Here is a 53637-nt window from a genome sequence, read left to right as displayed (position 1 = left end):
GCACCTCCTCGCGCGGCGCGTCCAGCTGCCAGGCGAAGCTGTCCACGAAGGCGGCGCTCTTCATGTGGCCGCAGAACAGGCCGAGGAGGTGGGTGATCCGCTCCGCCAGCACCGGGTCCTCGGCGCGTTGCAGCGCCACCGCCTTCATGAAGCAGGGAACGCCGACGATCGCGTAGCGGCCGGGCGTCGAGCGGATTGCCGCCAGCACCTCGGCGAGATCGACCGGATAGTAGCGCGAGCGCGCGCCCTCCGCGATCGCGGCCGCGTCGCGGGAGATGCGATAGCGGAACAGGCGGTCGTCCGTCGACGGGACGACGTGCGCAACGCCGTCCACCGCGCCGGTGCGCAGCAGCTCCGCCGCGACCCAGCTGACCATCCCGCCCGAGCTGCCGATCGCGCGGAACTCGCCCTCGGCGACATGGCCGACGTAATTGGCCTCGTACCGGCCGAGCCGCGCGTCGACGTGCGGCGCAGCGGGAAAGCGCGCCGCCGCGATGGCGTCCTCGTCACCCGCCGCGGGCGAGAAGGGGCAGGTGCGCGCGAACGCGGCATCGGCGAGGGTCAGGTCGGCGCCGGTCGGCTTGCGCTGGCCGTAGCGGTCCCATGCCATGCGCCGCGTCGGCCCCGTCGCGCAGCCGCCGCAGCCGATGCACAGGCCGGACGCGACGATGTCCGCGGGCGCCGGCGCGTCAGCCAAGCGCGGCGTCCAGGTAGCGGGTGGAGGCGGCGCGCAGCACGACCAGCCGTTCCGCCACGCCCTCCGGCGCGGCGGACAGGCGCGCCGAGACGGTGGCTTCGTCCGCCTCCTCACCGACGAGGCAGTGCTCGACGGCCAGCTTGCGCGTGAGGTCGCGCAGCTTGTTGCGACGGTAGGGCATGGCGGCGGCGACGAGCGGCTTGCCGAAGCGCAGCGCGAAGACGCAACCGTGGAAGAAATTGGTCGCCACCGCGTGCGCCCCGGCGAACAGCGCCGCGAACTCAGCGGGGTCGGCGTCGATCCGCTGCCGGTCGGCGATGGAATTGCCGTAGCCGACGCTGACGATCGGCAGCCCGGCCTTGTCGGCGTATCGGCGCACCGCAGCGGCGAAACCGGTGGGAAAGCTGTGACCGTAGAGCAGCAGGTAGCGGCCCGGCGCGGTATCCGTGGGGATCACATCGGCGAATTGCAGGCACGGATCGAGCACCAGCGGCGGCACCTCGCCCAGCGCCTCCGACAGCAGGTCACGCGCATTGTCGTCGCGCACCGACAGCGCGGCGAACCGCCGCAGCCGCGCGACGGAGACCTGGTCCAGCCCATCCGCGGCATCGTGATTGCCGAAGCTGGCGGCGTAGGAGACGAGCCGGTCGGCGCGCAACCCCTCGCCGAAGAACAGCGGCTGGCCACCGTACCAGGGATGGCGGAAGTTCCACACCTCGTCGCTGCCGACGACGACGGTGTCGTAGCGCGGCATCACGGCGGGATCGTCGAGCGGGAAGGGGGCGGACAGCGGCAGCGCATCGACCGCCGCCTCCAGCGCGCGCGCCTTGCGGCCGAGCGCGGGATGCTGGTCGCGCGGCGTGCGGATCGGCAGCGCGGGCTGGAACGCGCAGCGCAGCTCGCGCCGCTCCACGGCGACGGAGCGGTGGTCGACCAGTTCCGCATCGCAGCCACGCGCGCGCAGCCCCTCCACCAGGCAGCGCGCCTGCCAGTAGGAGCCGTAGTTGATCGAGCGGTGGAAGGTCAGCACGCCGACCCGGGGATGGGACGCCATCGCGTCAGCGGCCGTAGATCAGGTCGAGCACCTGCGCCGAGCGGACATAATCGTCCGCCGCGGCATCGTAGCGCGGATCGGCGGCAAGGCTCGTCGCCCACTCGGCGGCGGCGCGCGCACCCCATTCGTCGGGACCGTCCGCCAGCACGGTCGTGCCGGTACCGTCGAAGCGGTGCGCGGTGAAATCGTAGAAGCTGCCGCCGACGTTGCGTAGCGCGGCGCCGCCGTTGGTGCCGTAGAACGCCGCCTCGATCACCGCTTCCTGCCCGGCGTGGAGCCGCCACGAACAGGCGAGCCGCACGTCGACGTCGCCCGCGCGGAAGGCGGCGGTGGCGTAATCCTCCACCTGGCCCGGTGCGAGCGGCGCGCCGCCTGCACGCAGCGCGGCGTGCGCCCCGTCCGCCGGCGGGAAGCCGAGCGTCCACAGCGCGAGGTCGACGAGGTGGACGCCCAGGTCGATCACGCACCCGCCACCCGACTGCGCCGCGTCGTAAAACCACGGCTTGTCTGGGCCGTAGGCGTTGTGGAAAGTGAGATCGACCGCGAACACCCGCCCCAGCGCGCCGCCCTGCACCAGCGGCGCGATGGCCGCCATGCCGGCGGTGTGGCGGTAGGACAGGTCGACGCCGAGCCGCCGGTCGCTGCGCCGCGCCGCCGCGATCACCGCCGCCACTTCCGCCGCGGTGCGCCCCACCGGCTTCTGACAGAACACGGCTGCGCCCGCGTCGAGCGCGCGGATCGCCTGTTCGGCGTGGAGCGCGCTGGGCGTCGCGATGACGACACCGTCCAGTTCCAGCGCGAGCATCTCGTCCAGCGAGGAGACGACCGCGGCGTCGGGTGCGAGCGCGCGCGCCTCGGCAATGCCGTCGGGCGAGGGATCGCACACCGCCGCCGCCTCGATCGCACCGGTCGCCAGCATCCCCGCCATGCGGTGCCGCCCGATCCAGCCGGTGCCGAGGAATCCCACACGCGGCTTGGCGGATGCGGGCTTCACGACAGCATCACCAGGGCCTTGACGAAGCCCTGCGGCTTGTCGCGCGTGGCGTTCAGCGCCTCGCCGAGGCGTTCCAGCGGATAAAGGTGCGAGTAGAGCGGCGTGGGGTCGAGCCGCCCGTCGGCGACCCACTCGATCGCCTCGCGCAGGCCGCGCATCTGCACCGCGGGATCGCGCTCGTGCGCGTTGGCGACGTCGATCCCCTTCCAGTTCCACATCTGCATCGACACCTGACGCGGCCCGTCCTGATGGTAGCCGGCGATGACGAGCCGGCCGCCGAACGCCACCAGCTCGCCGGCGAGGTCGAGCGGCCATTGCTTGCCCACCGCCTCGATCACGCGCTCGCACATCGCCTCGCCGGTCAGCGCCTTCACGCGATCGATGATCTCGTAATGATCGTGCATCGCGATCGTCTCCGCCGCGCCGTAGTGGCGCGCGAGGTCGAGCGATTCCCGCCGGCGCGAGATGGCGATCACCCGCGCCCCCGCGGCGGTGCACAGCCGCGTGAGGACCGCACCCAGGAAGCCGATGCCGACGATCGCCACGGTCTGCCCTGGCTGCACGTCGCTGCGGCGGAAGATGTTGAAGGCGCAGCCGAGCGGCTCGCCCGGGAAGGGGTGCCCGTCGAGCGCGGCGGGCAGCTTCGCCACCATGTCGGCGGCGGCCACGTCGTAATCGGCGAGGCTGCGGGTGGACAGCGCCGCCACGCGGTCGCCGGGGGCCAGCCCCTCCACGCCGTCGCCGAGCGCGTCGACCACGCCCCAGCCCTCGTGCCCCAGCCCGCCGGCTTCGCCGGGGTAGGTCATCCATTCCAGTCCCTGCCACGGTTCCAGGTTGGAGGCGCACACGCCGCAGCCCTCCAGCCGCAGCCGCACCTCGCCCGCGGCGGGCTCGGGTAGCGGCGCATCGGCGAGATCGATCTGCCCGGGGGCGGAAAGAATGGCGGCGCGCATCACGGATGCTGCAACTTCGGCGCGCGCCAGCGATTGGCGACGGCATGACGGATCATCAGGCAAGTCCTTCGATCGAAACGGGAATGCAGGAAACCCTGCGGGGCAATATCGAGTCGCTGACGCGGCGCCGGCGCAACGAGGCGGCGCGCGCGCCCTGGTCGCAGCGGATCGCGGACGCCATCACCGGCTTCACCGGATCGATGACCTTCGTCGCGATTCACCTGTCGCTCTACGGCTTGTGGATCCTCGTCAACCTCGGCTGGCTGCCGCTGCTGCCACGCTTCGATCCGACGTTCGTCGTGCTGGCGATGGTGGCGTCGGTGGAGGCGATCTTCCTCTCCACCTTTGTCCTCATCAGTCAGAACCGCGAGTCCGCCGAGGCGCGGCGCCGCGCGGAGCTGGACCTCCACATCAACCTGCTGGCCGAGCACGAGCTGACCAAGGTCGCCGACATGGTGGCGCGGATCGCGCGCCGGCTGGAGATCGACGCCGATGCGCCCGACTATCGCGAGGTCACGCGCGACGTGCAGCCGACGCAGGTGATGGATGCGCTGGACGCGCGCCGCAAGGAATGAGGCGGGCATCACGCGGTGGCGACGAGGGGAAGCGCGGGCGCCGGCGCGTAGCGGTCGATCATCTCAGCACAGAAGTCGGCGAACAGCTGCGGCTCGCGCGCCGGACTGGTGTGGTGCGGCTGGACGCCGAGATGCTCGGGCGTGAAGCAGAAGGTGACGGTGACGTCGAACTCCTCCAGCGCGCCCATCATCCGGTCGAACCAGTCGAGCGCGCCCGGCCGGAGGCGGTCCGCCCAACTGAGGCCCGTGCGCAGCTTGCGCACCCCGAGCCGCCGCATCCACGCGACGGCGTCGTCCAGCCGCGGATCCTCGAAATGGAACCACTGCATCAGCCCCATGTCCGCGGCGTGGCGGGCGTACGCTTCAAGCGACGGCTTGGGCGTGCCGTCGGCGCGGATCAGCCCCATGTAGAAGTGGCGATAGTAGCTCGATCCTTCCGCCTCGCGGTGCCGCGTCGTCGCACCCCATTCGTGCGGCAGGTCGAAGAGGGAATACCAGTAGATGTTGGGTACGCGGCCGACGAGCAGCTCGGCGGTCTTCTCCACGCCGAATACCTGCACCTCCTCCGCACCGAAGCTGCCGACGCCGACCTCGGTCACCCACACCGGCTTGTCGGGAACCACCGCCTCGATCTCCGCGATCTTCGCCGGCCAGTCGTGGATCGACCACAGGTTCCAGTCCAGCGGGAAGCCGTGGACGGCGACCACGTCCACCGCGTTCAGCGCGCCGTGCCCGCGCATCCGGTTCACCCATTGCGGGTCGATCGGCGACATGCCGCCGAGCACGCGGGTGACCGCGGGGTTCATCGCGCGAATGGCGGCGCCGGCGCGGATGACGGTGTCGGCGTAGATCGACCAGTCGGGATCGAGTTCGGGGTCCCAGTGCGACTTGTTGTTCGGCTCGTTCCAGATCATCGCCGCTTCGATCACGCAAGATTCCCTTTCGCAGGATACACCGCGGCCGGCCCGAATTTCGCGAACGGAACCGGCGCGGTGCGGCACAGGTAGACGTCGGCTTCCGCCGTGGGCTCCACGGCGAACCCGGCCGCGCGCAGCATCGCCTGGGTGCAGGCGGCATTGGGCGCCCACCAATTGGTCCAGTCGCCGGCGAAGCGCCGCTCGATGAAGTGCATCTTCGGATAGCCGGGAGCGTCGAAATAGGCCGGGGGCACGAAGGTGCCGGGCGCGTAGAAGGGATGATCCTCCGGCACCGCCTCCACCTCGGTCGATCCCTGCTGCATCGTCTGGAAGAGCATCAGGTCGCCCGCGACGTGCTCGCGGATCAGATCCATCGCCAGCAGCGGGTGGCGCAGGTGATAGAGCACGCCCATGAAGATCACGAGGTCGAACCGCTCGCCCAGCGCGCCCACGTCGTAGACGGAGAGGTTGCGGAACTCGACGCCGTCGAAGCCGAGCGTGTCGATCGCCAGCCGCGCCTGCGCGAGGTAGCGGTCGTCGCTGTCGATGCCGACCACCCGCGCGGCGCCGCGGCGCTTCATCTCCACCGAGTAGAAGCCGGCGTTGCAGCCGATGTCGAGCACGCTCTTGCCCGTCAGGTCGCGCGGGACCGCATCGGCGAAGCGCGCATACTTCTCCGCGGGATAATCGCCCAGAAAATGGTCGGGCGCAGTCTTCACCCCGCCGAGATCGATGTTGTGGAACCACGGGCCGAGTGCGCCCACGCGCTGGCGCAGCGCATGGACCATCGCGTCGTCGTGCGGCGTGGGTTCGGCGGTCACACTCATGTCCCCCGGGTTTCGCCCGATCGGCGATCGTTGGCAATTAATACAGGTCAATCCAAGCTTTATTGAAGCTGGATCATCGTTTCGCGAACGTTCGGATCCGGGCTACGTTCCTTGACCGGGCGACGGAACCGCCACTGCCCTCGCGGCTTTGGCGCCATCATGGCGGCGGGTGTGGACGACTGGACGGCGGCGATGCGCAGCGGCGCGTACGAGCGCGCGTGGGACATGGCACTGGCCAGCCTCGTCGCCCGCGATCCGGCGACGCGCGACGATCCGGCCCTTCCCTATCACCTGCGCTGGGTGTGGAGCGGCGAGCCGGTGGACGGGCGCGACGTGCTGGTGCGCTGCTACCACGGGCTGGGCGACACGTTGCAGTTCGCGCGCTTCCTGCCGCTGCTCGCCGCCCGCGCCGCGAGCGTGGCGGTGGAGGTGCAGGAGAGCTTGCTGCCGCTGGTGTCGCGCGCCTTTCCGTCGATCGCCTTCCACCCCTTCGATCCGGCGCATCCGCTGCCGCCGCGCGGCTGCGACGTGGAGATCGGCGACCTGCCGCTCGTCCTGCGCGCGCGGCCGCAGGATGCACCGGCGGCGTATCTGTCGGTCCCCCCCGTGCCGCTGCCGTCGGGCGCGATCGGCCTGTGCCATGCTGCTGGAGGATGGGATCCGTCACGGTCGCTGTCGCCCGCCCTGCTGGGACCGGTCGCGCGCGCGTATCCGTGCGTCACGCTGGTCGCGGCGGCGAGCGCGCTTCCGGTGCTGAACCCGGGCGGCTGCCCCTTCGACATGGAGCAGACCGCGGCGCTGGTCGCCGGGTGCGCGCTGGTCGTCACGGTGGACACGATGATCGCGCATCTCGCCGGCGCGTTGGGCCGGCCGACCTGGCTGCTGCTGAAGGCCGAACCCGACTGGCGCTGGGATCCGGCCGCGCGCGACACGCCCTGGTACCCGCATGCCCGCCTCTACGCGCAGCCGCGCCCCGGCGACTGGGCGGGCGCCGTCTCCCGTCTTCGGCGCGACCTGCCGGGGCACGCTTCTTCTCCTTGCGTCAAAAGGGCAAACCATGGCCAGCATCGCGACTCCCTCGGTCCCCGTCTCCTGGGGTGAATTGCTCGACAAGATCACGATCCTCGAGATCAAGCGCGACCGGATTGCGAAGGCGGAGGCTCGCGCGAACGTGCTGCGCGAGTACGGGCTGCTCCGCCGCATCGGTGCCGAGGTGATGCGTCAGGATGCGGTGGCCACGCTGGTCGTCGCGCTGAAGCAGGTGAACGAGCGGTTGTGGGATATCGAGGACGCCATCCGCGAGCGCGAGGCGGCGACCGACTTCGGCACCGACTTCGTCGCGCTGGCGCGCGCCGTCTACCAACAGAACGACCGGCGCGCCGCGATCAAGCGTGCGATCAACGAGGAGCTGGAATCGGACCTTGTCGAGGAGAAGAGCTACGCGGACACGGCGCCCGCGATCAGCCTGGCCGCCGGTTGAGCGCCACGACGCACAGGCGCTCGCCGGTCACCACCACTTCGGTCAGCGAGCCGGGATCGCAGGGTAGCGCGTACAGGCGGTCCAGCCCGTCGCCGCGCGCGTCCGCCACCAGCCCGCGGATCACGTCGCAGTGCGTCACGCACAGGATCGGCGCCTCCGAAACGGGCAACGCGCGCAGGTAGGCGCCCGCGCGCGCGATCACCTCCGCCATCGTCTCGCCTCCCGGGCAGCGCGCGGTGCCCCGGTGCTCGTTCCACGCGCGCCAGTCGGCGTCGCTCTCCAGCGCGTCGAAGGCAAGGCCGGTGAAGCGGCCGAAATCGATTTCGTCCAGGGCCGCGGCCCGAACCACCGAAAGTCCGTGTTCGTGCGCCACCGGCAGTGCGGTCTCCATCGTGCGGCGGCGGGGGCTGGCGTGGATCGAGCCGAGCGGCACGTCGCGCAGTGTGCGCGCCATCGCCTCCGCCTCTTCGCGGCCGGCGACGTTCAGCGCGATCTCTGACCGGCCGCTCAATACCCGTCCGACTTCATCGTGCGTGCCGTGCCGCGCCAGCAGGATCGTGTTCGTCATTTCGTCCGATCCGGCCGGAAAGTTCAACGGGAACAAAGATGAAGAAGAAGCATTGGCAATCGAGTTGTGAACGAAACGATCGATGAAGATCAAGGTATAAAGCTGCAGCTGATCCAAGTCAGAAATTGATATTGATCCTCATCAATTCTTGATGCGGATCAACTCGCAAGGTGGGGAAGGGGAGACGTGGCCGAACATATTCTCGTGACCGGCGGGGCCGGCTTCATCGGTCGTTCCGTATGCCAGGAACTGCTGCGCCGCGGCCATCGCGTGCGCGCGCTCGATGCGCTGATCGAACAGGTGCATGGCCACGTGGACGGATCGGCGATGCTGAACGACGAGGTCGAGCTGATCCGCGGCGACGTGCGCGACGGCGACGCCGTGGCGCGCGCGCTCGAAGGTGTCGATGCGGTCGTCCACCTCGCCGCGGAAGTGGGCGTCGGCCAATCGATGTACGAGGTGGAGCGCTACACCTCGACCAACGATGTCGGCACCGCCGTGCTCTTCGAACGCCTGATCGACCGCCCGGTGCGCCGCGTCGTCACCGCGTCTTCGATGAGCATCTACGGTGAGGGGTTGTACCGGGACGCCGACGGCAATCTGGTAGAGGATGCCGAGCGCGGCACGGTGCGCGACGGGCAGGCGGTGTGGGATCCGGTCGATACGGCGGGCCGACCGCTGGTGCCGGTGCCGACCCCCGAGACGAAGCGGCCGACGCTCGCCTCGATCTACGCGCTCAACAAATACGTGCAGGAGCGCACCACGCACATCATGGGCGCGCCCTACGGCATCGAGACGACGTGCCTGCGCCTCTTCAACGTCTACGGGCCGGGGCAGGCGCTCTCCAATCCCTATACCGGCGTCCTCGCGATCTTCGCCTCGCGGCTGCTCAACGGTCAGCGGCCGATGGTGTTCGAGGACGGGCAGCAGCGTCGCGACTTCGTCCACGTGTCCGACGTGGCGCGCGCCTTCTGCGACGCGCTGGTCGATCCGCGTGCGGTGGGCGAGACGCTGAACATCGGGTCCGGCCGCGATCGTTCCGTGACCGAGGTGGCGGAGGCGCTGGCGCGCGCGATGGGGCGCAACGACGCCGCGCCCGAGGTGGTCGGCAAGGCGCGGATCGGCGACATCCGCCACTGCTTCGGCGACATCGCCCGCGCGGGCGCGACGATCGACTTCGCGCCGCGGCAGGATTTCGAGGAGGGGCTCGCCGTCCTCGCCGACTGGGTGGGCCAGCAGACCGCGGTGGATCGCGTCGGCGAGGCGCGGGCCGAGCTGGAACGCCGGGGCCTGGTCGCGTGAGCACGGTCCTCGTCACCGGCGGGGCCGGCTTCATCGGGTCGAACATCGCCGACCGGCTGGCGGGGGAGGGGCACGACGTCATCGTCTACGACGCGCTGTCCCGCGCCGGCGTGGAGCGGAACCTCGCGTGGCTGAAGGACCGGCACGGCGCGCGCATCGTCGACGTCGTCGCCGACATCCGCGACGAGGACGCGCTGCGGCGCGCGGTGGCGGATACCGACGCGGTGTTCCACATGGCGGCGCAGGTGGCGGTGACGACCAGCCTGGCCGATCCGCGCGACGATCTGACGATCAACATCCTCGGCACGTTCAACCTGCTGGAGGCGATCCGCGCGAAGGGCGCGACCACGCCCGTCGTCTTCGCCTCGACCAACAAGGTCTACGGCGACCTCGCCGATGTCGCCTTCGTCGCGACCGACGCGGGCTATCTGCCCGCCGACCCGGGCCTGCGCGCGCATGGCATCGGCGAGGACCGGCCGCTCGACTTCCACACGCCCTACGGCTGCTCCAAGGGGGCGGCGGACCAGTATGTGCTCGATTACGCGCGCAGCTACGGCGTGCCCGCGGCGGTGCTGCGGATGAGCTGCATCTACGGCCAGCGGCAGATGGGGACCGAGGACCAGGGGTGGGTCGCGCACTTCCTGATCCGCGCGCTGACGGGCGAGCGCATCACGCTGTACGGCGACGGGCATCAGGTGCGCGACATCCTCGACGTCTCCGATGCGGTCGACGCGTATCTCGCGGCGTGGCGGCGGATCGATCGGGTGGCGGGGCGCGCGCTGAACCTGGGCGGCGGGGCGGGCAATGCCGTCAGCCTGCGCACGCTGCTGGCGTATATCGGCGAGCTGACGGGCGGGGCGCCCGACATCGCGTTCGAGGATTGGCGGGCGGGCGACCAGCGCTACTTCGTCGCGGACACGCGCGCCGTGCGCGGCGCGCTCGGCCTTGGTACCGCGGTGGACTGGCGCGACGGCGTGGCCGCGCTGGCGCAGTGGCTGGCGGCGGAGCGCGGCCTGTCGTTGCCCGGCGCGACGGCGGTGCGGGCCGCGGCGCGATGAGGAAGCGCCGCGTCCTGATGACGGCGGATTCGGTCGGCGGGGTGTGGCAATATGCCACCGACCTCGCCGTTGCGCTGTCGGGCGACCACGACGTCACGATCGCGCACATGGGGCCGGGATCGGTCGACGAGGTGGCGGGCGTGCGCGTGATCGCCACCGGGCTGCCGCTCGACTGGCTGGCGGAGGACGCCGCGGCGGTCCGCGCCGCGGCCGCGGCGATCGTTGACCTGGCGCGATCCGGGCGTGCCGAGGTCGTGCAGCTGAACTCGCCCGCGCTGGCCGCCGCGGCCACATTCGACGTGCCGGTGGTGGCGGTGGATCACGGCGCGATCGCGACCTGGTGGGAGGCGACGCGCCCGGGCGAGCCGCTGCCCGCGCGATACGCCTGGCACGCCGCCCTGGCGGCCGACGGCCTGCGCCGCGCCGACGCGGTGGTGGTGCCGAGCGCCGCCTACGGCGCGGCGGTGCGGCGGCGCTACGGTCTGCCGGTCGATCCCGTCGCCGTGCACAACGGCCGCGCGGTGCCGCCGAAATCTGGCGCGACGCCCGCGCGCCGCGCCTTCACCGCGGGACGGCTGTGGGATGCCGCAAAGGCGACGCCGCTGCTCGATGCGGTGGCGGCACGGCTGCCCTTCGCCTTCGAGGCGGCCGGACCGCTGATCGCGCCCCACGGCGAGACGGTGGCGCCCGCGCATCTGGCGCACCTCGGTACGCTCGGCGCCGCGGCGCTGGCCGAGCGGTTGTCCGCACGGCCGATGTTCGTGTCCGCGGCGCGGTTCGAGCCGTTCGGCCTCGCCGTGCTCGAGGCCGCGGGGGCGGGATGCCCGCTGGTGCTCGCCGACATGCCGGTGTTCCGCGAGCTGTGGCAGGATGCGGCGCTGTTCGTCGCCGGCGAGGATCCGGCGCACTGGGCCGATGCGATCGCGCGGCTGGCGGACGATCCCGCCGAGGCGTGCCGGCTCGGCGACGCCGCCGCCGCACGGGCGGCGCGCTACACGCCCACCGCCACCGCGCGCGCGATGGCGCGTCTGTACGCGCGCGTCGCGGCGCCGGCGATGCGCGAGGTGGCGGCATGAGGATCGCCTATTTCACGCACAGTCTCGCGTCCTGCTGGAACCACGGCAACGCCCACTTCCTGCGCGGGGTGATGCGCGAACTGCAGCGGCGCGGCCACGACGTGCGCGTCTACGAGCCGGAAGGCGCCTGGAGCCTCCAGAACCTGCTGACCGACCACGGCGAGGCAGGGCTGGAGGCGTGGCGCGGGGCCTATCCGGACCTGTCGTCCACCACCTTCGCCGCGGACGCGGACGTGGCCGCGCTGATCGGCGACGCCGAGCTGGTCATCGTGCACGAGTGGAACGACCACGATCTGGTCGCGCGCATCGGCCGCCTGCGCGCCGGCGGCGGGCGCTTCCGCCTGCTGTTCCACGACACGCACCACCGCGCCGTCAGCGCACCGGAGGAGATGCGCGCCTACGACCTGTCCGCCTACGACGGCGTGCTGGCGTTCGGCGAGACGCTGTCGGAGGTGTACCGCGGCTGGGGCTGGGGCGACCGCGTGTGGACCTGGCACGAGGCCGCGGACCTCACCCGCTTCCACCCGCCGGAGCGCGAGGGTCCGCGCGAGGGGATCGTGTGGATCGGCAATTGGGGCGACGGCGAACGGACCGAGGAGATCGAGCGCTTCCTGCTCGCCCCCGCGCGTGACGCCGCGCTGCCGCTCGACATCTACGGCGTGCGCTACCCGGACGAGGCGAAGGCCATGCTGGCGCGGTACGGTGCGCGCTATCACGGCTGGGCGCCCAACGCCGGTGCGCCGGACATCTTCGCGCGCCACCTCGCCACCGTCCACGTGCCGCGGCGCTATTACTCGACGATCCTCCCCGGTATCCCAACGATCCGCGTCTTCGAGGCGCTGGCCTGCGGGATCCCGCTGGTCTCCGCGCCGTGGGACGATGCCGAGGGGCTGTTCCGCCCCGGCACCGACTATCTCGTCGCGCGCGACGGCGCGGAGATGGCCCGCCACCTCGCCGCGCTGCGCGACGATGCGGCCCTTCGTGCCGCGCTGGTCGCCAGCGGCCTCGAAACCGTTCGCGCGCGGCATAGCTGCGCCCACCGCGTCGACGAGCTGGAAGCGATCGCGCGCCAGCTCGACCTCCCCCTTGCGACCAAGGATGCCGCATGAAGATCGCCTTCTACGGATCGAGCCTCCTCTCCTCCTACTGGAACGGCGCCGCGACCTATTACCGCGGCATCCTGAAGGCGCTGGCGGCGCACGGGCATCAGATCACCTTTTACGAACCCGACGCCTTCGACAGACAGCAGCATCGCGACATTGACCCGCCGGAATGGGCGAAGGTCGTCGTCTATCCCGCCACTGTTGAGGCGATGCGCGGCGTGCTGGCGGAGGCACGCGCGGCGGACGTGGTCGTCAAGGCGAACGGCGTGGGCGTGTTCGATGCCGAGCTGCTGGACGGCGTGATCGCGCAGGCGCGGCCGGGGGCGCTGAAGCTGTTCTGGGATGTCGACGCCGCCGCCACGCTGGACGAGATGCGGGGGGACGCGGACCATCCGGTACGCCGCGCGTTGCCCGATCTCGACATGGTGCTCACCTACGGCGGCGGGCCGCCCGTCGTGAACGCCTACGAAGGGTTCGGCGCGCGCGAGTGCGTGCCGGTCTACAACGCGCTCGATCCGGAGACTCACCATCCGGTCGCGCCCGACCCGCGCTTCGCCTGCGACCTCGCTTTCCTCGGCAACCGCCTGCCGGACCGCGAGGCGCGGGTGGAGGAGTTCTTCCTGCGCGCCGCCGCCGACGCGCCCGACGCCGCGTTCCTGATCGGCGGCAACGGCTGGCACGACAAGGCGATGCCCGCGAACGTGCGCGACATCGGCCATGTCGGCACGCGCGAGCACAACGCCTTCAACTGCACGCCGCGCGCCGTGCTCAACGTGGCGCGCGACAGCATGGCGAATGTCGGCTTCTCCCCCGCGACCCGCGTGTTCGAGGCGGCAGGCGCGGCGGCGTGCCTCATCACCGACGCGTGGGAGGGGATCGAGCAGTTCCTCGTTCCCGACGAGGAGGTGCTGGTCGCGCGCGACGGGCAGGACGTGGCGGACCACCTCGCGGCGCTGACGGGCGAGCGGGCACAGGCGATCGGCGAGGCGGCGCTGCGGCGCGTGCTGGCCGAGCACACCTATGAACTGCGCGGGGTGCAGGTGGACGCGATCCTTCGCGATCGGGCGGCGCAGGGGAGGGAAGCGGCATGAAGATCGTCGTCCTCGGCCTCAGCCTCGGGTCCTCATGGGGGAACGGGCACGCCACCACGTTCCGCGCACTGCTGTCGGCCTTCGCCGCGCGCGGGCACGACATCCTGTTCCTCGAGCGCGAGGTGCCCTGGTACGCGGGCGCGCACCGCGACCTCTCCGACCCGGCCTATTGCCGGCTCGCCTATTACCGCACGCTCGCCGCGCTGGACGACTGGCGCGGCGAGATCGCGGCGGCGGACGCGGTGATCGTCGGTTCCTACGTGCCCGACGGCGTCGAAGTGGCGCGCTACGTCCAGGCGCACGCGCGCGGGGCGACCGCCTTCTACGATATCGACACTCCCGTCACGCTCGCACGGCTGGAGCGCGGCGATACCAGATATGTGTCGGCGGAGGTGATCCCCGGCTTCGACGTCTATCTCTCCTTCACCGGCGGGCCGACGCTGGAGCGGATCGAGCGGCAGTTCGGCGCGCCGCGCGCGCGGGCGCTCTACTGCTCCGTCGATGCCGAGGCGTATCGCCCGCTGCCGGTCGGGAAGAAGTGGGATCTCACCTACCTCGGCACCTACAGCGACGATCGCCAGCCGACGCTGGAACGGTTGCTGATCGAGCCGGCACGCCGCGCGCCGGAAAAGCGCTTCGCCGTGGCGGGGCCGCAATATCCCGACACGATCGACTGGCCGGCCAACGTCGAGCGGATCGAGCATCTGCCGCCCGCCGAACACGCCGCCTTCTATTCCGCCTCGCGCTGGACGCTGAACGTCACGCGGGCGGACATGATCGCGGCGGGCTGGTCGCCGTCGGTCCGCCTGTTCGAGGCGGCGGCGTGCGGGACGCCGATCCTGTCCGACCGTTGGGACGGGATCGAGACGCTGCTGACGCCGGAGAGCGAGATCGTGCTGGCGGATACGAGCGAGGACACGCTCGCCGCGCTGTCACGCGACGCTGCCGCGGTGGGCGAGGCGGCGCGCGCGCGCGTGCTGGCCGCGCACACCGCGCACCACCGCGCGGCGGAGCTGGAGGCGCACCTCGCCGAGGCGATGCAGAACGAGAGAACGGAGGGGAAGCGCATGAAGAACCAGAATGCACCGCTCACCCTGGTCGCGGGGGGAGCCGGGTTCATCGGCTCGCACCTGTGCGCGGCGCTCCTGGCGCGGGGCGACCATGTGGTGTGCCTCGACAATCTGCAGACCGCGCGCGCGTCGAACCTGAAGCTGCTGGAAGGCCACCCGCGCTTCGAGTTCGTGAAGGCCGACGTGGTCGATCCGCTGCCCGCGTCGATCACCTCGCGCGCCGGCCGGTTCACGCGCGTCTACAATCTCGCCTGCGCCGCGTCGCCGCCGCAATATCAGGAGGATCCGGAGCATACGATGCTGACCTGCGTCGTCGGCACCGACCATCTGCTGCGCCTGGCCGAGCAGGCGGGCGCGCGCTTCCTGCTGACGTCGACCAGCGAGGTCTATGGCGATCCGGAGATCCACCCACAGCGCGAGGATTACCGCGGCTTCGTGAACTGCACCGGCCCGCGTGCCTGCTACGACGAGGGCAAGCGCGCGGCGGAGGCGATGACGTTCGACTTCGCGCGCACCGGCCGGGCCGACGTGCGCGTGGCGCGCATCTTCAACACCTACGGGCCGCAGATGCATCCCGACGACGGGCGCGTCGTCTCCAACCTGATCTGCCAGGCGCTGTCGGGCCGGCCGATCACCATCTACGGCGACGGCACGCAGACGCGCAGCTTCTGCTACGTCTCCGACCTGGTCGACGGCCTGATGCGGTTGATGGAGAGCGACATCGACGGGATGGAGCCGATCAACCTCGGCAATCCCAACGAGATGACGGTCAACGAGCTGCTGGGCCACATCGTCGAGCTGACCGGCAGCGGCGCCGGGGTGGAATATCGTCCGCTGCCCGTCGACGATCCGCGCCGCCGCCGTCCCGACATCAGCCGCGCGGCGGCGCTGCTCGGCTGGGAACCGCGCGTCGACCTGCGCGAGGGGCTGGAGCGGACCTGCGCATGGTTCGCCGGGGAACTGGCGGCGCCGCGCGTCGCCGCCGCGGCGTAGCGGTTCAGCCCACCATGCGCGCCACATAGGCCGCATGGTCGGGCATCGCCGCCGCGGCCCCGGCATAGTCCGCGCGCCAGCGCCGCAGCGCCGCGGCCACCGCGGCGTCGTCCAGCGCGTCCACCATCGGGTCGTACCCCTTGGGCAGCACGCCCTGGCCGACCAGCACCGCCACCCAGCTGGCGATCGAGAACAGGTCGTCGTCGTAGCGTAGCACGCGTCCCTTCTCGCGGAACAGCGCCAGGCGGGTGGCGAGCGTGTCGGGCAGCGCCATGTCGCGCAGCGCATCCCAAAACGGCTCGCCCACCCGCCCGTTGGCGTGATAGTGCAGGATAACGAAGTCGCGCACCGCGTCGTATTGCGCGGCCATCAGCCGGTTGTACTCGTCGCGCAGCACCGGCGCGAAGCCGGTGTCGGGGAAAAGCGCCAGCAGCTTCGAGATGCCCGACTGGATCAGGTGGATGCTGGTCGATTCCAACGGCTCCAGGAACCCGCCGGCAAGGCCCAGCGCCACCACATTCCCCTCCCACGCGCGTTCGTGCCGGCCGGTGGCGAAGCGGATGACGCGCGGATCGTCCGTCGCGGGGGCGTCCAGCCCGGCGAGCAGGCGCGCGGCGGCCGCGTCGTCGGAGAGGTGCGCGCTGGCATAGACCAGCCCGTTGCCGGTGCGGTGCTGCAGCGGGATGCGCCAGCGCCAGCCCGCGTCATGCGCCGTGGCGCGCGTCAGCGGCATCAGCGGGTCGCGCCGCTCCGACGCCACGGCCACCGCGCGGTCGCACGGCAGCCAGTGGCTCCAGTCGACGAAGGGCACGCCCATCTCCGCACCCAGCAGCAGGCTGCGGAAGCCCGAACAGTCGACGAACAGGTCGCCGGCGACGCGGCGTCCGTCCTCCAGCAGCAGCGCCGCGACATGGCCGCGCGCGTCGCGCTCGACGCCGGCAACCTTGCCCTCGACGCGCACCACGCCACCCGCCTCGGCACGCGCCCGCAGGAAGGCGGCGTAGCGGCCCGCGTCGAAGTGGAAGGCGTAGGCGAGCTGCCCCTGCGGCGTGCGCGGATCGGCAGCGGGATGCGCGAAGCGGGCGTCGCGAGCGGCCACCGCCGCCATCCAATAGTCGCCGAGCGGGCCCACGCCCGTCGCCGCGCGATGCTTCAGCCACGCCATGTGGAAGTCCACGCCGTTCAGGTCGTGCCCGGCGCGGCCGAACGGGTGGACATACGTCTCGCCCGCCGCGCCCCAGCCGTCGAAGGCGATGCCGAGCTTGTACGTGCCGCCGGTCGCACGCAGGAACTCGCGCTCGTCGATGCCCAGCATCGCGTTGAAGTCCCGGATCGGCGGGATCGTCGCCTCGCCGACGCCCACGGTGCCGATCGTCTCGCTCTCGACCAGCGTGATGCGGCGCGTGCCGTCGGAGAGGTACAAAGCGGCGGCGGCGGCCATCATCCAGCCGGCGGTGCCGCCGCCGACGATCACCAGCTCGCGGACCGGCGGCGCGGTCATCGCGGCACTTCCGTCGCGTCGCGCCATGCGGCGACCCACACCAGCGGCGCGTTCCAGTTGATCGCCACCTCGTTCAGCGAGAATAGCCGCGCATCGTCGCGCCAGCAGGTCATCGGCGCGCACCGGCCCAGCACCGCCGCGGCCTCCGTCCCCGGCGTCGCGTTCGGCCCGCCGGACAGCGCACCGGGCGGGGCGGCGGGATAGGCCGGGTCGATCCCGTTTGCCCAGTGGCGATGATGCGGGTGGCGCATCGGATCGGGGCCGTAGCCCGCCACGTAGGAGCGGCCGAGCGGATTGCGGCCGGTGAGATAGTCGAGCGTGGCCACCACCGGCGCGCGGTAGGTGCGGTCGCCGCTCCAGTCGGCGGCGAGGGCGAGGATCATCGCGCGGTTCAGCAGCACCGCGTTCGACCCCCACACGAAGGTCTTGCCCGCAACGGGAACGCCGTAGCCGCTGTGCGCCGCCGCCGCACGATAGCCGTCCGCCGCCGCCACGAGCCGCGCCCGGGCTTCGCCGTCGCCGTGCTGCGCCAGCGTCGCGAGGCCCAGCGCGGCGGTGGCGGGCCAGCCCGGCTCGGCGGGCGTCGCCCGGTAGTGCGGACTGGCGGTGAGGCGCGCGCGCAGCGCACGATCCCGCGTGAGCGCATGGCGTTCCGCCGCCGCCCAGAAGAACTCGTCGGACACGTCCGCGTCGCCATAGGCTCCGCTGCCGGTGAAGGCGTCGGGCGCGAGCACCGCCGGGTTGCGCAGCGCGGCCCGCCACGCCCGCGCCGAGGCGTGGGCGCAGCGGCGCGCGAAGGCGGGGTCGATCGTGCGCCACACCCGCGCGCCCTGCGCCGCGACGGCGGCGAGGTTCAGCGTCGCGGCGGTGGTCGGCGGATAGAGCAGGCGCGGCCCCGGATCGCGGTCCGGCCGCATCGGCAGCGCGGTCCAGCGTGCGTCGGCGACCTTGTGGTGCGCCATGCCGGAGACATCGACGGCCGGTCCGCTCGGGAAGGCATAGCGGGTGCCGGCGGGAACCTGCATCCGCAGCAGGAACTCCATCTCCCACCGCGCTTCCTCCAGCAGGCCCGGAAGCGTTCGCCCCCGCTCGGCCATGTTCAGCAGCGTCCACAGCGCGATGCCGCCGTTGACGACGTACTTGCCGTGGTCGCCCGCGTCGTACCAGCCGCCGGTCACCTCCAGCGCGTAGCCGCAGCCGGGCCAGCGCACGCCCTTCTCGTCCATCCCGGCGAAGCAGGTCGCGCTCTCCCGCGGATGGCCGGCGGGGCGCGCCCATCGCGCGCCGACCACGCGCGCCTCGATCGGGACTCCCGCGCGGTTGTGATGGAAGTAGCGCAGCGCATCGCGCGCGAGGGCGCGGGTGAGACCGCGGCCGATCGTTACCTCGCCGATCGCCCCTCCCGCGTTCAGGCGATAGGTGCCGGGCACGCGAAGGGCGGTCAGGTCGGCGCGATGCACTGCGCGGCCCGCGGCCTCGTCGCGCCCCATCGGCACGCTGCGACCGGACAGGACCACGCGCCCACCCGTGTCGGTGACGCGCCAAACGAGCGGCGCCCGATCCTCCGTCTCGATCGTCGCGATCTTCGGATCGAGAGGCGCCGCACCGACGCCGCCGATGCGGATCGCGGCGGCCAGCAGCAGCGCGGCGATCATGCCGCGGCCCGGCAGTGGCGGTTCACGAAGTCGCGGTGGCCGGGCATGTAGTCCGCCGACGCCGCGACCGCGCCGGCGATTTCCGCCAGCCGCGCACGCGTGGTCGGCAGATCCATCGCATCGGCCACGGGATCGTAACCGCGGGTCGGCAGCAGCTGGCCGTGCATGACGGCGAACCAGCTGGTGTCGTTGAACAATTCCTCGTTCTCGCGAAAGACGCGGCCGTGCGCGGCATAGACGCGCATCTTCTCCTGCAACCGCTCGGGCACCTCCATCGCCGCGCAATATTGCCAGAACGGCGTGTCGCGCCGCTGGGTCGCGTGATAGTGGAGGATCAGAAAGTCCCTGATCTCCTCGAACTCGGTCGTCAGGATGCGGTTGTAGCGCGCGATCGTGGCGGGATCGAAGTCGCGGTCCGGAAACATCGCCATCAGCCGCGCGAGCCCGCTCTGCACCAGCCACAGGCTGGTCGATTCCAGCGGCTCCATGAACCCGGCGGCCAGCCCCAGTGCGACGACGTTGCCGTCCCAAAAGCGGGCGCGATGTCCGGTACGGAAGCGGATCAGCCGCGGGTCGGCGGTCGGCGCGCCGTCCAGGTTGGCCAGCAGCGTGGCCACCGCCGCGTCGTCGGACAGGTGGGCGCTGGCGTAGACATGGCCGTTGCCGGTGCGGTGCTGGAGCGGGATGCGCCACTGCCATCCGGCCTCGCGCGCGGTGGAGCGCGTGTAGGGCGTCATCTCCGCCTGCCCCTCGCACGGCACCGCCACGGCGCGGTCGCACGGCAGCCAGTGGGACCAGTCGACGAAGCCGTTCCCCATCGCCTCGCCGATCAGCAGCGAGCGGAAGCCCGAGCAGTCGACGAACAGGTCCGCCGCCACCTCGCCCCCATCGGCGAGCGTCACGTGCGAGACGAGGCCGCTCTCGCCGTCGCGCGCCACGCCGACGATCCGTCCCTCGCGCCGCTCGACGCCGCGCGCCTCGGCGTAGCGGCGCAGGAAGCGCGCGTAGAGCCCGGCGTCGAAGTGGTAGGCGTAGGCGATGTCGGAAAGCGGCGAATTGCCCGCGTCGATCGGGCGCATGAACTTGTCCGCCCGCGCCGCCATTGCCTGCAGCGAGAAGGCGTCGATGTCCGGCGCCTCGCCGGCCGCGTGGAGCCGCAGGAAGAAGGCGTGGAAGCTGACGCCCGCCATGTTGACGCCGTACCCGCCGAACGGGTGGAAATAGGTGTGCCCCTCGCGCGCCCAATCGACGAACTGGATGCCCAGCTTGAAGCTGCCCTTCGTCTCCCGGACGAAGGCGTCCTCGTCGATGCCGAGCATCCGGTTGAAGGTGGCCATCTGCGGGATCGTCGCCTCGCCGACGCCGACGGTGCCGATCTCCTCGCTCTCGACCAGCGTGATGCGCGCGTAATGCGGGCCGAGCAGCCGCGCGAGCGTGGCGGCGGCCATCCAGCCCGCGCTGCCCCCGCCGACGATGGCGATGGAGCGGATGCGGCGGTCGGCGGTACTCGTCTCGATCATCGTCCTCCCCCTGCGAGCGGCGGCATCGCGGCGACCGTCGCGACCAGCCGCTCGCGCAGTCGTGCCAGGTGCGCGGCGACGGCGGGAGGCGGCAGCGCGGCGGCGAGCGGGTCCGGCCGCTCCTGTCGCACGCCCTGTCCGTCCAGCAGCACGGCCCATTCGTCGCGCGACAGGCACTCGCCGTCCTCCAGCGGCAGGTAGCCGCGCCGGCGGTGCAGCGCCAGCTTGCGGGCCAGCTCCGTCGACGGGGCGGCGGCGGGGCGTCCGGCGGTCAGCCACAGCGCCACCGCCGCGTCGCGGGCGCGGTCGTATTGCTGCGCGGTCAGCCGGTGGTATTCCGTCGCCTCCGCGCCGCCGTCCGACCCCGCCGCGGGCAGCAGCGCAATCAGCCGAAGGACCGCGTCGTGCGCGTGCTGGAGCGCGTGGCCCAGGCTCGGCTCGATCACCCCCGCCGCCGCGCCGATGGCGACGCGGCGCCCCGTCCACGTCTTGGTGCGGCGACCGTTCTCGTATGGCTCGCCCTCGCCAGCTGCGGTGTAGCGGGTCTCCACCCGCGTGCCGCCAAGCGCGACCGTCGCCTGCCAGCCCGACGGCGTCGCGGCGTGGAGCGGGTAGGCGGCCGGACCGCCCGCGTCGGCGATCCGGCGCGAGGCGACGCGGCAGCACGGCAGCCAGTCGCGCCAGCTCACCCACCCGGCCGCCGCGATCCCCGCGGCGCCGCCGCTGGCGTCGACGAACAGGTCGGCGCTGAGCTGCGTCCCGTTGGTCAGCGTCAGGCGATCGTCCGACCCCATGGGCGCGGCGAGCGGGGCGGCCCGCTCCACCCCGGCACGCGCGGCCATGTCGGCGAGGCGGCCGGCGAGCGCCGCGGCGGGATAGATCGCGCCGGGGCGCAGGGTCGACAAGGGCGAGCGCGGGTCGGCGGAGCGCGGCGCGAACCGCCCGGCCTGCGCGGCCATGGCGGCGAGCGAGAAGTCGCTCGCGCGCACCGGCGTGCCCTCCGCGCGTACCCGCGCCGCGAGCTGCGCGAAGGGCACGTCGTCCAGCGGGGCGCCGACGTCGCCGTAGGGAAGGAACCACGGCTCCGCGCTCCAGCCGGCGAACGCGATGCCCAGCGCCGGCACCGCGCCGGGCAGATCGCCGATCGCCGCGGCGACCTCGCCCTCCATCCACGCGGGCGTGCCCAGCACCGTCTCGCCGACGGGACCCAGGCCGTGCCCGCCGGCGCCGACCGGCACGCTCACCACGCTGGCCACGCGCGCCAGCATCAGTGCGGCCAAATGCGCCGCGATCCCGTCTCCCGCCACCGCGATCCTCATCGCGCCAACACCTCTTCGTGACGCGGCATCCCCAGCGCCTCCGCCTCGATCGCGGCGCGCATCTGCGCCAGCACCGCCGCGTCGCCGGTCGCGCGTGGATCGTGCCCGGCGGGGCGCACGCGCTGGCCGAGGTAGACGGCGAGCCAGCTCGGCTCTGCGAACAGGCCGTGGCGATAGGGCATCACGACGCCACGCGCGCGGAACAGCGCCAGCTTCTCCGCCAGGCTGTCGGGCAGCGCCATGGTGCGGACATGGCGGAAGAACGGCGTGTCGTCGCGCTCGGTCGCGGCGTAGTGCAGGATGATGAGGTCGCGCACGCGCTCATATTCGTTCGCCATCACGCGGTCGAACTCGGCGGCGTCGGCGGGGTCGCCGTCGCCCGTGGGGAACAGGTCGAGCAGCCGCTCGATCGCGACCTGCGCCAGATGGATCGACGTGGATTCGAGCGGTTCCAGGAAGCCGGCGGAAAGGCCGATCGCGACGGTATTGCCGATCCACTGCCGCCGCCGCTTGCCCGCGGCGAAGCGAAGCAGGCGGGGTTCGGCGAGGGCTGGGGCGTCGAGCAGAGCGATCAGGCTGTCGCGCGCTGCGTCCTCCGACAGGAAGTCGCTGGCAAAGACGTGGCCGTTACCGGTGCGATGCGTCAGCGGGATGCGCCACGCCCAGCCGGCGTCGAGCGCGGTCGCGCGCGTATAGGGTGCCGGTGGACCGGTCCGCTCCGTCGGCATCGCCCAGGCGCGGTCGCACGGCAGCCAGTGCCGCCAGTCGTCCCACCCCGCGCCGAGCGCCTCGGCGATCAGCAGGCCGCGAAAGCCGGAGCAGTCGACGAACAGGTCCGCGGCCAACCGGCGCCCGTCGTCCGTCACCACCGCGGCGAGATCGTCGCCGGCGCCGCGCACCACGTCGACGATCCGTCCCTCGACGCGGACGACCCCGCGTGCCTCTGCCACGCCGCGCAGATAGGCGGCATAGCCCGCCGCGTCGAACTGATAGGCATAGCCGTAGGGGGATGCCGGCCCCGGTGCGGCGAAGCGGCCGTGGTGGGCCATGCGCGCGGCGAGCGAGTAATCGTCGAACGCGCCGGCGAGCGCGCCGGCGGCGAGCCAATGCTGATGGAAGGGGACGCCGCCGATCGGCTCGCCGAAGGGGCCGAACGGGTGGAAGTAGCGGTCGCCCCGGCGGGCCCAGTCGCGGAATTCGATGCCCAGCTTGTAGGTCGCGTGGGTGGGGCGCATGAACGCGGCCTCGTCCAGCCCCAGCGCGGCGTTGAACGCGCGGATCGGCGGCACCGTCGCCTCGCCCACGCCCACCGTGCCGATCGCCTCGCTCTCGACCAGCGTCACCTCGACCCGCGCGTGGCGCAGCTTGTGCGACAGCGCGACCGCGGTCATCCAGCCGGCGGTGCCGCCGCCGACGATCAGGACCGAGCCGATGGTCGCCCCCGCGGCCACGTCAGCGTCGCGGCGTCGCCGCCGCCAGCGCATCACGGATCGCACCGTAGAGCGGCTTGGGCGCGTATTCCTCGTCATAGGGCAGGCCGCGGGTGATCTTGCCGTCGGGTCGCGGCTCGAACCCGCGCAGCCAGCTGAACCGGTCGGTGATGCCCCAGGCGAGCACGTCGCGAAGCTGCGGGTAGGACAGCATGACGTCGAGGTAGCCGCGCGCGAACGCCGCCACGTCGCGATCGCGGCGGGCGATGTCGGCGGGCAGGCCGCGGTCGCGCACGTCGAACTCGGTCACGACGAGGCGATAGCCCATGCCCGTCACCTGGTCGAGGAACCCGCGCCACGCCGGGGTCAGCCGCACGACCAGCCGCTCGATCGAGTCCGTCGGCTCGAACACGCCGATGTGCGATTGCACGCCCAGCGCATGGACCGGCGTGCCGCGCGTGCGGAAGCCTTCCAGGAGCCGGAGCACGCCGTCGCGATGCTTCTGGTTGCCGTCCTCCCAGCTCATATAGTCGTTGTAGACCAGCTCGGCGTGCGGCGCCGCCGCCCTGGCGGCGTGGAAGGCGAGGTCCAGCACCGGCTCCGCCCCGCCCATCGCCCGCGACAGCGCGGTGGAGCGCAGCGAGCCGTCTGCGGGGTCCACCGCCTCGTTCACCACGTCGTAGCTGCCGATCCGCCGGCCGTAACGCGCCGCGACGGTGCGGATGTGCGTTTGCAGCAGGCGCTCGGCGGTGGCGCGCTTCTGCGAGCCGAAGTCGTAGTCGACCAGCCAGCGGGGGAACCAGCGGTCGTAATGCCACAGCAGGGTGTGCCCGCGCAGCCGCAGGCCCCGCCTAATCGCGGCATCGACGATCGCGTCGAAGGCGGCGAAGTCGTAGCGGTCGGCGGACGGGCGGATCGCCTGCCACTTCATCGCATTCTCCGGCACCGCCATGCCGCAGTCGCGCTCCACCAGCGCGGCGAAGCGCGGATTGCCGAGCGAGCCGTTGTCCCGCCGCGGCGCGGCGAGGCACGTGCCGAACGACAGCCCGCGCGTCGCCGCCAGGGCGTGAAGCCCGCCCGCCGCCGCCGCCGCCGGGGAAGAACCGAGCGCCCCGATCGCGACGCCCGCACCACCCGCCAGCATCGTGCGACGATCGACCATCGTCTTGTCGTCCCGTATCGAAGTCACTGCCATCTCCGCTGTCGCGATCGCTTGCCGGTGCCGTCAGCCGCCAAGTATATCGTTGATATGCCGGTCCGTTTCCCACTTTCCGACCTCGCCCGCACCGGCGTGCGCCGGATCGGGCACGAGCGCGAGCCGCTGCTCGTGATCGATGGCGCGATGGCGCAGCCCGCGGCGCTGGTGGAGGCGGCCGCCGCCTCGGACTTCCAGCCGGCCTACGGCCCCGCGGGGGGCTATCCCGGGCTGCGTGCGGCCGCGCCGCTCGACTATGTCGGCGACATGGTGCGCGTGCTGGCGCGGGGGATCGTCGCGGCCTTCGCGCTCGATCCCGCTGCGCGACCTCGCCGGGCCGAGTGCAACTTCTCGCTGGTCACGCTGCCGCCCGACCGGCTCGTGCCGACGCAGCGCGCGCCGCACGTCGACACGGCCGATCCGCACCAGTTCGCGATCCTGCACTACCTGTGCGACCCTGCGTTCGGCGGCACCGCCTTCTTCCGCCATCGCGCCACCGGTTTCGAGGCGCTGACGCCCGATCGGCTGCCCGCGTACGAGGCGGCCCGCGCCGCCGAGGCGGTGGGGCAGGGATATGCGGGTGACGACGCCGCCTTCCGGCGCATCGACGCGGTGGAGGCGGCGTTCGACCGCGTGGTCGTCTATCGCAGCCGGCTGCTGCATTCGGGCATCATCCGTGAGCCGTCGCTGCTGACCGACGATCCGCGGACCGGCCGGCTGACGGCGAACATCTTCCTGACGCTGCGATAGCATCTTTCGAAACGAGGGACCGCCGACGATCATCGGCGGCCCCACGCGCATCAGAAGTTGAACCGCGCGATCGCGCTGAAACGGCGGTCGTTCATGAACCAGCCGCGCGGCACGATACGCACGTCGTCCACCCCGCCCGGCCCCTGCACCGCCACCGACGTCTTCGTGATCGAGTTCGTCAGGTTCACGCCCTGAATGCCGAGCCGCAGGTTCTTCGACGCCTGGATGAAGACGGACGCGTCGAGCTGGCCGTAATCTTCCTGGAACACCGGGTCGAACGGCGTGATGACGTCGCGCGTCGTCAGCAGGTAGCGCGAGCGCCAGGCGTAGGAAGCACGCAGCGACAGCCCCTTGTAGTCGTAGAAGGGGGTGACGTTGAAATTGTGCTTCGACAGTCCCTGCAGGCCGAAGCCGGAGACGTTGACGTTGGACGTCAGCCCCTCGGCCACCGCAGGATCGCCGGGATCGAGCGAGGGTTGCGGCACGCCGCTGCTGCGCACGTGGGTGTAGTTCGCCTGGAGGCCGAGGCCGGCGAGGGGGCCGGGCAGGAAGTCGTAGGTCTGCTGGTAGGCGAGTTCGAACCCCTTCACCTTGCCGGTGTCGGGCGAGTTGAACTCGCGCGTCACCACGGCATCGAACGACTGGCCGTTGTTGGTGAAGGTCTGCCGGTCCGTGGCGAACACGACGACGCCCTTCACCTCCTTGTAGAAGGCGGAGAGGGTCAGCGAGCCGACCTTGTTGAAATACCATTCCGCGGTCAGGTCGAAATTGTCCGCCGTCACCGGTCGCAGGTCGGGCGATCCGGCGCGCAGGTTCGCGCCCTCGAACCGGACGGCGCCCTCATTCTGGATGATGCCGTCGTTGGGATCCGCGGTGGCCAGGTTCGGCACCACCGTCAGCACGGTGCCGGGATCGGTCTGCGCGCCGATCGCCACGTCGAAATAGTTGCGGATCTGCGTCGTGTTCGGCGGCGAGATGCCCTTGAAATAGGCGGCGCGGAACTGGAGCTCGTCGTTGACTTCCAGCTTCAGGTTGATCGCCGGCAGCCAGTAATCGTACGTCAGCTTGTAGTCGTTCGGCACCAGTGCGCCGTTCTGGAACGCACGGACGTTCGCGCGCAGGCCGGGGTTGCTGTACAGGAAGGCGCAGCCCGCGGGCACCGTCGGCGTCGCCGGCGGCGTCTGCCCCGCCTGCGGATTCACGATCTGCTGGATCGTGGTGCGGCAGGTGTCGTCGGGTGTCAGCGGCTCGGTCTGCCGGAATTGCAGGAAGCCGCTGCTGGTGCGCTGCGTGCTGCTGTAGCGGACGCCCAGGTTGCCCGACAGGCGCCAGTCGTTGTCGAAGCGCGTGTCGATCTGGGCCATGACGTAGCCGGCGTTGTTGCGCTCCTGGATCGGATTCACCTCGCCCGGCAGATAGTAGCTGCCGTTGACGATGCCGGGCCGCTCGGCCAGCGGCAGCCACCCGCCCGAACCGCCGGTCGGCACCGTGCCGGCGGGCAGCCACTCGTCGCGGATCGACTTGGCGAAGGCGATGTACTGCGCATAGTCGCGCGCCGGGTTGCCCGACCAGTAGAGCCGCGGCTGGTTGCCGGTGGGATCGGCCACCTGCCCGCGGAAGAAGTTGGCGTAGGGATGGGCCTCATACTGGCCGACCTGCGAGAGAGTGCCGGTCTGGTCGCCGCCGGCACCGCCGATCTGCTCGTCCATCCACACCGGGCCGCCGTTGCCCCATTGCTCCGACAGCACGCCCCAATTGTAGGTGGAATTGCGCGCAATCTGGTCGCGGTCGGCGAAGCGGTAGCCCGCCCGCACCGCCTTCAGGAAGTTGCTGTCGGGGAAAGTCAGCTCGCCGTCGATGCGGAAGGCGTCGGAATTGCCGGACGATTCCTCCGCATGGTCCATCGCCGCGCGCCAGAAGTTGTTGAACGGATCGGCGAAATTGCTGTTCGCCCCGGTCGTGTACGTCGGATAGGTGCTCACCGCGCCCGGCGTGCCCACGCATTGACCCTGCGCATTCAGCGACGCGCCCTCGCACGATTGCGGTGCGACGAACTGCACGACGGGCAGGTCCTTGCCGTTCAGCTTGATGAAGGCGTCCTGATACGTCGTACCCCAAATGCCGTTGTCCAGCATCTCGCCGGTCGACGTCACGTGGTCGTAGTCGAGCGTGATGCCGATCCGCTCGTTGACGTTCCACTTGAAGTTGAAGCCGTAATCCTCGGTGACGCTGCGCTCGCGATGCTCGCGGTACTGGTTGTTCGATTGCAGGCCGAAGGCGGGCGTGCGGAGCCCGGCCGGGGTGGCCGCGGTCGGCGGGGTGTTCTGGTCCGCGCGCCAGCCGGTCGGCCCGGTGATGAGGCCCTGGTCGAACAGATCGTCCCCGTCGAAGCTGATCGACGTGCCCGCGCGCGCCCGGCTGTCGCCGTTCGAGGTGACGTTGTCCGTCGCGATCTCGATCGTGTGCTCGATCCAGTTCTGCCGCGCGTCGGAGCGCAGGAACTGGAACGTCGCCTCCATCGACCGGTCGGGCGAGCGCCATTGCAGCGCCCCCGAATAACCCTCGCGCTCGCGCTCGAACTGCTGCGAGCCGACCACGGCGCCGCGCGGGAACAGCGCGCTGCCGCGCTGCGTCGCGCCGGTGAAGGGGACGACGTCGGTGCGGGTGCCGTCCGAATAGACCGGGCGGGTGCGGAAGCTGGACACCTGCAACCGGTCGTTGCGGGTGAACAGCTTGGAATAGACCACGCTGCCCAGCACACCGATCTCGCCGATCGGCGTGTCCCAGCGCGTGCTGCCGAGGATCGACAGCGTCGGTGCGGACTTGGCGACGAAATCGCCGTAGTTCATCTCCGCGGAACCGGCGATGTACGTGCCCTTGGCGTCGAACGGCTTGCGCGTGCGCAGGTTGACGATGCCGGAGATGCCGCCCTCGATCCGGTCGGCGGTCGGCGACTTGAACACGTCCACGCCGCCCAGCAGCTCCGACGGCACGTCCTGGAAGCCGAGCGAGCGGCCGTTCAGCGCGGAGAACGCCTCGCGGCCATTGAACTCGGAACGGACGTAGGTGAGGCCGCGGACGGTCGCCTGCGAACCCTCGACGGAGAAGTGGTCCGGATCGACGCCCGCCGCGAAGCGCGAGATCGATACACCCGGGATGCGCTGCAACGTCTCGACCACGGAGCGGTCGGGCAGCGCGCCGATGTCCTCGGCCGTGACCGAGTCGACGATCGAATCGGAGTTGCGCTTCAGGCTCTGCGCGCTCTGCAGCGACTGGCGATAGCCGGTGACGATCAGGTCGTTGCCGCTGGCGTCGGTGGCCTGGAGCGTCGGCGTCGACTGCGCCTGGTCGGTGCCGCCGCCGCTGGCGCCAATCTGCGCCTGGGCGGAGGAGGTGGTGGTCACGACCTTGCCCTCGGTGGCCGGCGTCGTCGCTGCCTCGGTCTGCGTATCGGGAGCGTCGGTGGCCTGCGCCGCGGCGGGCTGGGCGCTCATCATGCTGGCGATCGCGATCAACGACGTGCTGCCGACGAACCGCGGAAGCGCGGGCACGCGAGTGACGACCCCTGTCTTCATTCTATCCTCCCCTACGTTAGCGCTATCATTCACAAGCCCGGCTTGCGTGCGCTACTCGTCCTCCATTCCTAACGGCTTGCGAAAAGCGCTGCAATAACAAATCGGCGGCGGCGATAGAAAACGCCGGCCGGGCCGTTATCGCAACCAGCTAGCGGAACGCCCGGGTGGTTGACGCAGATGTGATATTATTACATGGCGCCGCCATGCCGCCCGACCCGCCCCATCGGCCGCAGCGCATCGAATCGATCGACCGGCTGCGCGGGCTCGTCATGCTGCTGATGCTGGTCGATCATGCGCGCGAGTTCTTCTTCATCGGACACCAGGTGGCGGACCCGATGGACCTCGCGGCGACCTCGCCCGCGCTGTTCCTCACCCGACTGGCGGCGCATCTGTGCGCGCCGGTGTTCGTGGCGCTGACGGGACTCGCCGCCTGGCTCTACGGGCAGGGACGCTCCACCGCCGACACGGCCGCTTTCCTGCTGAAGCGGGGTGCGTTCCTGATCGTGCTGGAGGTCACGCTGGTCGGCTTCGCCTGGAGCTTCGCGCTGCCGCCGACGACCATCTACCTTCAGGTGATCTTCGCGATCGGCATGTCGATGGTCGCGCTGGCGGCGCTGGTGTACCTGCCGCGCGCCGCCGTCGCCGCGATCGGCGTGGGGATCGTGGCGGGGCACAATCTCCTCGATCCGGTCAGCCTGCCCCCGGGGGGAGCCGGGCATGCGGTCTGGGCCGTCCTGCACGATCGCGGCTACATCGCGCTCGGCGACGGGTTGCGGGCGCGGACCTCCTATCCGGTGCTGCCGTGGATCGGCGTGATCGCGCTCGGCTACACCGTCGGCCCGTGGTTCGTGCTGGAGCGCGGGGCGCGGCGACGGCGGCTGGCGATCGCCGGCGTGGCGATGCTGGGCGCGTTCGTCGCCCTGCGCGCGTTGAACCTGTACGGCGATTCGGTGCCCTGGGGCGCGGAGGGCGGCATGGGTCAAACCGCCATGGCGTTCGTCAACCTTACCAAATACCCGCCCTCGCTCGATTTCCTGCTGCTGACGCTCGGAATCGGCGCGCTGCTGTTGGCGGCGTGGGATGCGCAGCCGGGCGGGGCGCTGGCGGTGATGGGCGGTGCGCCGCTGTTCTTCTACCTGCTGCACCTTTACGTGCTTCACCTCGCGAAGGTCGCGTGGGTCGCGCTGGCGGGTGGCGAAGGGGAGGTGCCCTCGGTAGCGTGGGTGTGGCTGATCGCTGCGGTCGCGGCGCCGCCCTTGTGGTGGGCGACGCGCTGGTTCGCGCAGGTGAAGCAGCGCAGCCATCGCTGGTGGCTGCGCTACCTCTGAGCGGAGAGTCGTGCGCTGGAGCGTGCGGGCCGGCGCCGGGCGGCGATCAGTGCCGCGGCGGCCCCTTGCGCGGGCGCGGCGGACCGCTGCCGCGCGGCGCGCCGCCGCCGCCGCCCTGCGCGGGCGGGGGCATGCCCTCGGGCGCGCGCTCGATGCGGATGCCGCTCTCGTCCTCGCCCTGGGGGTCGGCGCTGCGTGCCACGGCCTGGGCGAACCTGGGCGCGACCGCGCGCGGCACCTGGAACCACGTCTCCGCGCCGCCGATGCGGATCGCGCCGATCTCGTTCTTCGTGATGTGCCCGCGGCGGCACAGCACCGGCAGGATCCAGCGCGCCTCCGCCCGCTGGCGCCGCCCGACGTTCATGCGGAACCAGACCGTGTCGTCGAAGCCCGGCCGGTGCCGCTCCTCGCGCGACTGAGGCGTGGCGGCGATCAGTTCCTCGGGTGCGGGCAGGGCGGCGCGATGCGCGCGGACCAGCGCGGCGGCCAGGTCCTCGGCCGAGCGCTCGGCCAGCAACCGCTGCGCCAGCGCGCGATCCTCCTCGTCCACCTCGATCGGCGCCAGCAGCGTCTCCAGCAGCCGCTCGCGGTCGCGCGCGCGGATATCCTCCACGCTGGGCACGTCGATCCATTCGGCGGCGATGCGCGCGCCCTTCAGCATCATGTCGACACGGCGGCGGCGCGGGTACGGGACGATCAGCACCGCCGTCCCCTTCTTGCCCGCGCGGCCGGTCCGGCCGGAACGGTGCTGGAGCGTCTCCGCGTCGCGCGGCAGCTCGACGTGGATGACCAGGCTCAGCGTCGGCAGGTCGATGCCACGCGCCGCAACGTCGGTGGCCACGCAGACGCGGGCGCGGCCGTCGCGCAGCGCCTGGAGCGCGGAATTCCGCTCGTTCTGCGAATGCTCGCCCGATAGCGCCACCGCCGCGAAGCCGCGGTCGACCAGGCTGGCGTGCAGGTGCCGCACGTTGTCGCGCGTGGCGCAGAACAGGATCGCCGTCTCCGCCTCGTGCAGCCGCAGCAGGTTGATGGCGGCATGCTCGATGTCCGCGGGCGCGACCGCCATCGCCTGATAGGCGATGTCGCCGTGGCCGCGATCCTCGCCGACGGTCGAGATGCGCAGCGCGTCGCGCTGGTACCGCCGGGCCAGCGCCACGATCGGCTTGGGCATCGTCGCGGAGAACAGGAGCGTACGGCGCTCCCCCGGCGTGGCGTCGAGCAGCTCTTCGAGATCCTCGCGAAAGCCCATGTCGAGCATCTCGTCCGCCTCGTCGAGGACGGCCGTGCGCAAGGACCCGAGCTCCAGCGCGCCGCGCTCCAGGTGATCGCGCAGCCGCCCCGGCGTGCCGACCACGACGTGCGCGCCCGCGTTCAGCGCGCGGCGCTCCCGGCTGGCGTCCATGCCGCCGACGCAGGTCGCGATCCGCACGCCCGCCTTCTCATAGAGCCACATCAGCTCGCGGCTGACCTGCAACGCCAGCTCGCGCGTCGGCGCGATGACGAGCGCGAGCGGCGCCTGCGCGCGCCCGGCGTCCAGCAGGTCCCCCGACATCGCGAGGCCGAAGGCAACGGTCTTGCCGGACCCGGTCTGCGCGGACACGACGAGGTCGCGCCCCTCCGCCTCCGGCGCCACGACGGCGGCCTGGACGGCGGTGAGCGAGTCGTAGCCGCGCGCGGCGAGCGCCTCGGCAAGAAGCGGCGGGAGATCTTGAACGGTCATGAAGCGGGGCGAGATGGGCGCGACCGCCACGAAACGCAAGGGCCGAATAGCCGCTGACGAATGCCGCGCGAGCGCCTATGTTGGCGCGCGATGGCCGACTTCCTGGACCTTGGCGAGCCGCCGCAGCCGGCCGCCGCCGCGCAGCCCTATCGCGTGCTGGCGCGCAAATACCGACCGCAGACCTTCAACGCGCTGATCGGTCAGGAGGCGATGGTCCGCACGCTGGAGAATGCGATCAGGCGCGATCGCATCGCCCACGCCTTCCTGCTGACGGGCGTGCGCGGCGTGGGCAAGACCAGCACCGCGCGGCTGATCGCGAAGGCGCTGAACTGCATCGGCCCGGACGGGCAGGGCGGACCGACGATCGACCCGTGCGGCGTGTGCGAGCCGTGCCGCGCCATCGCCGAGGGCCGCCACATCGACGTGATCGAGATGGATGCGGCGAGCCATACCGGCGTCGACGACGTGCGCGAGATCATCGACGCCTCGCGCTATGCCGCCGTCTCCGCGCGGTACAAGATCTACATCGTCGACGAAGTCCACATGCTGTCGAAGAACGCGTTCAACGCGCTGCTGAAGACGCTGGAGGAGCCGCCCGCGCACGTGAAGTTCCTGTTCGCCACGACGGAGGTGAACAAGGTGCCGGTGACGGTGCTGTCGCGCTGTCAGCGCTTCGACCTGCGCCGCATCCCGGCGGAAACGCTGGCGACGCATTTCGCGCACGTCGCCGAGGCGGAAGGCGTCGCCGCCGAGCCGGAGGCGCTGGCGCTGGTGGCGCGCGCGGCGGAGGGATCGGCGCGCGACGGGCTGTCGATCCTCGATCAGGCGATCGCGCACGCCGACCTTGCCGGCGGCGGCGTCCAGGCGGACGCGGTGCGCGAGATGCTTGGCCTTTCCGATCGCAACGCGGTGCGCGACCTGCTCGGCCTGGTCCTCGCCGCCGACGCGCCGGGCGCGCTGGCCGCGATCCGGCGACAGTACGACTTGGGCGTCGATCCCGCCGGCGTGATGCGCGCGCTGCTGGAGGCGGTGCACGGCGTGACGCAGGTGAAGGTGGGCGGCGGTGACGACGCCGCGCTGCCCGCGGAGGAGCGCGCCGCCTATCGCGACTGGGCGGGCAAGCTGTCCTTTCCCTTGCTCCATCGCCTCTGGCAGCTGCTGCTGAAGGGCCACGAGGAGGTGGCCCGCGCCGCGCTGCCGATCGAGACCGCGGAGATGGCGGTGCTGCGCGCGATCCACGCCTCCACGCTGCCCGATCCCGGCGACCTGGCGCGACGGCTGGCAAACGGCGCGATGCCGGCGGCCGCGCCGGCCGCGACGCCGCCGACGCCGGCCGAGCCCGCCGACCGTTCGCCCGCCACCTTCGCGGCGCTGGTGGACCTGCTATCCGACGAGAAGCAGGCGATCCTCGCCTTCAAGCTGAAGCAGGGCGCGCGCGTCGTGTCCTACGCGGCCGGCGAGATCGTGTTCAGCGGCTCGCGCCCGATCGCGGCGGACACGCTGAGCGACCTCGCCGCCGCGCTGCGCACGCTGACCGGGCGGCAGTGGCGACTGTCGCTCGCCGACGTGGACGGGGCGCCGACCCTCGTGGAGGCGGAACTCGCCGCCGTCCAGGCGCGTCACGACGAAGCCCGCGCCGACGCCACGGTGGCGGCGGCGCTGGATGCCTTTCCCGGGGCGGAACTGATCGATCCGCCCGCAGCACAACGGAGTTTCCAATGAAGGATATCAACGACATCCTGGCCATGGCGCAGAACGTCCAGGAGGAACTGACGAAGGCGCAGGAAGGGCTCGACACGATCGAGGTGGAGGGCGCGTCGGGCGGCGGGCTGGTGAAGGTGAAGGCGTCCGCCAAGGGCCGCGTCATCTCGCTCAGCATCGACGATTCGCTGCTCGTGCCCGCGGAGAAGCAGATGCTGGAGGATCTGGTCGTCGCCGCCTTCAACGACGCCCGCGCGAAGGCCGACGCCGCGTCCTCGGCGGAAATGGCGAAGATGACCAGCGGCCTGCCGCTGCCGCCGGGGTTCAAGCTGCCGTTCTGACGGTTTTGTAACGGCTTGGGAACAATCCCCTCCTCTCGTCGCTTTGTCGCGCGTCGAAGAGACGAGAGGAGGATGGCATGTCCGATGATCGCGTAACGCAGACCCCGCACACCACCGTGATCGAGCGCCGCAGCAGCGGCGGTGGGTTGCTGATTGGCGTGGCCGTGCTGATCGTCGTGCTGGTGGCCGCGTACTTCCTGCTCGTGCGCAACGACAGCGAGGTCGCGAAGAACAGCGCGGTTACGTCCGCGGCGAAGAGCGTGGAACGGACCGCCGACAAGGCGGGATCGGCAATCGACGGCGAGGCGAAGTAGGTCTCGCTGCGAAGATCGATTGACGAAGCTTCGACAAGCTCAGCATGACTGGTGACGGTGGGCTGTCACCGTCCTTCGTTCGCTCTGAGCTTGTCGAAGTGCCGTTCGTCTTCCGCCTTGTTGCTCACTTCAGGCAGGCGTCCAGGCCGCCACGCCGCACCACGCCGACATAGCGCGCGATCGCGTTGCCGTGCCGCCGCACGAAGCCCTTGGGCGCCACCGCCTCGCGCTTCTTCGGTAGCGGCAGCACCGCGGCGATCCGCCCCGCCTCGGTGGGCGAGAGCCGCGCGGCGGAGTGGCCGAAATAGCGCTGCGCGCCCGCCTCCGCGCCGTAGGTGCCGATCCCGGTCTCGGCGATGTTGAGGTACACCTCCATGATCCGCTTCTTCGGCCACAGCAGCTCGATCAGGACGGTGAAATAGGCCTCCATCGCCTTGCGGACGTAGCCGCCGCCCTGCCACAGGAAAGCGTTCTTCGCCGTCTGCTGGCTGATCGTCGAACCGCCGCGGATGCGCCCGCCCTGCGCGTTGCGCCAGGCGGCGTTGGCGATGGCGCGGTAGTCGAACCCGTGATGCTCGCAGAAGCGCGAGTCCTCGCCCGCGATCGCCGCGCGCGGCATGTCCGGATCGATCCGCGACAGCGGCGTCCAGTCCTTCGTCACCGAGTGGCCGCCCATCAGGTCGCCCGCCATCGTGAAGGTGAACGGCACGGGCACGAAGCGGTAGAGGCCGACCCACGCCACGGTGACGATCACGAACCAGAGCAGGGCTTTGGACAGGAGGCGGACGGCGCGGATCATGGGTCGACGCTAGACGATGTCCAAGCGCGGAGGAAAGAAGCGATCGGACATCTCGCCCCGACACCCGTGTCCCCGCGAAGGAGGGGACCCGGCCTGGGCTCCCGCCTTCGCGGGAGCACGGATTACGCCGTCAGCAGCCGCTTCTCGCCCGCCAGCCGCATCATCGCGCGCTGCAGCTTCTCGAACGCGCGCACCTCGATCTGGCGCACGCGCTCGCGGCTGACACCATAGACCTGGCTCAATTCCTCCAGCGTCTTGGGATCGTCGGTCAGCCGCCGCTCGGTCAGGATGTGCTTCTCGCGATCGTTCAGGTCGTCCATCGCATCGACCAGCATGCCATGGCGCACGTCCGCTTCCTGCTGGTCGGCGACCACCTTGTCCTGCAACGGCGCATCGTCCTGCAGCCAGTCCTGCCACTGGCCCTCGCCGTCCTCGCGCATCGAGACGTTGAGCGAGGTGTCGCCCCCCATCGCCATGCGGCGATTCATGCTGACGACGTCCGCCTCGGCCACGCCCAGGTCGGTCGCGATCTTCTGCACGTTCTCAGGGCTGAGGTCGCCGTCCTCGAACGCGTCAAGCCGCGCCTTCATGCGGCGCAGGTTGAAGAACAGCTTCTTCTGCGCCGCGGTGGTGCCCATCTTCACGAGGCTCCAGGAGCGCAGGATGAACTCCTGTATGGAGGCGCGGATCCACCACATCGCGTAGGTCGCCAGGCGGAAGCCGCGATCGGGCTCGAACTTCTTCACGCCCTGCATCAGCCCGATGTTGCCCTCGGAGATCAGCTCGCTGACCGGCAGGCCGTAGCCGCGATAGCCCATCGCGATCTTCGCGACGAGCCGCAGGTGGCTGGTGACGAGCTGCGCCGCCGCCTCGGTGTCGCCATGCTCCTGGAACCGCTTGGCGAGCATATATTCCTGCTCGGGCGCCAGGATGGGAAATTTTTTGATTTCCGACAGATAGCGGTTGAGGCTCTGCTCGCCGCCGAGCGCCGGGATCGTCGCGGGGACGTTGCTGCGGCCTGCCATGATCGAAAACTCCCTTTCCTGACCGGGAACGCGGCGCCCGCCAGCGGCGCATCCGCGTGATCCCTGGTTATACGTGAAGGTGACTGAACAGTTCCTGCATGTCCTGCGGCATCGCGCTCTCCAGCGACACGTCGATGCCCGTCACCGGGTGGATGAAGCCGAGGCGCGCGGCATGAAGTGCCTGCCGGTGGAACGACAATCGTTCCAATACGCCCTTGTGAGCCTGTTTTGTTCTACCATAGGCCGGGTCGCCGAGCAACCCGTGGCCGATCGACGCCATGTGGACGCGCACCTGGTGGGTGCGTCCCGTTTCCAGCCGGCATTCGACCAGCGCGGCGTCGCGCAGGCGCTCGACCGTGCGGAAATGCGTCACGGCGCGCTTGCCGCCGGCGACGATCGCCACCTTCTTGCGGTTGTGCGGCGATCGCGCCAGCGGCGCGTCCACCGTGCCGGCGGGCGGGGCCGGTTGGCCGGACACGATCGCCCGATAGCGCCGGTCGATCGAGTGCGCCGCGAACTGCTTGGCCAGCCCCTCGTGCGCGCGGTCGGTCTTTGCCGCCACCATCAGGCCCGAGGTGTCCTTGTCGATGCGGTGCACGATGCCGGGCCGCGCCACGCCGCCGATGCCGGACAGCGATCCGCCGCAATGGTGCAGCAGCGCATTGACGAGCGTGCCGTCGGGATTCCCGCAGGCGGGATGGACGACGAGGCCCGCGGGCTTGTCGACCACGATCAGATGCTCGTCCTCGAACGCGACCACCAGCGGGATGTCCTGCGCCTCGTTGTGCGCGGGGGCGGGATCGGGCACCGCCACGGCAAAGGCGTCGCCGCCCGCCGCGCGCTTCGCCGGGTCGCGCACGGCGACGCCGTCGCGCGTCACCTGGCCGGCGGCGATCAGCACCTTCAGCCGCTCCCGCGACAGCGTCGGCACCGCGTCCGCCAGCGCGCGATCCAGCCGCCACCCGTCGGCGGCCGGCGCGATCCGCGCCTCGATGATGGAAACCCCCCGGTTCATTGTTCTATCGAAAATGGGGATGACGCTGGAACTTTCAATCGCCGATCGCGACGCCATGCTCGCCCACGCGCGCTCCACGGCGGTGGAGGCGTGCGGGCTGCTGCTGGGTGCGGGCGCGCGGGTGGAGCGGGCCGTTCCCTGCGCCAACGTCGCCGCCGATCCCGCGCGCTTCTTCGAGATCGATCCCGCCGCGCTGATCGCTGCGCACCGCGACGCGCGGGCCGGCGGCCCGGCGGTGATCGGCCATTACCACTCGCATCCCTCGGGTCGCGCCCGGCCCTCGCCGCGCGACGCCGCGGACGCTGCGCCCGACGGATCGCTGTGGATCGTGATCGCGGGCGGACGGCTGACCGCGTGGCGCGCCGTGGAAAAAGGGAGCCTGCACGGCCGCTTCGACCCGGTCGACCTCACCGTGACGGCATGACGCCGGTTGCGCCGCGATTCGCGAACGGTATGAGGGACCGATAGCCCGAGGGGATTGCATGACCATCAGCCCGGTCGATTTCGCCAGCCTGCTGTGTTCGCGGCTGTGCCACGATCTGCTCTCGCCGATCGGCGCGCTCAACAACGGGCTGGAACTGCTCGCCGACGAGACCGATCCGGACATGCGCGCGCGCTGCATGACGCTGCTGCACGAGAGTGCGCGCGTGTCGGCGAACAAGCTGAAGTTCTTCCGCCTGGCGTTCGGCGCGGCGGGCGGCTTCGGCGAGCGGGTGGACACGCGCGAGGCGCGGATCGCGCTGGAAGGGCTGCTGGGCGACAACAAGCGGCTCGACCTGCAATGGCAGGTCGGCGAGAACGAGCTGCCCAAGGCGGCGGTGAAGGTGCTGCTGAACCTGGCGCTGATCGCGGGCGACACGCTGCCGCGCGGCGGCACGGTGACGATCGGCGCCGAGGAGACGGGCGAGGCGGTGGAGATCGTGCTTCAGGCGGAGGGGCAGCGCATCATCCTTGATCCCGAGCTGCGCGACACGCTGGTCGACGGCGCGCCCGGCGCCGCCGTCACGCCGCGCGCCGCCGCCGCCTTCCTCGTCCACGCGCTGGCGCAGGAGGCGGGCGGCTCGGTGATGGTGAGCGCGCCGGTGGAGAACGCGCTGCTGTTCGGTGCCACACTGCCGCTGCGCTGATCCCGCGCAAGGCGCAGTAAAGCCGCTTTTAACCCTCGCCGTGCGATGCGCGGCGCATGGACGACCTGCTGCAGGAATTCATCGCCGAAACGCGTGAGACGCTGGAGGCGATATCGGGCGAGATCATCGGCTGGGAAGCCGCGCCCGACGATCGTGCGCGGCTCGATGCCATCTTCCGTTTCGTCCACACGATCAAGGGCAGCTGCGGTTTCCTCGACCTGCCGCGCCTCACCCGGCTGAGCCACGCCGCGGAGGACGCGCTGTCCGCGGTGCGCGACGGGCGCCGCGCCCCCGACGCGCGACTGGTCACCGCCATCCTCGCCATCATCGATCGTATCGGCGAGGTCGTGGAGGCGATCGACGCGGGGGCGGCGCTGGACGACAGCGGCGAGGACATGCTGATCGCGGCCCTGGACGGCGCGCCGCCGCCCGGCCTGATCGCGATCGTCGACGCGGCGGACGTCGTCGCGCCGGATCACAACGCCCCTGCGTTTCGCGCCGCCAAGCGGACGGTGCGCCTGTCCGTCGACCTGCTGGACGACATGATGAGCGGCGTGTCGGACATGGTGCTGGCGCGCAACCAGCTGGCGCGGGGCCTGCGCGAGCAGGGCGATCCGCGGCTGGAAGCGATGCTCGAGCGGCTGACGATGACGGTCGACAATCTGCGCGACACGGTGACGCGCACGCGGATGCAGCGGATCGAGATGCTCTTCGCGCCGCTGCCGCGGCTGGTGCGCGACGTCGCTGCGGTGGTCGGCAAGCAGGTGTCGCTGACGATCGAGGGCGGCGACGTGGAGCTCGACCGCGAGATGATCGAGCTGCTGCGCGATCCGCTGGTCCACCTGGTGCGCAACGCGATCGACCACGGGATCGAGACGATGGAGGCGCGCCACGCCGCCGGCAAGCCGTCCGCCGGCGTGCTGAAAGTCTCCGCGCGCCAGGCCGGCAACCTCATCCTGATCGAGATCGCCGACGACGGCGCCGGGATCGACACCGACCGTCTGGTGGCGAAGATCGGGCGCGAGCAGCCGCATCGCCAGCGCCAGCTGGCGCAGCTGTCCGACCACGATCGTGCCGCCCTGGTCTTCGAGCCCGGCCTGTCCTCGCGCGACGAGGCGACGTCGGTATCCGGCCGCGGCGTCGGCATGGACGTGGTGAAGGCCAATGTCGAGCAGACCGGCGGGCGGATCCAGCTGCTGAACCGGCCCGGGCAGGGCCTGACGGTGTCGCTGGAGGTGCCGCTGACGCTGGCCATCCTCAACGCGGTGATGGTCAACGCCGCCGGCAGCCGCTTCGCGCTGTCTCGCCAGGTGGTGGAGGAGATCGTCGCCGTCGACCAGTCGCAGGTGCGGGTCGACCGGTTCGGCAGCAGCGCGATGGTGGTGGTGCGCGGCCAGCGGTTGCCGCTGGTCAATCTGGAGCGGCTGCTGGGCCGGCCGGAGAGCGAGCGGCTGCGGCTGCTGGCGGTCGTGTCCGTCCGCGCGGGGCGCTACGCCCTGGCGCTGGACGATGTCACCGACACGCAGGAGCTGGTGGTGAAGCCCGCCGCCCCCGCGGTGATGCGGGTCGGCATCTTCGCCGGTCAGATGCTGCCCGACGACGGCCAGCCGCTGTTGTTGCTCGACGTCGCCGGCATCGCCGAGCGCGCCGGCCTGTCGTTCGAGGCGGTGTCGGAGAAGGCGGTGGAGGCGACAGCGGTGGAGCCCGTCCGCGCGCTGCTGTTCGACGACGTCGACGGCGTGCGCCGGATGATCCCCGCCGACGCGGTGGACCGGATCGAGCGCGTCGGCACGACCCATGTGAACCTTGCCGCCGGGACGCTGTGGCTCACGTCGGACGGGCGCTCCGTCCCCGTGTACGACGGCGCGGGCGCGCACCGGGCCGAGGACGTGACGACCGTCCTGCGGCTCCAGCTCGACGACCGCGAGCTCGCCTATCCGGTGCGCACCGCGATCGAGATCGTGCCGCTGCCCGACGAGCTGACGCCTGCCGATGCCGGCGCCGCCTCGGGCGTGGCCCTGGTGGACGGCCGCCCGGTCGAGCTGCTCGACCCGCTTCGGCTGCTGGAGGCGATGGGCGCGGCGGTCGGCGGCGAGCGGCCGCTGTGCCTGCTGCACGGCGGCGAGGGGCCGTGGATGGAAGTGTTCCTGCGCCCCACGATCGAGGCTGCGGGCTATCGCGCGGTCCGCCAGCTCGCACCCGGCGAGCAGGCCCGCGTGGCGCTGGCCATGGCGGACGACGCCGATCCCCCGGTGGGAACGGTGATCCGCCTGGGCCGTGCGCGCGGGGAGGGGGTCTATCGCTACGATCGCGCCGCGCTGGTCGCCGCGCTGCAGGAGATGAGGGCATGAGCGGCGAGAGCCTGCACCTGGTCGCGCACGTCGGCGGCTGCGGCGTGCTGATCGAGACCGCGCGGGTCGATTCGGTGGTCGACGTCGACGTCCTCGTGCCCGTCCCGGGCACCGCGCCGGCGGTGCTGGGGCTGGCGGCGATGCGCAGCCGGGTCGCCACGGTGATCGATGCGCGCCGCGTCCTGGGCCTCGCGCCGGGCGCCGCGCCCGCGCCTGGACCGAACGCGCGGACCCGCGCCGTCGTCACCGCCGTGGACGGGCACCTCTACGCCATCGCGGTGGACACGCTGGAGGACGTGGCGCGGTTCGAGATCGAGCCGATGCCCGCCGGCCTGTCGGCGATGTCGCAGGTGGCGCGCGGCGTGGCGGAGGGGGAGGGCGAGACGTTGCTGGCGCTCGACCTCGACCGCCTGATCGCCGCGATCGACGGCCCCGTTAACGCCAAGCTTACGCCTGGCGATGCAAACACCTCCGCACCAACCAACGGGTGAGCGCATGAAGACCTGCCTGATCGTCGATGATTCGAAGGTGATCCGAAAGGTCGCCCGCCACATTCTCGAGACGCTGGACTTCACCGTCAGCGAGGCGGTGGACGGTCGCGACGCGCTGACGCAATGCCGCGCCAGCACGCCGGACGTCATCCTGCTCGACTGGAACATGCCGGTGATGAGCGGGATCGAGTTCCTGCGCGCGCTGGGCACCGAGCCGCTGACGCACCGGCCCAAGGTGGTGTTCTGCACCACGGAGAACGGCATGGCGCACATCCGCACCGCGATCGAGGCGGGTGCGGACGAATATGTGATGAAGCCCTTCGATCGCGAGACGCTGCAGAGCAAGTTGCAGATCGTCGGCGTCGCCTGAACGCCCATGCGCCGGCTGCACGCCACGCCTGATCCGGCGCCGCGCGTGCTGATCGTCGACGATTCGGCCGTGGCACGCGCCGTGCTCGCCCGCTTCGTCACGGCCAGCGGGCGCTACGCCATCGCCGCGGCGGTGGCGGACGCCGACGCCGCGCTCGCCTTCCTGGCGCGCGAGCGGGTCGACGTCGTTCTGCTCGACCTGGAACTGCCGCGCACCAGCGGGATCGAGGCGCTGCCCGCGCTGCTGGCCGCGGGACAGGGCGCGCGCGTGCTGGTCGTCTCCGGCTCGGCGGCGGAAGGTGCCGCGGTGACGATGCGCGCGCTGGCGCTGGGCGCCGCGGACACGCTGGTGAAGCCTGCCGCCAACGCCTTCGCCTCGCGCTTCGGCGACGTCCTGATCGCGCGGCTCGACCTTCTGACGGCACCGGGAGCGGACGCCCGCGCGCCGGCCGCACGCCCGCGTGCGCCCGCCGCCACCTTCGACGTGATCGCGATCGGCGCCTCCACCGGCGGCATCCACGCGCTGGCGGGTTTGCTGGGTGCGATCCCGGCGACGCTGACGCAGCCGATCCTCATTACGCAGCATCTGCCCGCGTCCTTCTCCCCCTTCTTCGCGGCGCAGGTGGCGCTGTCGGCGCGCCGCCCGTGCGAGGTGGCGCAGGACCGCGTTCGCGTCCGTCCCGGCCACGTGCTGGTGGCGCCCGGCGACTCGCACATGGTGACGGTGTCGCTGGGCGAGGGCACCGCCGCCACGCGCCTGTCGCGCGAGCCGTCGCCCACCGGCAACCTGCCCAGCGTCGATCCGATGTTCGCCAGTCTGGCCGCAGCCTACGGCCCACGCGTGCTCGCGATCGTGCTGAGCGGGATGGGCCGCGACGGACTGGAGGGCGCGCGCGCCGTGCGCGCCGCGGGGGGCACCGTGGTGGTGCAGGACGCCGAGAGTTCGGTCGTGTGGGGAATGCCGGGGGCGGTCGCCGCCGCCGGGCTCGCCAATGCGGTGCTGTCGCCCGCGGAGATCGGGGCCTGGGCGGGAACGGCCGCGTGAGCGCGCCAATGCACCTGCCGCCGCGTCCCGGCGCCCGACCGGATCGCGCCGGACAGGCGTTCGCGCGGCTGCTGGAGGCGCGCACGGGTCAGCGGCTGGCGGCGGATCGCGCCTGGCGCGTCGACACCGCCATTCGCCCGCTGCTCGCGCGGATGGGGCTGTCGCACGCCGACGAATTGGCCGCACGACTGACGGAGACGCGCGATACCATGCTGGAGGAACGGGTGGTCGACGCGCTGCTGAACCAGGAAACCTCCTTCTTCCGCGACGCGGGGGTGATCGAGGGCGCGGTGGAGGCGGTGCGCCTCGCCACCGCGGGGCGGCGCCCGCGCATCTGGAGCGCGGCCTGCGCCACCGGGCAGGAGCCGCTGTCGCTCGCCATGCTGTTCGCCGAGGCGGGCGGGCCGATGCCGGAGATCACCGCCACCGACGTGTCGGCCGGCGCCATCGCCCGCGCGCGCGCCGGCGTCTACTCGCAGTTCGAGGTGCAGCGCGGCCTGCCAATCCGCCGCCTGATGCGCTGGTTCGCCGGGGAGGGCGACCGCTGGACCGTGGCGACCGAGCTGACCGACGCCATCGCCTGGTACCGCCACAATCTGGTCGCCGACCCGATGCCGGGGGGCGGGTTCGACCTGATCCTGTGCCGCAACGTCCTGTTCTATCTCGCGCCCGACCTGCGCGAGCAGGTGCTGGCGCGGCTCGCCAAGGCGCTGCGGCCCGACGGCCTGCTCCTCCTCGGCGCGGGGGAGACAGTGATCGGCCAGTCGGACCTCCTCGTCCCCAGCATGCGCGCGCGCGGCTTCTACGAGCGGGTCGACCGCGCCGCCGCCGCGTCGCGACGGGTTTACAGCCGCGCCTGAGCACCCCAACGGGGAAGGCGTGAGCCACCGCCCTCCCACCCACGCCTTCGGCGCGCGCGACCTGGCGGTCGTGCTGGCGATGAACCTGTTGTGGGGGTTCAACATCATCGCCGTGAAGACCGCGGTGGAGGCGATGCCGCCGATGACCGCGGGGCTGCTGCGCCAGCTGGTCGTGTTCCTCGTCTGCGCCGCGGCGCTGCGCATCGTGCCGGGACGGATGCGCGCGCTGATCGCGCTGGGCATCCTGTCGGGCGGGTTGTTCTACGTCGCGATCAACCTGAGCCTCGCCGTCGCCGACAATGTCGGTGCGCTGGCCATCGCCGGGCAGCTGGGCGTGCCCTTCTCGCTGCTGCTCGCCATCGTCGTGCTGCGGGAGCGGATCCACTGGCCGCGGATGATGGGCATCCTGCTCGCCTTCGTCGGCGTCGGCCTGCTCGCCTTCGATCCCGCCGCCGCGCGCGAGGGGCCGGGACTGGCGCTGACGGCGGTGGCGAGCTTCATCTGGGCGATCTGCTCGCTGATCCAGCGGCGGCTGATCGGCGTGCCCGTGCTGACCATCTACGCCTGGGTCGGTTTGATGGGAACGCTGGTGATGGGCGCGGTGGCGGCGGTGTTCGAGCCGCATGGGCTGGCCGCGCTGCCGCGGCTGCCGGTGTCGGTCCTCGGCCCCATCGCCTTCTCCGCGATCGGCAGCACGGTGATGGGGCAGGGGGCGATGGTGTGGCTGCTGCAGCGGCACCCGGTCTCGACGGTGACGCCGCTGACGCTGGCGGCGCCGGTGGTATCCGTCTTCGCCGCGGCCTATTGGTTCGGCACGCCGCCGACCTGGCCCATGCTGCTGGGCGGCGCGGTGGCGATGCTGGGGGTGGCGATCGTGACGGTACGGACGGCCAAGGCGCAGGAAGGCACGGGGCGGCGGGCGGCATGAGGTTCGTCGACTGGCCGTCGCCCAATTTCAACGACCGCGCGCTGCCGGTCACGATGATCGTGCTCCACTATACCGGCATGGAGAGCGCGCAGGTCGCGCTCGACCGGCTGCGCGATCCGCTGGCGGAGGTGTCGAGCCACTATGTCGTCGACGAGGACGGCACCACCTATCGCCTGGTCGACGAGGAGAAGCGCGCCTGGCACGCCGGCCGATCGCACTGGCGCGAGTGCGAGGACGTGAACAGCGCGTCCATCGGCATCGAGATCGTGAATCCCGGCCACGAGCACGGTTATCGCCCGTTTCCCGACGCGCAGGTCGACGCCGTCGTGCGGCTGGTGGCGGAGGTGAAGGACCGGCACGAGATCACGCGCGGTAACGTCGTCGGCCATTCCGACGTGGCGCCCGCGCGCAAGCGCGACCCCGGCGAGCTGTTCCCCTGGCAACGCCTCGCCCGCCTGCGCCTCGCGCTGCCGCGGCCGACGAAGAACCTGATGGATCCGATGTGGGGACACGCGGCCTTCTGCCTGGCGCTGGAACGGTTCGGCTATGACGTGACCGATCCGATGGCGGCGATTATGGCCTTTCAGCGGCGCTTCCGGCCCGAGATGATCGATGGCGAAATGGATGCGGAATGCCGAATGATCCTGCTGGCACTGCTCTTGCCGCGACCGCAGGGGGATGATTAGATCGCGGCCATGACCGTCGTCGCCGCCGTCTTCGTCGCGATCATGGGCATCATTGCCTGTCGCGCGAATGCCCGGCTCGCGGGCGAGTCGCGGCTGCCCATGCAATGGTGGTTCACGGGCGAGGTGACGTGGAGCGCTCCGCGCCCGGTCGCGCTGGCGTTCTGCCCGGCGCTCGCCGGCATCGTGCTGGGAAGCCAGGTCGTGCTCGCCGCCAACGTCGCGCCGCGACCGGAGCAGGAGGATCTCGTGCTTCCCGCCCTGATCGCCACCGGCGTTCTGTTCGTGGCGATCCAGCTCCTCCACCTGTGGCTGATCGCGCGGACGCTCCGCCGCGGCATCCGCTAGCCGCCCTTCCGCTCGCCGCCGCTCCCCGCTACAGCCGCCTTCGCCGGAAGGCCGGGCGGCCGCGTCGTGATTCGTCACGCCGAGGAAAGTCCGGGCTCCACGAAACGACGGTGGCGGGTAACGCCCGCCGGCCGCGGCCTCGCGCCGCGGTTAGGGAAAGTGCCACAGAGAGCAGACCGCCACGGCCTCGGCCAGGCAAGGGTGAAAGGGTGCGGCAAGAGCGCACCGCGCGGCCGGTAACGGTCGCGGCACGGCAAACCCCACCGGGAGCAAGACCGAATAGGGACGCCGCATGGGTGTGTTTCCACCCGGCGTCCGGGTTGGTCGCTTGAGCGCGTCGGCAACGGCGCGCCTAGAGGAATGGTCGCCCATCCGGCCTTCGCGCCGGTGGACAGAACCCGGCTTACAGGCCTTCCGGCATCCGCTCCCCTTCCGCCCCGCGCGCGGGAGGGGGAGTTTGCAGCGCGGCAACGCTTCCCTATGTGCAGGGCACATGGCGCATCGACCCACCCGATCCAACGACTGGGGCTTTCCCCGCTGGCGCGCATACGGCGCCGAGCGCGAGGCGGTGAAGGTGCGGCTGTGCGACCGTCACGGCTGTACCGAGCGCGGGGACTGTCCCGCGCCCAAGTCGCCAAACTCGCCCGACCGCTGGTACTTCTGCCAGGCGCACGCCGCCGAGTACAACCGCGGCTGGAACTACTTCGAAGGCCTGTCCGCGGAAGAGGCGGCGGAGCGCGAGGCGGACGAGCGGCGCGACGCGTCGGGCTTCACGCAGTCGCGTCACCAGGCGTGGGCGGGCCCCGGAGACGGTACGCGCAGCCGGGACGAGATGCGCGCGCTGGAGGTGCTGGAGCTGGAGGCGGACGCGACCTTCGACGAGGCGAAGATCGCGTGGCGCCGCCTTGCCAAGGCGAACCATCCCGACGTGCGCCCCGGCGACGCCGCCGCGGCGGACCGTTTCCGCGCGATCCAGGCGGCGTGGGACGTGATCCGCACCGCCGAGGATGCGCGGCAGTGGAAGCCGCGGAGCGATCCGGCGTGAAGGATGCGGTCGCGGCGCGATGGTCGGGCGCGGTGCTGGTCTGCGGCAAATGTTCGAAGAAGGTCGACGGCGGCTTCGGCGCGAAGGGCAAGCGCGCGCTGGCCAAGGCGCTGCGCGACCAGCCTGGCTTCGGCAAGGGGCGCAAGGCTGCGATCGGCGTGGTCGAGACCCGCTGCCTCGGCATCTGTCCGCGCGACGCGGTGGTGCTGGTCGACACCAGGGTGCCGGGACGCTGGCGTCTGGTACGGCCCGGCGCGAACGTCGAGGCGGTGGCGGAGACGCTGCGCTCCCTCTCGTCACGCCGCGTCGATCCCGGCGTGACGTAATCAGGCGTAGCGCGCCGCCGTTTCGCGGATCAGCGCGATCATGTTGGGGATGCCCTGCGTCCGATTGGAGCTGAGCTGCGCCTTCAGCGCGAACGGTGCGAGTTCCGCCTCGACATCGGTCGCCAGGATCTGCGCGGCGGTGCGGTCCTGCACGGTCAGCAGCACCAGCGCGATGATGCCCTTCGTGATGTGCGCATTGCTGTCCGCGAGGAAGTGGAGCCGTCCGTCGTCGCGGATCGTCGGATACACCCACACCGACGCGGAGCACCCGCGCACCAGCGTCGCCTCGGTCTTCAGCGCCTCCGGCATCGGCTCCAGCCCGCGGCCTAGATCGACGAGGAGGCGATAGCGGTCGTCGCCTTCGAGGAACTCGTATTCGTCGCGGATGTCGGCCAGGGTCGTCATGACCGCGGGCGGTAGCAGAGGGCAGGGTGAGGCTCCAGCGTCACCACTTCCTGCCTCGTCATGCCGGGCTCGTCCCGGCATCCACCGACCTGCTGGAGCAATGCCCGCGAACGCGCGGCTCGGTGGGCCCGGGGACAGGCCCGGAGTGACGTCTCGCCTACAGGTCCACCCCGCTGGCGATCGCCTCCAGCTTGCGGATGCGCTCCTTCAGGTCGGCGATCTCGATCCGCGCGCTGGCGGAGGGCGCGACGGGGGCGGCGTGGTGCAGGTCGCCTTCCAGCCGCAACTGCTGCTGCTTGAGCTGAAGCCATCCGCGCCAGCCGTTCAACGCGGCGAAGGTGAGCATCGCCAGACCCGCGAGCGCCGCGACCGCGGTGGTGAGATAGACGTTCGGATCGGACATCGGATCGCCTCCTGTCGTCGGGGTCAGCGGTCGCGCAGCCGCTCGATCTGGCGTTCCAGATCGGCGCTGCCGCCGTGTTGGTCGGTGATGACGCGCTCGAGCACCTGGATGCGCTCGCGCAGCTGCTTGATCTCCTCGCCCTGCGCCGGGTTGTCGGCGCCGAAGACGGGTTGGGGCGGATGGCCGGCGCGCCCGATCGCGCGATGCTTCTCGCGGCTTACCCGCCCGATCGTGACGATCATCACGATCATGACCACCATGAAGGCTACGGACCACGGCACGTCGATTACTCCTGTCGAAGGCGTCAGTTGAGCGGCCGGGTGGCCGCGTTATCCGCGGGGAGGGTGCGCAGGCTCTCGATCTCGTCCGCCAGCGCCACGCCCTTGTCGGTCGCGATCCGCTCCAGCACGCGCACCCGCTGCTCCAGCCGCTCGGTATGCGCGGCATATTGCGCCGCCTTCTCCGCCGTCTGGGCGTTCAGGGCCTCGGCCATCCGTTCCTTGTGCTTGAGCCAGCGCTTGAACATGTCGCCGCCGACGCCGAGGATCACCGGCAGGCCCACGACGATCATGAAGAACAGCAGGAAGGTGGACTTTTCCATCGTTGGTGCTCCTCAGTTCGCCGGGCCGCGCAACGCGTCGATCTCGTGGCTGAGGCGCAACGAGCCGTCGGTGACGATCCGCTCCACGTTCTGCAGCCGGTCCTTGACCGAGCCGAGCTCCGCGCGGAGCTGCGCATTCTCCTGGCTCAGCAGCGTGATGCGCTGCGCCTGCTCCTCGTTGCGCTGCGGGTGGATCGCCTTGCCCCAGCTGTTCTCCAGCGGGTAGCCGTTGCGGATGCGCAGCCAGGTGCTGAACACCGATCCGCCCACGCCCATCGCCACGATCAGCGCGGCGATCGGCAGGATGAAGCGGAGAAGTTCGAAGACGCCGGGTTCCATGTCGTTGCTCCCCTTTTTTCTTTTCGTCAGCGATCGCGCAGCGCGTCGATCTCTCGGGCAGTGCGCGTGGCGGGATCGGTGGCGATCCGCTCCAGCACCGCGATCCGCTCCTCCAGGCGGCTGACCTGGCCGGACAGCCGCTCGTTCTCGCTGGACAGCAGCCGGACGTGGCGGTCGTGCTCCGCATCGTCCTTCTTCAGGTTGCGGCCCCAATCGTCGCTGATCGGATAGCCGTGCCGGGCGCGGATGAAGTTGTTGATGATCCATGCGGTCATGCAGATGGCGATGATCGCGATCACGAAATTGGGACCGTGCATCGGTAGTGACCCTTTCTTCCGACCTCCGTTCGCCCTGAGCGAAGTCGAAGGGCAGGTGCTTAGGCTTCGACTTCGCTCGGCCCGAACGGAGCATGGTGCTTGCGTTCCGACCGACTGCGCCGCTCAGCGCAGGCTCTCGATCTCGTTGGCGAGCGCGGTGTTGCGGCTCGTATAGTGCAGCTCGATGTCGGCGAGGCGACGGTCCAGCTCGCGGAACTTGCTGCGCACCTCGGCGGTGGAGCGCGTCGGGTTGGAGCGCACGCCCTGCCAGAACTTCTGGTCCTCGCGGTCCTGGTACAGGTCGATCGGCTTGGCTTCCGCCATCCAGGCGATCAGCGCATAGGCGACCAGCGTCCACGGGAACCCGCCGGCCAGCGTCAGCAGGATCATCGCGATGCGAACCCAGATGACTTCGATCCCGGTATAGTCGGCGATTCCGGCGCAGACGCCCTTCCACTTGGCGTTCTGCTTGTCGAGGTAGAACTTGGTACGGCTGCCGGACATCAGTTCCTCCTGTCGGAAAGCGGGCGGTCGAGGTAGGGGCGCCGCGCGCCCTGCGGATCTTCGAGACGATAGTCGGGCTGCTGCCGGTAGTCGGCGATGCCGGGGCGGAAGTCGGGATTGTCGGCGGCGACGATGCGCTCCACCGTGTTCACCCGCTCCTCCAGCCGGCGGGCCAGATTGTACATCTCGTCCAGCAGCCGCTCGTCCTCGCTGGTCATCTTCGGTGCGGTCTTCCACTTGGTGACGTAGTGGAAGATCAGCCACGGCAAGCCGATGAAGATGGAGACGATGGCGATCAGCGGTACGAAAACATCCTCCATGCTCACTGATCCTTCTTCATGCGCGCGCGCAGCGCTTCCAGCTCGGCATCGATCTTGTCGGCGGAGCGCAGCTCGTTGAATTCGTCCTCCAGACTCTTCGGCGCGAGACCCATCGCCTCGGCGCGGCCTTCCGCCTCGTCGGCGCGGCGCTCCAGGGCCTCGAACCGGCTGAAGGCGTCGTGGGTGCGCGGGCCGTTCCACATCTCGCGCAGGCGGGCCTTGGTGTTCGCGCTCTCCATCCGCGTGGCGATGGCGTTCTGCTTCGCGCGGGCCTCGCGCAGCTTGTTCTGCAGCTTGGCGATATCCTCCTCGGACCCGCGCAGCGCGTCGTCCAGAACCGCCACTTCCTCGCGCAACTGCGTGCCCATCTCGGCGGCCTTGCCCCGCTCGATCAGCGCGGCCTTGGCCAGGTCCTCGCGGTCCTTGGAGAGGGCGAGCTCCGCCTTCTCCGTCCAGCTCGCTTCCAGCTCGGCCAGCTTGGCGATGTGGCGACGCATTTCCTTCTGGTCCGCGATCGTCCGCGCGGCGGAGGCGCGGACTTCGACCAGCGTCTCCTCCATTTCCATGATGATGATGCGCACGGTCTTCGCCGGGTCGTCCGCCTTGTCGAGCAGTTCGGCCATGTTGGCGGCGACGATGTCGCGGGTGCGGGAGAAAATGCCCATCTGCGTGAAACTCTCCAAAAGCGGGCCCTTTCTATCGTTCTACGACGGGGCGGGGGAGGGGTCGATCCCCCACCCCGTCGCTCGCGGATCAGGCGATCGCCTGAACCGCGGGGGTGCGATCGGCCAGCTGCGTCGCCGGGCCGACCGTGCCGAGCAGCAGCGTGGCGCTGGCGAGCAGGGTGAGGGCGACGGCGGCGATCTTGCTGGTGAAGGTGGTGGTCATGGCGTGTCTCCGTTCGATCCTGTGGTCACCGTCTGGCGGTGTTGCCGAGGACTTTGCAGCCGGCGTGCCAATTTCGAAGAATGGCGGAAAAGCTGGGGTTTTTGGCCCGGAGCGTACGATTACAAGAATAAACGCTTGCCATCGGTTGGCGGATGGCGCCAGATATTGGCGATGCAGCGCAAGACCCAGGTCATCGGCCAATCCGGCGCCTTCCTCGACGCACTCGAGCGGGCGAGTCGCGCCGCCGCGCTCGACCGCCCGGTGCTGGTCATCGGCGAACGCGGTACCGGCAAGGAGCTGGTGGCGGAGCGGCTGCACCATCTGTCGCCGCGCTGGGACCAGCCGCTGGTCGTCATGAACTGCGCCGCGCTGCCGGAAACGCTGATCGAGGCCGAGCTGTTCGGGCACGAGGCGGGCGCCTTCACCGGCGCGACCAAGGCGCGGGCGGGCCGGTTCGAGGAGGCGGACGGCGGCACGCTGTTCCTCGACGAGCTGGGCACGCTGTCGATGGGGGCGCAGGAGCGGCTGCTGCGCGCGGTGGAATATGGCGAGGTCACGCGCATCGGCGCCTCCCGCCCGATCCAAGTCGACGTGCGTATCGTCGCGGCGACGAACGAGCATCTGCCCGACAAGGTCGACCGGCACGAGTTCCGCGCCGACCTGCTCGACCGGCTGTCCTTCGAGGTGGTCACGCTGCCCCCGCTGCGCGCCCGGCGCAGCGACATCGCGGTGCTGGCGGACCATTTCGGTCGGCGCATGGCAGCGGAGATGGGGTGGGACGCCTGGCCCGGCTTCGGCCCTGCGGCGGCGCAATCGATGCAGGACTATCGCTGGCCCGGCAACGTGCGCGAGCTGCGCAACGTCGTCGAGCGCGCGGTCTATCGCTGGGAGAAGGGCGGCGCGATCGACGCGGTCGAGTTCGATCCCTTCCAGTCGCCCTATCGACCGCGGTCGGCGCCCACCGGTACGGGAGCGGGCGTCGCCGCGTCCGCCCCGACCGCCCCGCTGGCGGAGGAGGATCGCGACGACGAGCCCGTCGTCGCTTGCGAGGAGGGGCCGAGCGACTTCAAGGCGCGCGTCGCCCGGTTCGAGCGCGAGCTGCTGGCGTCCGCGCTGGCGGAGAACCGCTTCAACCAGCGCGCCACCGCCGACGCGCTGGGCCTGTCCTACGACCAGTTGCGCCACGCGCTGCGGCGCCACGACCTGATCGGCGCGACGGCATGACCGGAGCGGGGGCGTGACGGGAACGGTGGCGTAACGAGGCGGGAGCGATTACGCGCGGTCGGCGTTACCTCGATCAACCCGAAAACGGAGGATCCCATGGCGTTCGAACTGCCCCCGCTGCCTTACGATTACGACGCGCTGGAGCCGGTCATCTCCAAGGAGACGATGACCTTCCACCACGACAAGCATCACGCCGCCTACACCGCCAAGCTGAACGAGGGCGTCGCCGCCGATCCGAAGCTGGAGGGCAAGTCGATCGAGGAGATCCTCGGTCAGATCTCCTCGCTTCCTGCGCTCGTCCGCAACAACGGCGGCGGCTATTGGAACCACGATTTCTTCTGGAAGATCATGGGGCCGAAGGGGTCCACCCAGCCGTCCGGCGCCCTGAAGGAGGCGATCGACGCCTATGGCGGGCTCGACAAGCTGAAGGAGGATTTCAACACCAAGGGCGCGAGCCAGTTCGGCTCGGGCTGGGCGTGGGTCATCAAGGATGCGTCGGGCGCGTTGAAGGTGACGTCGACGCCCAACCAGGACAATCCGCTGATGGACGACGCCAAGGACAAGGGCACGCCGATCCTGGGCAACGACGTGTGGGAACACGCCTATTACCTGACGTACAAGAACGACCGCCCCGGCTATCTGAAGGCGTGGTGGGACGTGGTGAACTGGGACGAGGCCGGCCGCCGCTTCGACGCGGCCTGACCCGACCGACCGATGCGAGAGGGGCCTGGGAGACCGGGCCCCATTTTCTTGCGCCCGGCATGGCGCGCCGCTCGTTGTCGTCGCTTGAACCCGGATCGAGGAGAAAGAGCGTGGCCGACGACAGCAACAAGGCGGATGGGCCGCCAGCCGATACCGACAACACGGTTGGCGGTGCGCAGGGTGGCGGCGATGCCACGGGCTCGGGCAACATCCTCGCCGGGGTGCAGGAGAAGGACGGGTCCGCGAAGGACAACGGGGAAGAACGTCGGGAGGACTGAGGGGGATCACCCCTCCGGCGGCACCTGCGGCGTGTCGTCACCCAGCTTCAGTCCATGCCGCATCAGCATCGGCACGTTCGCGACGGCGAAGAGAAAGGTGGCGGGGATGACCACCCATACCTTGTAGATCGCCCACAGATCCCAGCCCTTCGTCTCGCCGAACGCCGCCGCCCCGCCGCGCCACACCGCCTCGTTCAACACCGCCATGATCGCGAAGAACGCGGCCCAGTTCACCGTCAGCTTGCACCAGCCGGCAGGGGACAGCCCCGGATAGACCGTGCCAAGCAGCTGCTCCAGCAGCGGGCGCCCGGTCGCCAGGCCGAAGGCGAGCGTGGCGGACATCAGCACGTAGACGATCGTCGGCTTCATCTGGATGAAGCGGGGATCGCGGAAATACATGGTCAGCCCGCCGAAGACGATCACCAGCCCGGCAGAGATCAGCAGCATCGGCGGCACGCGATCCAGCTTCGCGCGGGCGACGACGATCGCCACGCCGCTCGCCAGGACGAAAACGGCGGTGGCGACGATCACCCGCGCCATCAGCAGCGCCTCCAGCCGACCCATGCCCGACAGGGTGGAGGTGAGGGCATCGACGATCCGGCGCGCCATCTCCGCCGGCAGCAGGAAATTGACGGCGAAGAACAGCGCCAGCGGGCCGTAGTCGACCAGGGCGCGGGTGCGGCCGTCGTGTTTGGTGGTGGTCGTCATGCGCGATCGTTCTCAAGCATTGTTCTTCCATCCCGGCGCACGCCGGGTCCAGTATCGGTGTCAGCGCGAGATGCGGCAAGCTCCCGCAACTGGACCTCCGTGGGCGCCGGGGTGGACGGCAGCGCCCTACTTCCGCTCCGTATCCACGCCGGCGATGATCCGGCTGACCTCGCGCGCATCGAAGGGGCGCAGGTCGCCCATCTGCTCGCCGACGCCGATCGCGTGGATCGGCAGTGCGTAGCGTTCCGCCGCCGCGACCAGCACGCCGCCGCGCGCCGTGCCGTCCAGCTTGGTCATGACGAGGCCGGTGACGCCTGCCACCTCCTTGAACACCTCGATCTGCGACAGCGCGTTCTGCCCCGTGGTGGCATCCAGCACCAGCAGCACGTCGTGCGGCGCGGCGGGGTTCAGCCGGCCGAGCACGCGGCG

At 71.0% G+C, this 53637-nt stretch carries 59 protein-coding genes, 1 other RNA gene and 1 pseudogene (2 of these 61 running past the window's edge); 31 read left to right on the top strand and 30 right to left on the bottom strand.

Translation table 11 applies throughout. The features are described 5' to 3' along the window. The 4 genes in view from HBH26_RS12985 to HBH26_RS12970 are tightly spaced (at most 4 nt apart) and all read right to left on the bottom strand, a layout consistent with a single transcriptional unit that may run on beyond the window. Window positions 1-697: the 5' portion of a Coenzyme F420 hydrogenase/dehydrogenase, beta subunit C-terminal domain gene (locus HBH26_RS12985; protein WP_239024775.1), read on the bottom strand. Its footprint begins 659 nt before the window's first position; only the first 697 of its 1356 coding nucleotides appear in the window; its start codon is at window positions 695-697; its stop codon lies off the left edge, out of view. Further along, entirely contained in the window at window positions 690-1751 is a 1062-nt protein-coding gene (locus tag HBH26_RS12980) for a polysaccharide pyruvyl transferase family protein (RefSeq protein WP_168135051.1), read from the bottom strand. The genes HBH26_RS12985 and HBH26_RS12980 overlap by 8 nt, the downstream gene beginning before the upstream one ends. Before the next feature lie 4 nt (window positions 1752-1755). Further along, window positions 1756-2745: a Gfo/Idh/MocA family protein gene (locus HBH26_RS21200; RefSeq protein ID WP_338057364.1), complete on the bottom strand. Its 990-nt coding sequence runs from the start codon at window positions 2743-2745 to the stop codon at window positions 1756-1758. Further along, window positions 2742-3698, bottom strand: a complete 957-nt coding sequence (locus HBH26_RS12970) for an MDR/zinc-dependent alcohol dehydrogenase-like family protein (protein ID WP_168135050.1) — start codon at window positions 3696-3698, stop codon at window positions 2742-2744. Before HBH26_RS12970 ends, HBH26_RS21200 begins: the two co-directional genes overlap by 4 nt. Before the next feature lie 83 nt (window positions 3699-3781). Here HBH26_RS12970 and HBH26_RS12965 point away from each other — a divergent pair, with 83 nt between their 5' ends. Then, window positions 3782-4273: a DUF1003 domain-containing protein gene (locus HBH26_RS12965; RefSeq protein ID WP_239024774.1), complete on the top strand. Its 492-nt coding sequence runs from the start codon at window positions 3782-3784 to the stop codon at window positions 4271-4273. An 8-nt stretch (window positions 4274-4281) separates the two neighbouring features. Here HBH26_RS12965 and HBH26_RS12960 read toward each other — a convergent pair whose 3' ends face one another. Together HBH26_RS12960 and HBH26_RS12955 are read right to left on the bottom strand one after the other, a co-directional pair. Further along, window positions 4282-5202, bottom strand: coding sequence for a glycosyl hydrolase (locus tag HBH26_RS12960; protein WP_168135048.1), 921 nt, complete (start codon window positions 5200-5202; stop codon window positions 4282-4284). Next, window positions 5199-6011, bottom strand: a complete 813-nt coding sequence (locus tag HBH26_RS12955) for a TIGR04290 family methyltransferase (protein ID WP_338057363.1) — start codon at window positions 6009-6011, stop codon at window positions 5199-5201. Before HBH26_RS12955 ends, HBH26_RS12960 begins: the two co-directional genes overlap by 4 nt. A 165-nt stretch (window positions 6012-6176) precedes the next feature. Between HBH26_RS12955 and HBH26_RS12950 the strand changes: the two genes are divergently transcribed. Together HBH26_RS12950 and HBH26_RS12945 are read left to right on the top strand one after the other, a co-directional pair. Continuing rightward, a complete protein-coding gene (locus HBH26_RS12950; RefSeq protein WP_168135047.1) occupies window positions 6177-7118 on the top strand; it encodes a glycosyltransferase family 9 protein in 942 nt (313 codons plus the stop codon). Further along, complete coding sequence (locus HBH26_RS12945) at window positions 7075-7497, top strand: DUF6165 family protein (RefSeq protein WP_168135046.1); 423 nt, start codon at window positions 7075-7077, stop codon at window positions 7495-7497. Before HBH26_RS12950 ends, HBH26_RS12945 begins: the two co-directional genes overlap by 44 nt. Here the strand turns inward: HBH26_RS12945 and HBH26_RS12940 are convergent. Beyond that, window positions 7478-8065 (bottom strand): histidine phosphatase family protein, encoded by a 588-nt coding sequence (locus HBH26_RS12940; protein ID WP_168135045.1) that lies wholly within the window; start codon window positions 8063-8065, stop codon window positions 7478-7480. The two genes, HBH26_RS12945 and HBH26_RS12940, sit on opposite strands and share 20 nt — an antisense overlap. A gap of 186 nt (window positions 8066-8251) precedes the next feature. On the opposite strand from HBH26_RS12940, the gene HBH26_RS12935 reads away from it, so the two are divergent. The 7 genes and pseudogenes from HBH26_RS12935 (at window position 8252) to HBH26_RS20455 (ending at window position 15758) form a co-directional block, all read left to right on the top strand. Beyond that, complete coding sequence (locus HBH26_RS12935) at window positions 8252-9367, top strand: SDR family NAD(P)-dependent oxidoreductase (RefSeq protein ID WP_168135044.1); 1116 nt, start codon at window positions 8252-8254, stop codon at window positions 9365-9367. Further along, the gene (locus HBH26_RS12930; RefSeq protein WP_168135043.1) at window positions 9364-10425 is read left to right on the top strand and encodes an SDR family NAD(P)-dependent oxidoreductase; all 1062 of its coding nucleotides are present in this window, start codon (window positions 9364-9366) and stop codon (window positions 10423-10425) included. The genes HBH26_RS12935 and HBH26_RS12930 overlap by 4 nt, the downstream gene beginning before the upstream one ends. Beyond that, the gene (locus HBH26_RS12925; RefSeq protein ID WP_168135042.1) at window positions 10422-11501 is read left to right on the top strand and encodes a glycosyltransferase family 4 protein; all 1080 of its coding nucleotides are present in this window, start codon (window positions 10422-10424) and stop codon (window positions 11499-11501) included. Before HBH26_RS12930 ends, HBH26_RS12925 begins: the two co-directional genes overlap by 4 nt. Next, the gene (locus HBH26_RS12920; protein ID WP_168135041.1) at window positions 11498-12610 is read left to right on the top strand and encodes a CgeB family protein; all 1113 of its coding nucleotides are present in this window, start codon (window positions 11498-11500) and stop codon (window positions 12608-12610) included. Before HBH26_RS12925 ends, HBH26_RS12920 begins: the two co-directional genes overlap by 4 nt. Further along, window positions 12607-13695: a CgeB family protein gene (locus HBH26_RS12915; RefSeq protein WP_168135040.1), complete on the top strand. Its 1089-nt coding sequence runs from the start codon at window positions 12607-12609 to the stop codon at window positions 13693-13695. Before HBH26_RS12920 ends, HBH26_RS12915 begins: the two co-directional genes overlap by 4 nt. Beyond that, a pseudogene (locus HBH26_RS21060) lies at window positions 13692-14702 on the top strand (CgeB family protein); the annotation flags it as partial. The gene HBH26_RS12915 and the pseudogene HBH26_RS21060, both read left to right, overlap by 4 nt. Window positions 14703-14732: 30 nt before the next feature. Continuing rightward, entirely contained in the window at window positions 14733-15758 is a 1026-nt protein-coding gene (locus HBH26_RS20455) for a UDP-glucuronic acid decarboxylase family protein (RefSeq protein WP_209308549.1), read from the top strand. A gap of 4 nt (window positions 15759-15762) precedes the next feature. Here the strand turns inward: HBH26_RS20455 and HBH26_RS12905 are convergent, their stop codons facing one another. From HBH26_RS12905 to HBH26_RS12880, 6 genes are read right to left on the bottom strand one after another with little or no spacing between them, the layout of a single operon-like run. After that, window positions 15763-17259 carry a tryptophan halogenase family protein gene (locus HBH26_RS12905; RefSeq protein WP_168135038.1) on the bottom strand — a complete coding sequence of 499 codons (1497 nt, stop codon included), beginning with the start codon at window positions 17257-17259 and terminating at the stop codon, window positions 15763-15765. Further along, on the bottom strand, window positions 17256-18914 hold the full coding sequence (locus HBH26_RS12900) for a glycoside hydrolase family 9 protein (RefSeq protein ID WP_168135037.1): 1659 nt from the start codon (window positions 18912-18914) through the stop codon (window positions 17256-17258). Before HBH26_RS12900 ends, HBH26_RS12905 begins: the two co-directional genes overlap by 4 nt. Next, window positions 18911-20434 carry a tryptophan halogenase family protein gene (locus HBH26_RS12895; protein ID WP_168135036.1) on the bottom strand — a complete coding sequence of 508 codons (1524 nt, stop codon included), beginning with the start codon at window positions 20432-20434 and terminating at the stop codon, window positions 18911-18913. The genes HBH26_RS12900 and HBH26_RS12895 overlap by 4 nt, the downstream gene beginning before the upstream one ends. Continuing rightward, window positions 20431-21753, bottom strand: coding sequence for a tryptophan 7-halogenase (locus HBH26_RS12890; RefSeq protein ID WP_168135035.1), 1323 nt, complete (start codon window positions 21751-21753; stop codon window positions 20431-20433). The genes HBH26_RS12895 and HBH26_RS12890 overlap by 4 nt, the downstream gene beginning before the upstream one ends. Beyond that, a complete protein-coding gene (locus HBH26_RS12885) occupies window positions 21750-23237 on the bottom strand; it encodes a tryptophan halogenase family protein (protein ID WP_168135082.1) in 1488 nt (495 codons plus the stop codon). The genes HBH26_RS12890 and HBH26_RS12885 overlap by 4 nt, the downstream gene beginning before the upstream one ends. Further along, window positions 23206-24378 (bottom strand): endo-1,4-beta-xylanase, encoded by a 1173-nt coding sequence (locus tag HBH26_RS12880; protein ID WP_239024773.1) that lies wholly within the window; start codon window positions 24376-24378, stop codon window positions 23206-23208. The genes HBH26_RS12885 and HBH26_RS12880 overlap by 32 nt, the downstream gene beginning before the upstream one ends. A gap of 54 nt (window positions 24379-24432) precedes the next feature. Here HBH26_RS12880 and HBH26_RS12875 point away from each other — a divergent pair, with 54 nt between their 5' ends. Next, entirely contained in the window at window positions 24433-25128 is a 696-nt protein-coding gene (locus HBH26_RS12875; protein WP_168135034.1) for a DUF6445 family protein, read from the top strand. A gap of 50 nt (window positions 25129-25178) precedes the next feature. Here the strand turns inward: HBH26_RS12875 and HBH26_RS12870 are convergent, their stop codons facing one another. Then, window positions 25179-28703, bottom strand: a complete 3525-nt coding sequence (locus HBH26_RS12870; protein ID WP_168135033.1) for a TonB-dependent receptor — start codon at window positions 28701-28703, stop codon at window positions 25179-25181. Between the two features lie 203 nt (window positions 28704-28906). Here HBH26_RS12870 and HBH26_RS12865 point away from each other — a divergent pair, with 203 nt between their 5' ends. Continuing rightward, window positions 28907-30031: an acetyltransferase domain-containing protein gene (locus HBH26_RS12865; RefSeq protein ID WP_168135032.1), complete on the top strand. Its 1125-nt coding sequence runs from the start codon at window positions 28907-28909 to the stop codon at window positions 30029-30031. A 46-nt stretch (window positions 30032-30077) separates the two neighbouring features. Here the strand turns inward: HBH26_RS12865 and HBH26_RS12860 are convergent, their stop codons facing one another. Further along, window positions 30078-31751, bottom strand: a complete 1674-nt coding sequence (locus HBH26_RS12860; RefSeq protein ID WP_168135031.1) for a DEAD/DEAH box helicase — start codon at window positions 31749-31751, stop codon at window positions 30078-30080. Between the two features lie 90 nt (window positions 31752-31841). Here HBH26_RS12860 and HBH26_RS12855 point away from each other — a divergent pair, with 90 nt between their 5' ends. From HBH26_RS12855 to HBH26_RS12845, 3 genes are all read left to right on the top strand, one after another. Next, a complete protein-coding gene (locus HBH26_RS12855) occupies window positions 31842-33473 on the top strand; it encodes a DNA polymerase III subunit gamma/tau (RefSeq protein WP_168135030.1) in 1632 nt (543 codons plus the stop codon). Beyond that, window positions 33470-33793: a YbaB/EbfC family nucleoid-associated protein gene (locus HBH26_RS12850; RefSeq protein WP_168135029.1), complete on the top strand. Its 324-nt coding sequence runs from the start codon at window positions 33470-33472 to the stop codon at window positions 33791-33793. The genes HBH26_RS12855 and HBH26_RS12850 overlap by 4 nt, the downstream gene beginning before the upstream one ends. Before the next feature lie 77 nt (window positions 33794-33870). Then, a complete protein-coding gene (locus HBH26_RS12845; protein ID WP_168135028.1) occupies window positions 33871-34107 on the top strand; it encodes a hypothetical protein in 237 nt (78 codons plus the stop codon). Window positions 34108-34231: 124 nt separating this feature from the next. On the opposite strand, the gene mtgA is transcribed toward HBH26_RS12845, so the two are convergent. The 3 genes from mtgA to HBH26_RS12830 form a co-directional block, all read right to left on the bottom strand. Then, window positions 34232-34906, bottom strand: coding sequence for a monofunctional biosynthetic peptidoglycan transglycosylase (gene mtgA, locus HBH26_RS12840; RefSeq protein WP_168135027.1), 675 nt, complete (start codon window positions 34904-34906; stop codon window positions 34232-34234). A gap of 122 nt (window positions 34907-35028) precedes the next feature. Then, window positions 35029-35931 (bottom strand): RNA polymerase sigma factor RpoH, encoded by a 903-nt coding sequence (gene rpoH, locus HBH26_RS12835; protein ID WP_168135026.1) that lies wholly within the window; start codon window positions 35929-35931, stop codon window positions 35029-35031. Window positions 35932-35998: 67 nt separating this feature from the next. After that, window positions 35999-36946 carry an RluA family pseudouridine synthase gene (locus HBH26_RS12830; protein WP_168135025.1) on the bottom strand — a complete coding sequence of 316 codons (948 nt, stop codon included), beginning with the start codon at window positions 36944-36946 and terminating at the stop codon, window positions 35999-36001. A 19-nt stretch (window positions 36947-36965) separates the two neighbouring features. On the opposite strand from HBH26_RS12830, the gene HBH26_RS12825 reads away from it, so the two are divergent. The 13 genes from HBH26_RS12825 to HBH26_RS12765 all read left to right on the top strand — a co-directional run bounded on the left by HBH26_RS12825 (window position 36966) and on the right by HBH26_RS12765 (window position 46519). After that, window positions 36966-37370 (top strand): M67 family metallopeptidase, encoded by a 405-nt coding sequence (locus HBH26_RS12825; protein ID WP_168135024.1) that lies wholly within the window; start codon window positions 36966-36968, stop codon window positions 37368-37370. Between the two features lie 58 nt (window positions 37371-37428). After that, window positions 37429-38073, top strand: a complete 645-nt coding sequence (locus HBH26_RS12820; protein ID WP_168135023.1) for a histidine phosphotransferase family protein — start codon at window positions 37429-37431, stop codon at window positions 38071-38073. A 56-nt stretch (window positions 38074-38129) separates the two neighbouring features. Then, a complete protein-coding gene (locus tag HBH26_RS12815; RefSeq protein WP_168135022.1) occupies window positions 38130-40424 on the top strand; it encodes a chemotaxis protein CheA in 2295 nt (764 codons plus the stop codon). Then, window positions 40421-40915 carry a chemotaxis protein CheW gene (locus tag HBH26_RS12810; protein WP_168135021.1) on the top strand — a complete coding sequence of 165 codons (495 nt, stop codon included), beginning with the start codon at window positions 40421-40423 and terminating at the stop codon, window positions 40913-40915. Before HBH26_RS12815 ends, HBH26_RS12810 begins: the two co-directional genes overlap by 4 nt. Before the next feature lie 4 nt (window positions 40916-40919). Continuing rightward, window positions 40920-41285, top strand: a complete 366-nt coding sequence (locus tag HBH26_RS12805; RefSeq protein WP_168135020.1) for a response regulator — start codon at window positions 40920-40922, stop codon at window positions 41283-41285. Between the two features lie 6 nt (window positions 41286-41291). Next, window positions 41292-42329, top strand: a complete 1038-nt coding sequence (locus HBH26_RS12800) for a chemotaxis protein CheB (RefSeq protein WP_168135019.1) — start codon at window positions 41292-41294, stop codon at window positions 42327-42329. Continuing rightward, window positions 42326-43189, top strand: a complete 864-nt coding sequence (locus tag HBH26_RS12795) for a CheR family methyltransferase (protein WP_338057361.1) — start codon at window positions 42326-42328, stop codon at window positions 43187-43189. Before HBH26_RS12800 ends, HBH26_RS12795 begins: the two co-directional genes overlap by 4 nt. Window positions 43190-43208: 19 nt before the next feature. Continuing rightward, window positions 43209-44117 (top strand): DMT family transporter, encoded by a 909-nt coding sequence (locus HBH26_RS12790; protein WP_338057360.1) that lies wholly within the window; start codon window positions 43209-43211, stop codon window positions 44115-44117. Beyond that, on the top strand, window positions 44114-44803 hold the full coding sequence (locus tag HBH26_RS12785) for an N-acetylmuramoyl-L-alanine amidase (protein WP_168135018.1): 690 nt from the start codon (window positions 44114-44116) through the stop codon (window positions 44801-44803). The genes HBH26_RS12790 and HBH26_RS12785 overlap by 4 nt, the downstream gene beginning before the upstream one ends. A 9-nt stretch (window positions 44804-44812) precedes the next feature. Then, the gene (locus HBH26_RS12780; protein WP_168135017.1) at window positions 44813-45148 is read left to right on the top strand and encodes a hypothetical protein; all 336 of its coding nucleotides are present in this window, start codon (window positions 44813-44815) and stop codon (window positions 45146-45148) included. Window positions 45149-45191: 43 nt separating this feature from the next. Further along, window positions 45192-45570, top strand: an RNA gene (gene rnpB / locus HBH26_RS12775) — RNase P RNA component class A. A gap of 71 nt (window positions 45571-45641) precedes the next feature. After that, entirely contained in the window at window positions 45642-46193 is a 552-nt protein-coding gene (locus tag HBH26_RS12770) for a J domain-containing protein (protein WP_168135016.1), read from the top strand. Next, a complete protein-coding gene (locus HBH26_RS12765; protein WP_168135015.1) occupies window positions 46190-46519 on the top strand; it encodes a (2Fe-2S) ferredoxin domain-containing protein in 330 nt (109 codons plus the stop codon). Before HBH26_RS12770 ends, HBH26_RS12765 begins: the two co-directional genes overlap by 4 nt. Here the strand turns inward: HBH26_RS12765 and HBH26_RS12760 are convergent, their stop codons facing one another. The 10 genes from HBH26_RS12760 to HBH26_RS21055 form a co-directional block, all read right to left on the bottom strand. Continuing rightward, complete coding sequence (locus tag HBH26_RS12760; protein WP_168135014.1) at window positions 46520-46924, bottom strand: SufE family protein; 405 nt, start codon at window positions 46922-46924, stop codon at window positions 46520-46522. It abuts the gene before it with no gap. 157 nt (window positions 46925-47081) lie between these two features. After that, the gene (locus HBH26_RS12755) at window positions 47082-47327 is read right to left on the bottom strand and encodes a hypothetical protein (protein WP_168135013.1); all 246 of its coding nucleotides are present in this window, start codon (window positions 47325-47327) and stop codon (window positions 47082-47084) included. 23 nt (window positions 47328-47350) lie between these two features. Next, window positions 47351-47608, bottom strand: a complete 258-nt coding sequence (locus HBH26_RS12750) for a hypothetical protein (RefSeq protein ID WP_338057359.1) — start codon at window positions 47606-47608, stop codon at window positions 47351-47353. A gap of 23 nt (window positions 47609-47631) precedes the next feature. Then, window positions 47632-47928, bottom strand: a complete 297-nt coding sequence (locus HBH26_RS12745) for a hypothetical protein (protein WP_168135012.1) — start codon at window positions 47926-47928, stop codon at window positions 47632-47634. A 12-nt stretch (window positions 47929-47940) separates the two neighbouring features. After that, on the bottom strand, window positions 47941-48267 hold the full coding sequence (locus HBH26_RS12740; protein ID WP_168135011.1) for a hypothetical protein: 327 nt from the start codon (window positions 48265-48267) through the stop codon (window positions 47941-47943). A 26-nt stretch (window positions 48268-48293) separates the two neighbouring features. Beyond that, window positions 48294-48584: a hypothetical protein gene (locus tag HBH26_RS12735; RefSeq protein ID WP_168135010.1), complete on the bottom strand. Its 291-nt coding sequence runs from the start codon at window positions 48582-48584 to the stop codon at window positions 48294-48296. A 123-nt stretch (window positions 48585-48707) separates the two neighbouring features. Continuing rightward, on the bottom strand, window positions 48708-49088 hold the full coding sequence (pspC, locus tag HBH26_RS12730) for an envelope stress response membrane protein PspC (RefSeq protein ID WP_168135009.1): 381 nt from the start codon (window positions 49086-49088) through the stop codon (window positions 48708-48710). Beyond that, window positions 49088-49408, bottom strand: coding sequence for an envelope stress response membrane protein PspB (gene pspB, locus HBH26_RS12725; RefSeq protein ID WP_168135008.1), 321 nt, complete (start codon window positions 49406-49408; stop codon window positions 49088-49090). Before pspB ends, pspC begins: the two co-directional genes overlap by 1 nt. A 2-nt stretch (window positions 49409-49410) precedes the next feature. Beyond that, window positions 49411-50073, bottom strand: a complete 663-nt coding sequence (gene pspA, locus HBH26_RS12720) for a phage shock protein PspA (protein WP_168135007.1) — start codon at window positions 50071-50073, stop codon at window positions 49411-49413. 88 nt (window positions 50074-50161) lie between these two features. After that, a complete protein-coding gene (locus HBH26_RS21055; RefSeq protein ID WP_275402966.1) occupies window positions 50162-50296 on the bottom strand; it encodes a hypothetical protein in 135 nt (44 codons plus the stop codon). A gap of 171 nt (window positions 50297-50467) precedes the next feature. On the opposite strand from HBH26_RS21055, the gene pspF reads away from it, so the two are divergent. The 3 genes from pspF to HBH26_RS12705 all read left to right on the top strand — a co-directional run bounded on the left by pspF (window position 50468) and on the right by HBH26_RS12705 (window position 52500). Next, on the top strand, window positions 50468-51520 hold the full coding sequence (gene pspF, locus HBH26_RS12715) for a phage shock protein operon transcriptional activator (RefSeq protein ID WP_168135006.1): 1053 nt from the start codon (window positions 50468-50470) through the stop codon (window positions 51518-51520). 96 nt (window positions 51521-51616) lie between these two features. Next, window positions 51617-52222: a superoxide dismutase gene (locus HBH26_RS12710; RefSeq protein ID WP_168135005.1), complete on the top strand. Its 606-nt coding sequence runs from the start codon at window positions 51617-51619 to the stop codon at window positions 52220-52222. 110 nt (window positions 52223-52332) lie between these two features. Next, complete coding sequence (locus HBH26_RS12705) at window positions 52333-52500, top strand: hypothetical protein (protein ID WP_168135004.1); 168 nt, start codon at window positions 52333-52335, stop codon at window positions 52498-52500. Window positions 52501-52506: 6 nt separating this feature from the next. Here the strand turns inward: HBH26_RS12705 and HBH26_RS12700 are convergent, their stop codons facing one another. Together HBH26_RS12700 and ftsY are read right to left on the bottom strand one after the other, a co-directional pair. Then, a complete protein-coding gene (locus HBH26_RS12700; RefSeq protein ID WP_168135003.1) occupies window positions 52507-53208 on the bottom strand; it encodes an inner membrane-spanning protein YciB in 702 nt (233 codons plus the stop codon). 126 nt (window positions 53209-53334) lie between these two features. Beyond that, window positions 53335-53637: the end of a signal recognition particle-docking protein FtsY gene (ftsY, locus tag HBH26_RS12695; RefSeq protein WP_168135002.1), read on the bottom strand. Its footprint extends 627 nt past the window's final position; only the last 303 of its 930 coding nucleotides appear in the window; the start codon falls outside the window, past its right edge — the gene reads right to left on this strand; the stop codon is at window positions 53335-53337.

The sequence above is a fragment of the Sphingomonas corticis genome, from assembly GCF_012035195.1.
Classification (GTDB): domain Bacteria; phylum Pseudomonadota; class Alphaproteobacteria; order Sphingomonadales; family Sphingomonadaceae; genus Sphingomonas; species Sphingomonas corticis.
Note: the sequence above shows the minus strand (reverse complement) of the source record. Positions and strands in the feature narration are given on the sequence as shown.

Excerpts from the sequence above, each read along its gene's own strand:
- HBH26_RS12700 (WP_168135003.1), bottom strand. The coding sequence starts at position 53,208 with ATGACGACCACCACCAAACACGACGGCCGCACCCGCGCCCTGGTCGAC.
- HBH26_RS12735 (WP_168135010.1), bottom strand. The coding sequence starts at position 48,584 with ATGCACGGTCCCAATTTCGTGATCGCGATCATCGCCATCTGCATGACC.
- HBH26_RS12805 (WP_168135020.1), top strand. The coding sequence starts at position 40,920 with ATGAAGACCTGCCTGATCGTCGATGATTCGAAGGTGATCCGAAAGGTC.
- HBH26_RS12905 (WP_168135038.1), bottom strand. The coding sequence starts at position 17,259 with ATGACCGCGCCGCCGGTCCGCGAGCTGGTGATCGTCGGCGGCGGCACC.
- HBH26_RS12810 (WP_168135021.1), top strand. The coding sequence starts at position 40,421 with ATGAGCGGCGAGAGCCTGCACCTGGTCGCGCACGTCGGCGGCTGCGGC.
- HBH26_RS12785 (WP_168135018.1), top strand. The coding sequence starts at position 44,114 with ATGAGGTTCGTCGACTGGCCGTCGCCCAATTTCAACGACCGCGCGCTG.
- HBH26_RS12755 (WP_168135013.1), bottom strand. The coding sequence starts at position 47,327 with ATGTCCGATCCGAACGTCTATCTCACCACCGCGGTCGCGGCGCTCGCG.
- HBH26_RS12820 (WP_168135023.1), top strand. The coding sequence starts at position 37,429 with ATGACCATCAGCCCGGTCGATTTCGCCAGCCTGCTGTGTTCGCGGCTG.
- HBH26_RS12760 (WP_168135014.1), bottom strand. The coding sequence starts at position 46,924 with ATGACGACCCTGGCCGACATCCGCGACGAATACGAGTTCCTCGAAGGC.
- HBH26_RS12770 (WP_168135016.1), top strand. The coding sequence starts at position 45,642 with ATGGCGCATCGACCCACCCGATCCAACGACTGGGGCTTTCCCCGCTGG.
- HBH26_RS12830 (WP_168135025.1), bottom strand. The coding sequence starts at position 36,946 with ATGAACCGGGGGGTTTCCATCATCGAGGCGCGGATCGCGCCGGCCGCC.
- mtgA (WP_168135027.1), bottom strand. The coding sequence starts at position 34,906 with ATGATCCGCGCCGTCCGCCTCCTGTCCAAAGCCCTGCTCTGGTTCGTG.
- HBH26_RS12940 (WP_168135045.1), bottom strand. The coding sequence starts at position 8,065 with ATGACGAACACGATCCTGCTGGCGCGGCACGGCACGCACGATGAAGTC.
- HBH26_RS12815 (WP_168135022.1), top strand. The coding sequence starts at position 38,130 with ATGGACGACCTGCTGCAGGAATTCATCGCCGAAACGCGTGAGACGCTG.
- HBH26_RS12970 (WP_168135050.1), bottom strand. The coding sequence starts at position 3,698 with ATGCGCGCCGCCATTCTTTCCGCCCCCGGGCAGATCGATCTCGCCGAT.
- HBH26_RS21055 (WP_275402966.1), bottom strand. The coding sequence starts at position 50,296 with ATGACCACCACCTTCACCAGCAAGATCGCCGCCGTCGCCCTCACCCTG.
- HBH26_RS12890 (WP_168135035.1), bottom strand. The coding sequence starts at position 21,753 with ATGAGGATCGCGGTGGCGGGAGACGGGATCGCGGCGCATTTGGCCGCA.
- HBH26_RS12945 (WP_168135046.1), top strand. The coding sequence starts at position 7,075 with ATGGCCAGCATCGCGACTCCCTCGGTCCCCGTCTCCTGGGGTGAATTG.
- HBH26_RS12800 (WP_168135019.1), top strand. The coding sequence starts at position 41,292 with ATGCGCCGGCTGCACGCCACGCCTGATCCGGCGCCGCGCGTGCTGATC.
- HBH26_RS12710 (WP_168135005.1), top strand. The coding sequence starts at position 51,617 with ATGGCGTTCGAACTGCCCCCGCTGCCTTACGATTACGACGCGCTGGAG.
- HBH26_RS12925 (WP_168135042.1), top strand. The coding sequence starts at position 10,422 with ATGAGGAAGCGCCGCGTCCTGATGACGGCGGATTCGGTCGGCGGGGTG.
- pspF (WP_168135006.1), top strand. The coding sequence starts at position 50,468 with ATGCAGCGCAAGACCCAGGTCATCGGCCAATCCGGCGCCTTCCTCGAC.
- HBH26_RS12825 (WP_168135024.1), top strand. The coding sequence starts at position 36,966 with ATGACGCTGGAACTTTCAATCGCCGATCGCGACGCCATGCTCGCCCAC.
- HBH26_RS20455 (WP_209308549.1), top strand. The coding sequence starts at position 14,733 with ATGCAGAACGAGAGAACGGAGGGGAAGCGCATGAAGAACCAGAATGCA.
- HBH26_RS12915 (WP_168135040.1), top strand. The coding sequence starts at position 12,607 with ATGAAGATCGCCTTCTACGGATCGAGCCTCCTCTCCTCCTACTGGAAC.
- HBH26_RS12980 (WP_168135051.1), bottom strand. The coding sequence starts at position 1,751 with ATGGCGTCCCATCCCCGGGTCGGCGTGCTGACCTTCCACCGCTCGATC.
- rpoH (WP_168135026.1), bottom strand. The coding sequence starts at position 35,931 with ATGGCAGGCCGCAGCAACGTCCCCGCGACGATCCCGGCGCTCGGCGGC.
- HBH26_RS12900 (WP_168135037.1), bottom strand. The coding sequence starts at position 18,914 with ATGATCGCCGCGCTGCTGCTGGCCGCCGCGATCCGCATCGGCGGCGTC.
- pspA (WP_168135007.1), bottom strand. The coding sequence starts at position 50,073 with ATGGGCATTTTCTCCCGCACCCGCGACATCGTCGCCGCCAACATGGCC.
- HBH26_RS12885 (WP_168135082.1), bottom strand. The coding sequence starts at position 23,237 with ATGCGCTGGCGGCGGCGACGCCGCGACGCTGACGTGGCCGCGGGGGCG.
- HBH26_RS12745 (WP_168135012.1), bottom strand. The coding sequence starts at position 47,928 with ATGGAAAAGTCCACCTTCCTGCTGTTCTTCATGATCGTCGTGGGCCTG.
- HBH26_RS12920 (WP_168135041.1), top strand. The coding sequence starts at position 11,498 with ATGAGGATCGCCTATTTCACGCACAGTCTCGCGTCCTGCTGGAACCAC.
- HBH26_RS12740 (WP_168135011.1), bottom strand. The coding sequence starts at position 48,267 with ATGGAACCCGGCGTCTTCGAACTTCTCCGCTTCATCCTGCCGATCGCC.
- HBH26_RS12965 (WP_239024774.1), top strand. The coding sequence starts at position 3,782 with ATGCAGGAAACCCTGCGGGGCAATATCGAGTCGCTGACGCGGCGCCGG.
- HBH26_RS12880 (WP_239024773.1), bottom strand. The coding sequence starts at position 24,378 with ATGGCAGTGACTTCGATACGGGACGACAAGACGATGGTCGATCGTCGC.
- pspB (WP_168135008.1), bottom strand. The coding sequence starts at position 49,408 with ATGGAGGATGTTTTCGTACCGCTGATCGCCATCGTCTCCATCTTCATC.
- HBH26_RS12850 (WP_168135029.1), top strand. The coding sequence starts at position 33,470 with ATGAAGGATATCAACGACATCCTGGCCATGGCGCAGAACGTCCAGGAG.
- pspC (WP_168135009.1), bottom strand. The coding sequence starts at position 49,088 with ATGTCCGGCAGCCGTACCAAGTTCTACCTCGACAAGCAGAACGCCAAG.
- HBH26_RS12780 (WP_168135017.1), top strand. The coding sequence starts at position 44,813 with ATGACCGTCGTCGCCGCCGTCTTCGTCGCGATCATGGGCATCATTGCC.
- HBH26_RS12875 (WP_168135034.1), top strand. The coding sequence starts at position 24,433 with ATGCCGGTCCGTTTCCCACTTTCCGACCTCGCCCGCACCGGCGTGCGC.
- HBH26_RS12865 (WP_168135032.1), top strand. The coding sequence starts at position 28,907 with ATGCCGCCCGACCCGCCCCATCGGCCGCAGCGCATCGAATCGATCGAC.
- HBH26_RS12845 (WP_168135028.1), top strand. The coding sequence starts at position 33,871 with ATGTCCGATGATCGCGTAACGCAGACCCCGCACACCACCGTGATCGAG.
- HBH26_RS12860 (WP_168135031.1), bottom strand. The coding sequence starts at position 31,751 with ATGACCGTTCAAGATCTCCCGCCGCTTCTTGCCGAGGCGCTCGCCGCG.
- HBH26_RS12950 (WP_168135047.1), top strand. The coding sequence starts at position 6,177 with ATGGCGGCGGGTGTGGACGACTGGACGGCGGCGATGCGCAGCGGCGCG.
- HBH26_RS12855 (WP_168135030.1), top strand. The coding sequence starts at position 31,842 with ATGGCCGACTTCCTGGACCTTGGCGAGCCGCCGCAGCCGGCCGCCGCC.
- HBH26_RS12870 (WP_168135033.1), bottom strand. The coding sequence starts at position 28,703 with ATGAAGACAGGGGTCGTCACTCGCGTGCCCGCGCTTCCGCGGTTCGTC.
- HBH26_RS12895 (WP_168135036.1), bottom strand. The coding sequence starts at position 20,434 with ATGATCGAGACGAGTACCGCCGACCGCCGCATCCGCTCCATCGCCATC.